This is a genomic window from Marinifilum sp. JC120 (genome assembly GCA_004923195.1).
Lineage (GTDB): Bacteria > Desulfobacterota > Desulfovibrionia > Desulfovibrionales > Desulfovibrionaceae > Maridesulfovibrio.
Map to the genome: position 1 here is coordinate 57,672 of RDSB01000005.1, position 56,300 is coordinate 113,971.

Here is a 56,300-nt window from a genome sequence, read left to right on the forward strand (position 1 = left end):
TGAAATTTGATACCGGCATGTCTCGGCTCGGTTTCGGCGTTCATGAACTCGATAAGCTGGTTGAATGGTTGAGAACTAACCCTGAAGTGCGTCCGGTTCTGGCAAGCTCGCACCTTGCTACTTCTGATGATCCGGCTTACGAGGGATACATGTCCGTTCAGGCAGAGACTTTTTCAAAAATTTTGAAACAGCTTTCCGAGGCCGGGTACGAACTGGAAGCGTCGCTTGCGAATTCCGCCGGGATTTTGGTTCATGATCAGGTCCATTATTCTGCCCAGCGCGGCGGGATCGCGCTTTACGGATCTAATCCTCTGCTTGGTACTGAGTGGAGTGAGTTCGGGCGCGAGCTTAAGCCGGTCATGCAGGTTCGTACCAGGATTGCGGCTGTGCGGGAACTTAAAAAAGGGCAGGCCATCAGCTACGGTTGTACTTATACCGCAGAACGGGACATGACTGTTGCCATTGTCTGCGCCGGGTATGCCGACGGATACAGCCGGGGACTTTCCAATGCCGGACAGGTCTGCATTCATGGTAAGCGGGCGAATATTTTGGGCCGGGTCTGCATGCAACTTTGCATTGTAGATATCAGCCACATTGACGGCGTAAAATTCGGCGACACAGCCTATTTGCTGGGCGGGGAAGGCGAGGGGCGCATCAGTGCTGAGGAATTGGCAGGATGGTGGCAGACCATCACTTATGAAATTTTTTGTCTTCTGGGGATGAATCCGAGGACATATAAAAAATAGAAAACGGGAGATATAGCATGTCTTGGAAAGTAGCAGAGAGTCATCCGCTTAAGGATGTTGATCCGGCAGAGCTTAGGAGTAAATGGGTTGAAGTGGCCATGGATATGGCTTTGATTCCTGAAAACAACATTCGCGTTTACATCGAAGACGGCATCGTCCGCATCGAAGTGAGCGAAGAACTTTACAACTGCATGGCTGGTATCTAGCTGCGTAGTAAAAGGCGGTCTTCGGGCCGCCTTTTGTTTTTTAATCTGCCGTAACAATAATGGTGGAGAGTTCCATGAAAATGTACAGGTTCACTTTGATTCCGCTCGTCTTTGCCCTCATCCTTTGTTTTTGCGCAGGGTGTTCGGATAAAAAAAAATCCGGGGAGTTTAAGGTCGGGGTTGTGGCAGTTACCAGCGGTGAATTGTTCAGAAAAGGGAATTACATCATTACAGCCGCCCGTTACGGTGCAGACAAGGTCAACAAGTCCGGTGGATTGGAACTAAGCGGGCAGCAATATCGGGTAAAACTCTTTCCTGCGGACAGCAACGGGGACCCCGAAATAGCCGCCAAGGCTGCCTCTCGATTGATTGAGAAGGATAAAGTTTCCGCCATTGTTGGCGCTGCCGGGAGTAAAGTGGCTCTGGCCGTGGCAAAAGTTTGTGAAGAGCACAAAGTTCCATTTATCACTCCCGTTGCCGGAACCAACAAGCTTACATATTTTAAATATTCCTTTCGCGTTTCCTACACTAATACCGTGCAGGGCGAAGCCCTGGCACTGTTTGCAAAAAATGATCTGGGGCAGAAGGATGTTGGGGTTCTTTTTGCTTCCTCCAGTCCGTACAGCGCGGAGCTGGCTCGTTTTTTCAAGGAAGACTATGTGAAAGGTGGAGGCCGGGTTGTGGCCTTTCAAAACTATGTTGCCGGGCAGCGCAAATATACCACCCAGCTGAAGGAGATAATTGATTCCGGGGCAGAAATCCTTTTTCTGCCTAATAATACCAAGAAGGTACAGCTACAGGTTGCTCAGGCCCGTAAGCTCGGGTTTAAAGGCATCCTCATGGGCGGCGATTCATGGGACCCCATTGAGTTGCAACGCAATTCACTTTTCAAAAATAGCTACTACACAGATCACTGGATTCCGGGCTTACCCATCAAGGGTACTGCTGCGTTTGAAAAGGACTATAAGAAGAAAAACGGGGTCGATCCCAGTGAACTTGAAGCTCTGACTTATGATGCGGTTATGAGTCTTTTTGCCGCCACCAAAACCGCCGGGACCACCGACCCTGTGTCCATTCATGATGCTTTGGTGGACATGCCGCCTTTTCACGGGGTAACTGGCGACTACGATTACAATAACAACGGCGACCCGGATAAGGACGTGATTATCTCCACTTTCCGCGACGGTCACATCGAAGTTCAGGATATTATTAAGCTGAAGTAAGGGTGGCGTCTGTTTAACCTCCGGCGACATAAATGTTACCGGAGGTTTGTTTTGTGGTTTTTAATTCAATGACACTATAAATGATGTTTTACCGGAAACATTGTCACACATGGGACAACGTTCCACTACTCGCTGGATAAATTTTTCTTTTTCTGGTGTTGTCATTGTTGATTCAAATGAAATTTTAATTTCAAGCCCCGAATAACCGGATCTGTTTTTGCTGCTCTTTCCTAGGGCTTTGGCAAAATCTATACCTCCTTTTACCGTTACACGGATATTTTTCACGTCCCTATTCTCTAGTGTCGCTATAAGCCGGGTTGTTGAAATAACGCAGGCACCCACTGCAAATGCGAAGCTTTCAGGTGGAGTCGGCGCGATGTTGTTTCCTCCCCAGTTTTGGGGTTGGTCAGCGAGAAGAGTATGCCCTCGAACTTTTCCTGAAACAATGCGCTTGGCTGTTTCTTCCAATTCTACATTAATTTCATGTATTGAACTTTTTGATCCCGAATCGGCAAAAGCCGGGCTGGCGAATAAAACTAATGAAATCAACATGGTTAAAATCAAAGACAAATAGTTCATAGAATAGGCTCCTAAAGTTAGTTGTTGACGGTAAACAGAGTCGCTTTTACTAATAAGTGATCATAAATGCCGCGTCTAACGACTAAATTTTGTCTCTTTGATCGAAAAAAACGAACAGTACCTATGGATTTCAGACAGCTAAAAACTTTCCGAACTGTTGCCCGTCTTATGAGTTTCCGTGCTGCTGCCCAAGAACTGCATTGCACGCAATCGACCGTATCCGCTCAGATCCGTAATTTGGAGGATGATGTGGGGGTGAAGCTTTTTGAAAGATTGGGTCGAAGGATTGCCCTGACCTCAGAGGGGGAAGTCTTGCTTCCACTGGCTAAGAAGATGCTACTTATGCGTGAAGAAGCCAGACACAGAGTGGGAGCGACCGGGGATAAGAGTTGTTCTCTGACGGTTAGAATTCCTCAGAGTCTAGCTTCATTTCATTTGCCGAAGGTATTGGAACAGTATTGGGGGGCGTTTCCGTATGTACAATTCAGCTTTGCCAATTGTGCATATTCCGAATTGGAGGCGGAGATTCATGCAGGACTAACAGATATTGCTTTCCTGTTGGCTGACAGTCTGCCTGAAAAGCATCTGGACACGAAGTTGATTGGTTCTCAGAAATTAGTGTATGGTCTATGTAAGAAGCATCATTTGGCTGGGCGTAAGTCACTTACTGTAGATGATTTGAAAGGGGAGCGGCTTTTTGTTCCGACCCATGATTGTAGTTACAGGATGCAGCTACAAAAAAGTATTGATGACAGTTCCGGCTATTGCTCAATAATTGAATGCAGCAGCATGGAGACACTGAAGAGATGTGTAGACTTAAATCTCGGCATAGCTGTTGTTCCCGCCGGAGTTGCGGGGGACTTGGATGAAAGATGTATATCTGTCCCTTCCTCGGATGTTTTTGCTGAAGTAGGGATATTGCGTATCTGGCATAAAGATAAGCTGGTTTCTGAAGAGCTGGCAGCCTTTGCCGAAATGTTTGAGGAAATACTGTAGGATAAATTATCCTTTTGTTACGGCCTCTGCCAGCTTGACGCCAGCCTTGTGTGCCCGGTCCATGATTTCCTGATGCTCAGCGATGATGCCCCGGTCAAAGAGTCGCAGTACCGGAAGTTCTTCCACTATTTCATAGCCCAGAGCCTCAAGGGGCAGGCGCATGGCTTCAATGGTAAAGCCCATATCCTTTTTGTCTGACTGTTCGGCAATGGCCCCGATTACAGCTTTGCGTCCCTGTCCGGCCAACCTGCTGGACCATGCCCGGGGGCGGGTGTCCTCAAAATTGTAGTAGCAGTACAAACGATCGATGAACGCCTTCATCCACGCGGTTACATTATAGTTATGGACCGGGGATATGAGAACCAGCCCCTTTGATTCCTCAATTTTAGGATAAAGATCAGTCATGTCGTCTTCAAAGCGACGGCATGCTTTTTCTTTGCGGCAGATTTCGCAGCCCACGCAGGGATCATATTTGAGGTCTCTAAGATGTACTTCGGTGCCAAGAATTCCCTGCTTAGATGCTCCGCCAAGAATTGCCTGCAACATTTTGTGGGAATTGCCTTTTTTGCGGGGACTGCCTTCAATGCCTAAGATCATTTGTTTTTCCTCGGTGAAATATGAATTAAGAAGGTGTTACCTTTGCATGTCACGACTGAAAATGCAAAACAGCCTGCGGGATTCCCACAGGCTGTTTCGGTCGAGATATGTACGGTAGATGTACTTATAGCTTTTAGTGGTCCACCCGTAGAATAAATATAAATTTATTCTACACCCCAATCAATTCTGTTGATCAGGGGGAAGGGGACTAGTGGTCGCAGGTATTTGATCCGGTCTGGAGGGTACCTGCGAGGTAGTTGGAAACTACGTTTTCAGGAGCTTCAGCCGGGGAACCGACAATGACTTTTACGCCGGCGTCAGTGAACAGGGACTGTGCACGTGAACCCATGCCGCCTGCCAGTACCAGCTGTACGCCCTGCTCGGCGATCCATTTGGGAAGTACGCCGGGTTCGTGGGGCGGGGGAGTTTCCATGTTGGTGGCTACAATGCCTTTGGAGGCAACATCAACATCCATGAGAGCGAATTGTTCGCAATGGCCGAAGTGCATGCAGAGTTTGCCTGCTGCAACGGGAACTGCAATTCTCATCATGCCGTTTTTGACTTCAAATTCTTCAGGTTTAGGCATCTCATTGTTCTCCTGCAAAGTCTCGGTGAGATTGAGCATGGGCTTGATGATGGTATTCAGAGCCTGACCTGTTGCGCTTTCGTGATCGGTACGGATGATGGGGTAGCCTTCATCGCCGGAACGTCCCACTTCAGGGTCAAGGGGAATACGTCCGAGGAAAGTTACACCGGTTTCCTTGGCAAGGTCTTCACCGCCGCCGGTGTTGAAAATATTATGTACATTGCCACAATCAGGGCAGACGAAACCGCTCATGTTTTCAACAATACCGAGAACGGGGTTGCCGACCTGTTTGCAGAAGTTTACGGAACGGCGCACATCGTCAACAGCCACGCCCTGCGGGGTGGTTACGATAACAGCATGGGCATCCTGACCAAGGGTCTGCAATGCGGAAAGGGGTTCGTCGCCGGTTCCGGGAGGGCAGTCGACAACGAGAAAATCAAGATCGTTCCAGGCAACATCCTGTACGAACTGTTTGATCAGACCGATTTTCACCGGACCGCGCCAGATGACCGGATCATCTTTGCTGGGCAGCATGAAGCCGAGGGACATAACCCAGAGATTGCTGGACCAGGAGATAGGCTCGATTATTTCATGGCCGATGTGAGGCTTTTGGTCTTCAAGGCTGAGCAACCGGGGAACACTGGGGCCATGAACGTCCACGTCAAGCAGGCCAACCTGTTTACCGGCAAGGGAAAGGGCAACAGCGATGTTGGTTGCCACAGTACTTTTACCTACGCCGCCTTTACCGGAAATCACCACGATTTTATGTTTGATTCTGGAAAGGGTTTTTTTCAGTTTCATGTCTTCGGGCTCACAGCCCTGAGAAGAGCATCCTGAACCGGAGGAAGAGCAGCTTCCGCATGCGTGATCGCTCATATATCAATCTCCTGCCCCTCACTGGCAGAGGGGGTTGTCATTATAAAAAAAACAGATTTTTTCAATCTGTTACAGTAGACATTTCATGGTAAACTAAGACGTGAACCTGACTTGTCAATGGCTGGAAATGTTCAGTCATGCCCGCAGAGCAAGGGAGAGGAGAAGAGGCATGACTGAACAGGATGCAGAAAATTTTACCAGTGGCCCGGTTTGTCTGCGTCTTCGGCAGCATCCAGCTTACCGTCTTTGAATGAAGCCAGGGCTTCGGCAACAGTCCCTCCGCCGATGAGATAGATCTTGATGGCCCCCTTATCAAGGGCAGTGAAGGCTTTTGGGCCTACATGACCGGTGATAACAGCAGTAGCACCTGTGGCAGCCACGTTCTGGGCAGACTGAATCCCGGCTCCCTGAGCGGCATTCAGGTTCTGGGTGTTATCGATGTATTCTTGGGTGTCGGCATCGGTATCGCAGACCAGAAAGCCTTTAGCGCGACCGAAGCGAGGGTCGATATTACCGTTGAGATCGTTGCCCTGACAGCTGATGGCGATTTTCATATTATTTACTCCTTTGCACTGAGTTCAGGGTCGGTCCGTCAGGATGCATTGCTTCCTGAGTAGTTTTTCTGGCCCTGAAGCCTCTGTTCCCCTGTCCACATCTGCCTCTGCCTCGGCAACCGGGCATTACAAGATTTTCCAGACAGTTCTGTTGATAGGCCGAGAGTACTTCGTCGATCATCCCCCTGATCCACGGAAGAACCCTTATTCCGGCCTGTTCCAGTTCATTCATGGTGCAACCGCAGATTGCACCACATATTAAAAATGTTGCCCCGCAGGTCATAATGGCGGATGTCCTGTCCTTTGGGTCTTTTGAGGGAAGGGATAGGTAACCTGCGGGGCAAATTTTATTGTCTTCCACCCGGAACAATTTCAGGTCCGGGGCATTGTCAAATACAGAGGCCAGCCTGTCTTCATAACAGGCCAAACAAAGCAGCATTGAATGGTTATTGCGTCCTTCGTTTCCTCTCATGGACAGCTATAAGGCATAGTCTGTGCCATAGAAATGAATCTGTTATATTGCAGGTAGTTAGGCGCTTGAGGGGAGCTTGCTGATGATTGCTTTTGGCGCATATTTAGCCAAAGAGCAAAGAACGTGGGCTAATTATGCGTCTATGTTTTCGCAGCGGGCGATGGTGCGGCGCAGGGTGTCTTTGGAAATACAAAGTTCGCGACAGGTTGCCATTTTCTTGCCGTTGTTACGTTCAAGGGCGCGGCGTACGGCAATGCATTTAATCTCATCCATGGTCAGGGGGGTATCTTCATGGGGAGCGGTGTCTTTGGCTTGGGGCTGTAAGTATTCAGGCAGATGCTCCACCTGAATGAAGCCCGATGGGCAGAGGATAAATGCGAATTCAAGAATATTTTCCAGTTCCCGCACATTACCGGGAAAGGGGTGTCGCATGAGGATGTGCAGGGTATCTTCAGAAATACCGTCGATCTCTTTGCCTTGCAGGGCGTTGAGCCTGTTTACGAAATGGTTGATCAGAAGTGGGATGTCTTCAACACGCTCTTTGAGTGCGGGTAGATTGAGGGTGACCACATTCAGGCGGTAGTACAGGTCCTGCCGGAAGTTTCCTTCTTCCACCAGTTCCGCCAGATTTTTATTTGTAGCGGCTACAATACGTACATTGGTCTTTACACTTTGCACAGCACCCAGCGGTTCAAAAGTTTTTTCCTGTAAAACACGAAGCAGTTTGACCTGTAACTTGGCGGGCATATCTCCTATCTCATCAAGGAAAATGGTTCCGCCTGCGGCAAGTTCAAACCGTCCGGCTTTATCTTTGCGGGCATCGGTAAAGGCTCCGGCTTTGTAACCGAAAAGTTCTGATTCAAGCAGATTGTCGGGCAGTGCGCCGCAGTTTACAGCCACAAAAGGACCATGTTTGCGTTCACTGAGGTTGTGGATGGCGCGGGCAAAAAGTTCTTTACCTGTACCGGATTCACCCAGCAGCAATACCGTGGCTTCGCTTTTGCTGACTTGCGGTAGGATAGAAAATACTTTTCCAAGCTGAGCACTTTTGCCGATGATATCTTCAAAGCGCCATGATTCTTCAACTTCGCGGCGGATCATCTGGATGTCAGTAAGGTCGCGGAAGCTTTCAACTCCGCCAATGAGTTTGCCCTCAGCATCAACAAGAGGCGCAGCACTGATGGATACCGGGACTTTGCGTCCGTCAGCGTGGATGAAAAATATGGATTTATTGGAGATGCGGCCGCAATCTTTCATGCAGGACCGCAGGGCGCAGTCGCCGTCGCAGAGGCTGGAGTGGAAGACGTCCCAGCATTTGGAACCCACAGCTTCTTTCGCAGGGATTCCGGTGATCCGGCTGGCCGCTTCATTGAAGAAAGTTATGTTCCAGTCCCGGTCTACCGTAAATACCCCGTCTGCTAAAGAGTCGAGCACAGCCGAACACGGTAGGTTGCTGGGAAACTTCATGAAACTTCCATTTAAAGGGCGAAGCCTAATAAAAGGTTTTGAAGGGATGGGGTCTGGGGAAGGTAAACTTTTATAAAAGTTTACCTTCCCCAGCCGTCGGAGACAAAATTATTTTTTTTCTTCGCGGGCTTTGCGGAGCCATTCGTACCATGCTTCCAGTCCTTCGCGGGTGCGGCAGGACAGGGGGAACAGATCGATGTCTGCGTTCAGCTTGCGTGCATGCTGCTTGGCCTTTTCAAGATCGAAGTCCACGTAGGGCAGGAGGTCGATTTTGTTCAGGATCATCACAGAGGAAATGTGGAACATGAGGGGATATTTTTCAGGTTTGTCGTCGCCCTCAGTCACGGTCAGCAGGGTAATCTTGTGGTCTTCGCCGACATTGAATTCAGCGGGACATACAAGGTTGCCCACGTTTTCCACGAAAAGAATATCGAGTCCCTCGATGTCGATAAGGGAAAGTGCTTCCTTTACCTGGCTGGAGTTGAGGTGGCATCCGCCTTCAGTATTAATCTGAACGGCTTGTGCCCCGGTGGCGGCAACGCGGCGAGCGTCGTTGTCGGTCTGGAGATCACCTTCGATGACCGCCATCTTGAATTCACCTTTGAGGTCTGCAAGGGTCTTTTCCAGCAGGCTGGTTTTACCGGACCCGGGGGAACTCATCAGGTTGAGGCAGAGAATATTCTTCTCTTTGAAAAACTGGTTCAATTCTTCGGCAATTCTGTCGTTTGCTTCCAGAATGTTGCGTACCACAGGGATCTCACCCATTTCTAACTCCTTAAGTTAATCGTCAATCTCAATGCTTTCGATTTGCAATTCCTTGCCCTGAAGTACTTCATGACCTATTTCCAGACCGCATTTTGGGCAGGCCATGTATAATTTGTCTTCGGGTAAAAATTCATGTTTGCATTCGCCGCAGCGGACTTTGATGGGGATTTCATTTACTTCAAGAACAGAGCCTTGAAGGGATGTCCCTATGGTAACCGCTTCCCAGCCGAAAGTGAGAGCATCTGAGACTATTCCCGCAAGCGCGCCGTTACCAACCACAATTTTCTTGAGGGTGGCGCCGGGTTGCTTTTCCATTTCCTCTTCAATGATTGCAAGTATACTTTGCGCTATTGACATTTCGTGCATGGAATTTGGACTAACTCAAAAAATTATCAGGGGCAAGGTGCTTTAGCGCATAAATTGATTAACTTCGTAGCACGGTGAAGAATAGTCTGCTTTAAGCGAATGATGGACTGCTATTTATTGATCTTGTGATAAAATAAAAAACGCGTGCAGATGCGGGCATGTCTTGCAAGTGCTTGAAAGCTTGGGTATGTGAATGGGGTGCTTTATCTTGTCGCCATGTCCGGCGGCATTTCACGGGGACATATCAATGGGGGATTCGGCTGCATTTATGTGGTCGGATTTTATTTATTTGTTTCCCTGAATAATTAAACTTTTTTACGCACCGGACACTCTCCGGACTCTGGAGGACATGCAGATGTATGTGGGACTGAAAATGCTTAAGGACTTTGTGACCGTAACCCCGGATACTCTGGTCAAGGAAGCGGACAAAATCCTGGAAGACAATCAGTTGTGGATGCTTCTTGTGAAAGACGGGGAAGACCTCGTGGGTTATGTCACCAAGGAGGATGTCCGTGCGGCTTTGCCTTCAGTTATCAATTCTCTTGATAAACATGAACTTAGCTATTTGCTGAGCAAAATTACTGTGCGTGAAGTGGTGCGCAAGAATATAACCATGATTCCCCCGGAAACTGAGATTGAAGCTGCCGCCGATCTCATGTTTGAAATGAATCTTTCCGGGCTTGCGGTTGTTGATGAGAACAAGAAGCTCATCGGTTACATCAACCGTAACAAGATGCTGGAACTGCTGGTCGAGGAAATGGGGCTCAAGCAAGGCGGTACCCGTATCGTCGTTGATGTTGAGGAACGTACCGGCGTGCTCTACGAAGTTGCCGGAATTATTTCTAATATGAAATATAATATCATCAGTACCGGACTTTTTCATCACAACAACCGCAGGATGGTCGTTGTTCGTGTGGATACAGAAGATGCATCTCTTATAGTGGCTGCACTTCAGGAACGCGGTTACAAGGTGGTCGGTCCTGAAGATTTCATGGCTGAATGGGCCACTAAATAGATTTAGCCGAAATTTTTCGGCAATATGCCGAATTGGATGAAGCCGAAAGCGGGGTTGCCCTGCTTTCGGCTTTTTTTAGTTCTGTTGTTTTTATGAGTTAATCGGGGTAAAGTATTAAGACTGTTTGTTGTGCAGTTCAAATGAAGGAAAAGGTGGGCCTTTTATGGTGAAACGTTATTTGCTGTTTTTGACGGTAATTTTAAGCCTCTTGCTTCCGGTAGGTTCCGGGATGGCGAAGGATTGCGGAGTGAGGATAATTACCGAGATCAGCCATCCTTCGACAATTCTTGACAATGGCCGGATTACCGGGTTTGGGGTTGAAATTGTCGAAGCTATAAAAAAAGAACTCGGCTGCGACACGCCCATCGAGGTGATGCCTTGGGCGCGAGGATATAGATATCTTCTTAATCAGCCTGATGTGTTGCTCTTTTCAACAGCAAGAACCGTTGAACGCGAGGACATGTTTCACTGGGTAGGGCCTATTGCCTGTTATAAATGGGTCTTCTATGGCTTGAAGGGCATGACGGATAAAGTAAAGAGTATTGAGGACGCAAAAAAAGTTTCCGGTATAGGGGTGTACCGCAATGATGCTCGGGCGCAGTTTTTGAAGAGCCAGGGATTCACAAATCTTGAAGTTATGGACACTCAGGAAGCTAATTTCAAAAAGCTTCTGCGGGGCAGGGTTGAGCTGGTGGCTACATCAAATATTGGCGTGCCGGGCTTTCTTGATTCCAATGAAGAATTGCGCAAAAGGGCGGTCCCGATCCTTATTTTTCATAATGTGAAGCTTTATCTCGCTCTTTCAAAAAAGACTGATCCAGAAAAGGTCCGTAGCTGGCAGGATGCTTTTAAGGTATTAAAAGAGCGAGGCACGATTGGACAGATTCAGGATAAGTGGATTGAGAGGTGCAAGAAGTAACTTTTCTAAGCTACAATAGTTTTAGACCTTCAATTTCAAAATCGGTGACAGCTTCTGTTGCCGATTTCTTTTTTGGCTGGCTATTTTCAGAGTCAAGGCTGTTTTTCAGCAGGGAATCCAGAACCTTTTTGTCGTCAGCTGATTTTTCAATAACCTGATCCAGAGTGCATTCCTTTATAAAACCTTTGCCTTTGAGGAAATTTAGAAAGAGGCATGCTTCTTCCAGCTTTTTGTTCAGGCGTAATGCCTGCCGGAGGTGCTCAAGGCAGGGTTTTAGATCACCAAGCTCAAAGTGGGCCCGGGCAATGTTCAGGTGCAGGTTTTCGTCTTTTTCAACGAGCTTTTCTGCTTTCAGGTAATATTCAAGGGCCTGCTGGAGCATTCCATTTTTACGCAGGGATATACCGAATTCATTGAACAAGTGCTTGTGCTGTGGCTCATAGCTGCCATCGAGGCAGATCAGCCTTTTGAAAATGTTATCCGCTCTGTCCGCTTCTCCCCGGTCAAGATAGGTCAGCCCCAGTCCGAAATTGACGCGCACGTTTAGTTCATCAAGGCTCATGGCTTTGTTGAATTCATATTCGGCACTATAGCCCTCACCGTTGGCCCGGTGGCTCTCACCTAATTGGATAGATTTTTCCAGCTTCTTTGTGTTGGGAATGACTTTTTCCACATATATTTCCGGTTCGGGGTGGTACGAGCTCAAAAACATTTCCATCTCCACTGCGGCCTGCGGTCCGGTTGGGATGTAATTAGTATTGAGGGCTTGAACTTGCAGGACTCCGTTGTCCTGTTCTTCCGCGTACCAATATGTGGTTTGTATTGTTTTTTTCTTAGTCGTTCCTGTGCCAATGACAGATTTTGTTTTTGCTGAAAAAATCCCCTGAATCTTTTCCCGTTTCCTCACATCAAACTCCACTTATTTAGTCAAGGTATCGTATTTTACACAGGGAAGGCCCGCATGCAAAGCAAGTATTGCTAAGACTGGGCAATAAAAAAGACCGCCTCCGAAGAGACGGCCTTAAAAGCCTGAAATGGCTGGACAGTTAGGTTACGCGGTCAGGAAAAGATTAATGTCGTTTCCTGTGGTGCGAATTAACCGCAGCTTCCAGAGCAGGAACCGCATTCGCCAGCACCGAGTTCGATCTTGGAATCAATCACGAAGCCGGTATAGCTGAGGTCCACCCGGAAAGGGCTGCCCTGTTCGTTAAGGTCTTTATCAAGCAGGAAGGTGAAACCTTCCACTTCAAAACTTTCATCGTTATCTTTTGACTCATCCAGAGCCAATGCCAGCCTGGGGCCAGCTCAGCCACCAGTGGCAAGGTAGATGCGGATAGGGGTCCTGTCTTTATCTGCAAAATAGTTTTCAAGCTGTTTTTGCGCAGCTTCGGTAATTTCAACCATTTCTTCCTCCTCATAGGATTTGTCTATCCAAACTAAGTTGTCTATCAGTTTTTGTCAATTAGCTCTGGTTGACCTTGTCCTCTGCATGAGGTAATTAATACAGTTTAGAAAGAGTGTTAGTAATTCAACAGAATCTTATAAAATATTTTTAACATGATCGAACAAGGGCGTTTGGACGCTCAAGGGAGACCGTATAATGAAAACCAAGGATATCATCCTCGCAACTGCCAAGGAAATGATTTCAGAGGTGGGTTTCCACAAAGCCACTACCGCTAATCTGGCAAAAATGGCTAATATTTCTGAGGGTACCATCTACAGACATTTTGAAAGCAAGGAAGATATACTGCTTCATATTCTGGATGCCCTTGAGGTGCAGTTTTCCTATTACATTGAGTCCATCCGGCAAAAGCTGGACCGGGATGAATGTACTATGGAAGAGATCATGACCGAGTATTTCACTTTTGTTGAAGCGAATGATGTCGACATGAAGATTATGCTCTCAACATACGGATTGCTGGATTCATCTAAAAGGTTGATGGCTGTATTTCTCAAAAATCTTGAATTGATTCTTGAAGATTGCATCAAGCTCGGCATTAAGAAAGGAGTTATTCACGATGTGTCTGTTGAAGAAAACGCCACCGTGGTAATGACCATTATCTTCGGCTTGACCAGAATGCAGCTTTACTGGCCAGACCGCAGGGATGTTCGCGCTGAAGCTGTTGAGTTCTGCCGTCGCAGTATTCTCAAATAAGCTTCATTCAGATATGATTTTTAAAGGCTGTCCTTAACCGGGCAGCCTTTTTTTATTGTCTTTCCTGAAAGATTGTTTGCCAAAAATAAATCCCCTGCCCGAAATTCAGGCAGGGGATTTTGGTTAACCGTGTGTTAGCGTCAGACTATTTGGATTCAGTCTGTGCGGCTATTTTCTTGTCCTGCTTGGCGAAGTACTTCTTGGTTTCAGATACAACAACCGGGGTCAGCATGAGCAGACCGATGAGGTTGGGGATCGCCATGAGACCGTTAAACGTATCGGAAAGGTTCCATACGAAGCTGAGCTTGGCGATGGCACCGACACCTACGAAGCAAATGAATACGAGGCGGTAAGGCAGTACTGCCTTGACGCCGAACAGGTATTCCATGGATTTTTCACCGTAGTAGCACCAGCCGAGGATGGTGGAGTAAGCGAAAAGGATCAGGCCGATGGTGACAATGTGTGCGCCGCCAGTCATACCCTGAGCAAATGCGATGGTGGTCAGTTCTGCGCCGGTGGTTCCGTTGGACCATGCGCCGGTGAGAATGAGTACCAGACCGGTCATGGTGCAGACAACGAGAGTATCGATGAAAGTCTGGGTCATGGAGACCAGAGCCTGAGTTACAGGTTCCTTGGTCTGTGCAGCAGCAGCAGCGATAGGAGCACTACCGAGACCGGATTCGTTAGAGAATACACCGCGGGCAACACCCATGCGGATAGCCAGCATTACGGTTGCACCTGCGAAACCGCCAACTGCGGAAGTGGGGTTGAAAGCCTGGTCAAAAATGAGAGCAAAAGCTGCGGGTACTTCTGCGATGTTGGAAAGAATGATGTACGCTGCGCCGGCCATGTAGAAAACGATCATGATGGGTACGAGCGTTCCGGTTACTTTACCGATTTTCTTGATGCCGCCGAGGATAACAGCAGCGGTCAGGATCATCAGCAGTCCGCCGGTGATGTAGGGGGAAACCCCATAAGTAGCTTCAACAGCGTCAGCAACGGAGTTGGACTGAACCATATTACCGATACCGAAAGCAGCGATGGAAGCGAAAATTGCGAAAAGAGTTCCCAACCAGGGCATGTTCAGGCCCTTGGAAATGTAGTACATGGGACCACCGCTCATTTCGCCGTTTTCGTCTACTTCTCTGTATTTAACAGCAAGAACGGCTTCCGCGTACTTGGTTGCCATGCCTACGAGACCGGTCATCCACATCCAGAACAGTGCGCCGGGACCACCGATTGCTACTGCGGTAGCAACACCTGCAATGTTACCGGTACCGACTGTTGCGGAAAGGGCGGTCATCAGGGCCTGAAAGTGGGTGATGTCGCCGGGTTCGTCAGTGTCTTCCTTGCGTTTGATGAGTGCAAGGTACAATGCGTAGAAAAGTTTAGTGAACTGGACACCGCGCAGAGCGAGGGTCAGCCAGAAGCCTGTACCGACCAGAAGAACCAGCATGGGCGGTCCCCATGCGAATGCACCGATCTTACCTACAATTGCGTCCAGTGAAGTCATGAAATCCATAAGTAATCCCTTGTTTTTTTTAGCACCAAATTTCTGCGAAATAATTGCACAAGTTCGCAGAATTACCCCTTTGCAAAATATTGTTCTGAGATACGTACATAAAACAGAAGGAATCGGCAAGAAAATTATTGCGTAATTTTTTTTACGTCAAAAAAAGAGTGCTTTTCCTGCGGAACGATGAAGGTTTTGCATTAAGTCTCTATGTTATTTGTGATGAATTGCAGTAGATCTCTGCGTTTTTATATTGTTGGGTTGTGGTTTTGTATAGAAAAGAATTCTTTCTTAAAATATAAAATATAATGTTTAGTCTTGCGTTTTGGTGAAAAATAGAGGGGGTATTTTGGTGAAAAAAGAATTTCGGTGTGTAGTTGATTTCGGATGTTTCCATTTTGAATAAAGGTCAGAATTTTCTCCTGCTATCTGTACGAAGTGATTCTTAGTACTCCAGATTGGTACGGCAGTTGCTTTAGTAAACTCCATATATGGCGTATGTTTTTGTAATTAAATGTTAATTACTTGTTCTTATGTGCAAGGTGAGTGATTAATTGCACTAATTTTGTGCAAATTGCACAAAAATGCACTTCGGAATTTGAGGCCGGATGTGCAAGGGAGAAAGGGAGATCGGTTTGGGAAAGAAAAGAAAGGGGAGAAAATCCTCAACCAAGGGGAGACAGTCCTCAAGCGGTAACGCGAAAAAAAGTAATATGATCATTGTGGTGATCGCGGCTTTGGCTGTGGGATTGTTTTTCGGCGGAGTCTTTATACCCGCATTAAAGGAGTCCTCAACTCCTCAGTCTACAGGTGGGGGAGTCAATTTTACCCAGCAGATTGAGGAAACAAAGAAGCTTCTTGAGTCGCAACCGGATTCTGTGAATCTGTGGACCAAGCTTGGAAATATGTATTTTGATACGGACCAGTATGCCAATGCAATTGAAGCATATAATAAATCCTTATCATTGAAGCCCGACAATGCACATGTGCTTACCGATCTGGGGGTAATGTTCCGCCGTAACGGTAATCCGCAAAAAGCTGTGGATACCTTTGATAAGGCGATACTTGCTGCGCCGAAGCATGAAACCGCGCGCCTTAATAAAGGGATAGTTCTTTATTACGATCTCGAAGATAAGGCCGGAGCCATTCAGACCTGGAATGGTCTGGTCCAGATGAATCCCGGAGCCAGAGCGCCCAGCGGAAAGCTGGTTAAGGATATGATCAGGGATCTTTCTTGATTTTTATAAGGAATGATCAAAGTAGCAATGCCGTACTGTAGAAGAACAGTACGGCATTGCTTTTATGACTTGTGTTTTACTTTGTAAGAAAGCCGGGTAGAGCCTTTTCAATCAGCATAGCGGCTTTTTCAATGCCACGTTCACTGCCGGGATGGAATTCCGTTATGCCCAGCCCGCAGATGTCCATTCTTTTTCCGACTTCTTCTATCATCTTAAGAAGATTACTGAAATGCAGTCCGGCGGAAGGCGACGGCTTACCGTGGGCAAAGCCGATGGGGTTCACCGCATCTACATCAAGATGGATATAGACCTTGCTGAATCCAGTCTCTTGAATCTGCTTAGCCAGCCATTCCGGGTTCCGTTCCAGTTCTTCGGGACCGAAAAAAGAGATCTTGCTGTTGATGATAAAGTCCAACTCCGGCGGGTCAAAAGTCCTAACCCCTGCGCAGAATATTTGTATAGGGTGCAGCGGAGTAAGCATTACTTCGGTTATTTCCGGTCCTGCATTGCCAAGAATAGCCGAAAGGGCCATGCCCTGAAAGCGGCCGGACTGCGAGGTTGTCGGGGTGTGCAGGTCCGGGTGGGCATCAAACCAGATCAGAGCCAGTTTTTGTCCATGTTTGCGGGACATCCATGATACCGGCCCCGTTTCAGTTCCGCAGTCTCCTCCCAGCAGGAGAATGCGATCCGGATTTTCCTGTTCAAGTATGGCGCATGCATTCTGCAATTGTTTAATTATTTCACTCTTGCCTGCCAAAGGGGCACCGGAGGTGATCTCCTTGAAAGGGGCTGTCTCCACTGTCTGAGGGGATGGGATTCCGGGAATTCCATCCGTCAGGGCAAATGCTCCTTCATATAGGGCTTCATTGTCGATGGAGCCCTGCCATTGCGGAAAAACAAGGGTGATGTCTTTCAATATTAATCTTCCGGCTTAAAGAATTTCAATCTCAGGGCGTTGCTGACTACAGTTACTGAGCTGAGGGACATAGCTGCCGCCGCAAACATGGGCGAAAGAGTCGGTCCTCCAAAAATATGCAGCAGCCCTGCGGCTACTGGAATCCCCAGCACGTTGAAGGCAAATGCCCAGAAAAGATTCTGCTTGATATTGCGCACTGTTGCCCGGCTTAGTGAGAGCGCAGTGAGTACTCCGCTCAAATTGCCTTTCATCAGTACTACGTCTCCTGATTCAATTGCGACATCAATTCCGGTGCCCATAGCAATGCCAAGGTCTGCTGACGCAAGGGCCGGGGCATCGTTGATCCCGTCTCCTATCATGGCAACCTTGCGGCCTTCAGCTTTTTCTTTGTTAACCACTTCCGCTTTGCGGTCAGGCATGACCTGCGCGACGACCCTGTCTATTCCGGCTTCATCTGCGATGGCGTGGGCCACTTTTTCATTATCCCCGGTAAGCATGACTGTCTGAACTCCGAGCTTATGGAGCTTGCTGATTGTCTGAGGGGTTTCCTTCTTGATGCGGTCGGCAATAGCCAGAATACCGGCCAGCTTGCCGTTCTTGGCGATGTAGAGCGGGCTTTGTCCTGATGCTGCAAAGCGCAGGGCTGCTTCATTGGCAACACTGTCGTCCAGTCCGCCGATGAAGTTTTGTTCAAGAAACTTCCTGTTACCCAACAGCATGGGCTGGCCTCCGGTTTCGGTATTGATACCAAGGCCGGATACCGCCTGAAAAGATGTTGTTTCCGGCAAGGGGGAGCCAATTTCTTCAGCTGCACGGACCACAGCCCTTGCCAGCGGATGTTCGGACTGCCTTTCCGCTGATCCGGCCAGCAAGATCAGTTCTTGCGGATTTTCTCCATCCACGGTGAAAGTCTCAGCTACTTCCGGTTTTCCGTAGGTCAGGGTTCCGGTTTTGTCGAAGATCATGGTTTCGATCTTTCCTGCGGTCTCAAGGGCTTCCCCGGATTTGACCAGCACACCCAGCTGCGCTCCGCGCCCGGTGCCGACCATGATTGCGGTGGGTGTTGCCAGTCCCATGGCGCAGGGGCAGGCAATGACCATTACGCTGATGAATATGCGCAGGGCAAAGGTAAAAGGTTCGTCGCTGAAAAAGAACCAGCCCAACGCGGCTGCAATGCCGATGGCCATGACTGTGGGTACAAAATAAAAGCTGACCGTGTCCGCAAGGCTGGAGATGGGGGCCTTGGAACCCTGCGCTTCCTGGACAAGGCGGATGATGCGTGAAAGCACGGTATTTTCGCCAACATTGGTGACCTGAACATTCAGTGCTCCGCCGCCGATGTTTACTGTTCCTCCGGCTACGTCATCACCTGTGCTTTTGGACACGGGCATGGATTCTCCGGTGAGCATCGATTCATCAATGTCGGAATGGCCATCAGCAACTTTGCCGTCGGCGGCTACGCGATCTCCGGGGCGGATGAGGATCAGGTCGCCGGGGCCGATTTCTTCCACCGGGGTGGGAATCTGTTCCCCGTTCTGCAACAGGATGGCCTGCGCCGGAGTCAGGTCCATGAGTTTTTCAATGGCTTCGGAAGTTCGCGAACGGGCGCGGGTTTCTTGGAATTTGCCGAGCAGAATCAGGGTAATGATAGTGGCTGCGGATTCAAAATATAAATCCATGGCCCGTGCAGGAGCATCAATTCCCAGCGCGATTTCAATGGTATTCCACAGGGAGTATACCACTGCCGCCGAGGTTCCCACGGCAATGAGCGAGTCCATGTTGGGTGCACCGCGCAGTAAATTCGGGAAACCCTGTAAATAAAAATTACGTCCGAACCAAAGTACCGGTCCGGTCAGAACCAGCTGAATCAGGGCAAAGCCCAGCGGTGAAGCGTGTGGGTTGATGGCATCAGGCAGGGGCATGCCGACCATGTGCCCCATGGTAATGATCAAAAGGGGGACGGTGAATGCAAGAGCGGCAAAGAGTCGACTCTTCATTTTTACCAATTTAGCTTCGTTTTCCGCTTTTCTCTTTTCAAAATTTTCTTTGGCATTATGAGCAGACTGGATTTGACCGGATTCAAATCCGGCATCAGCGATAATCTGCCTTATGGTGCGCAGTGATATTTCTGCCGGGTTGAAATTCAAGGTCGCGGTTTCAGAAGCAAGGCTGACCTGCGCGTTTATGATTCCTTCAGTTCCATTTAGTACCCGGTCCAGTCGCGAAGAGCAGGCGGAGCAAGCCATGCCGGAAACAGGTAAGGTCAATTCCGTGCCTTCAATTTTTTCTACGGCTTCAAATCCTGCCATTTTTACAGAAGAGATAATGTCGGCTGCGGAGACCTGTTCCGGGTCATAGTCCGCTGCCAGCGATTCCGCAGCAAGATTGACTGTTGCACTCTCTACGCCGTCCAGATTGCCGATGACCCTTTCCAGTCGTGCTGAGCAAGCGGAGCAGGTCATACCTTTAATTTCAAATGTGCTGTGCATAATATATCCTTGTTTGCCGGGAGTCGGGGATTGCATTGCCCGCATACATTACTTATAGCTAGTCCCGGCAGGTTATTTTAAAAAGTGATTTGAACAGATTTGATATTAAGAATCAACTTCTTTTGAGGTGGGACAATATGAAGGAACAAAAAGTAATACTTTCGGAAAAAGCCATGGCCCGTACTCTGGATCGTCTCGCATCAGAGATTACTGAGCGACGCGGGGATAGCGAAAATATAGCTATTATCGGTATTCAAAGGCGCGGTGCCGACCTTGCGGAGCGTTTGAAACTTATTCTGGATGAGAAGCTGGGTCGTAAAATACCTCTTGGTAAGCTGGATATCAACCTTTACCGTGACGACTGGACCAATCTGACTCGCCAGCCGAGCATCAACTGCACTGAGATTCCTTTTGATATTGAATCATCCTCCATTATTCTGGTGGATGATGTCCTTTTTTCCGGTCGCACAGTACGCGCCGCCCTTGAAGCTGTTCTTGATTTCGGGCGTCCGCGCCGAGTGGAGCTGTTGGTGCTGGTGGATCGCGGTCACCGTGAACTACCTATCCGGGCCGATTATGTGGGTAAGGAAGTGGTTACTTTTGAAGACCAGCATGTGAATGTTCTGGTCAAGGAAAGGGATGACGAAGACAAGGTTGTTCTGATCCGTTCCTGATTTTCTCTTCTCAGCTGCGGAGTGCATTGCGCCCGGAAGGTTTGAATTTTTTTATGCAAGAATGGAATCATGAATTTTCAGAAGATTGCTCTGTTATTCTGATCGGTATGGCTGGAGCCGGAAAGTCTACTCTGGCACCGCTTCTGGCTCAAAAGCTAGGTTGGGAGCACATTGATACCGATGCTGTAATTGAGAGTTATTACGGTCGTCCTTTACAGGACATTGTGGACCGTCTGGGTGTGCCGGAATTTCGCAAGGCCGAGGAGTATATTGTTTCCAGCCTTGGGGTTTTTCGTACAGTTGTTTCCACCGGGGGCAGCGTCATTTACGGGCCCAAAGGCATGGAAAGACTTAAAGGGCTCGGCCCGGTCATTTATCTGCGTATTTCAAGCGAAGCCTGCCTCAAACGTGTCGGCGGCGGGGAAAATCGCGGGCTGGCCATTGTTCCGGGCCAGACTTTGAAAAGCCTCTACGAGGAACGAATTCCCCTTTATGAACAGTATGCTGATTTTGCTGTTGATACGGACAATTGCTTACCGGAAGAATGTGCTGAGCAGATTCAGCAGTGGCTTAAGTCAAAAGAAGTTAAAAAAGTTAAGGATATATAATGAAAAAAATGACCAGACAGGCTGTGTTCCGCAAGCTTGACGCACTTTATGGGCGGATGGCCTCTGTTTATGCTGACACATCCGCCAAGATCGGTCTTTCCTGTGAGGGTTGTGAAGAAAACTGCTGCACCAGCTATTTTCAGCACCACACCTATGTGGAATGGACATATCTCTGGCAAGGCTTGAATAAACTTCCTGAAGATAAGCGTAATGAATATATCCGCCGTTCAGAAGATTACGTGCATAATACAAAGGCCATGTTGGATAACGGCATGCGTCCCAAGATAATGTGTCCGCTGAATGATGATGGTCTTTGCGGGGTTTACAAGCACAGACTGATGATCTGTCGCATGCACGGGGTGGTCAATACCCTGCGTCAGCCCAACGGACGTCAGCTTTCTTTTCCCGGTTGTTTCAAGTGTCAGGAACTGACTAAGGATATGGACAATGTGCCCGTGGTCGACCGTACTCCCCTTTACAAGGAACTTGTGGGGCTTGAAATGGGATTGCTCGGTAATAAAATCAGGACCTTGCCCAAGGTGGATCTGACCCTTGCTGAAATGATTGTCATGGGACCGCCGAATTTGAATGGCTAATTGCTTTCCATCCCTGCTGTGGCCATGAGGAAGGCTATGAAGTCATCAATGTTGTTTTTGCGGCATTTGATGTAGCGCATGGCGTATTCTTCAAAAGTTAACTCCGCTCCGTAAACATGGTAACGATGTTGCGGACTTCCGAATTCAAGGCCGATGAATTCGGCTATCTGCGGATGGATGGGCTGCTCAAAATCAGGAAAGGGTGCTGGGAATTTTTCCAAATCCTGTTTACTCAAACGGTCTATACCCAACTCTTCGAGCAGGGTGTTTGCGCTTAGGGTAAGCAGTTCTGCGCGGGGATGGTTGATGGTATTGAAAAGGGGCTGTTTCTTGTAATTCTCAAGAATATGGTCCACGTATTTGACCGGGGTTCGTGCTTCTTTGGTCCTTTCAATTTTTATGGACCGATCCGTTATTTCTGTGAAATCGTAGATCTTGGTCAACCTAGTGTTCATGAAAAGATGCAGAATCTGGGATTCACTGAGTTCTTTTCCAAGCAGGGAATCCAGAAATGTGTCCCGGTAATCGAATCCGGTTTTATTGGACCACAGTGGCCAGTAATGGATAAAAAGCATGCTTGGAAAAGCGATTGAGCGAGCTTTGTCTTGTAGCCGGGAAATGATTTTATCCGAGGCCAGTTCTGCCCAGCTTTTACCAAGGAGTGGCTGGTAGAGGAAAAGGTCGCACTCGGCGATGAGTTCCGGTGGGATGGATTCGCGGGTATAGTTGGTGAAGCGATGGATATCATATTTGGTGCTGAATTCTTCGTTCAGCAAAAGCAGTTCTTCTATCGGTTCGCCCTGACAATTGGCATGTAGGATACAGTTTTTCTTCATTTCGGGATGAACTCTAGCATACCCGTTTATGGTTTCTCAATACGACAAGGCCGTTAATATGAGGTTATGGTAGTGAATAAATTTTCCACAAAAGAGTTGCTGCGTCTTGTCGCAGCTGTGCAGCCTGTGGATACATCTCTTGATGAACAGGCTCGTGCTCATCTGGACAACCTGACCAAACCGCTTGGAAGTCTGGGCAGGCTGGAAGATCTTGCAGCGAAGATGTATGTGGCTTCCGGCGGAAATCCTCCGCAGGCTGACCCGGCCCGTATTTATGCAATTGCCGGGGATCACGGAGTCAACGAAGAGAATGTCAGTTATTTTCCGCAGGAAGTTACCCGTCAGATGGTGGAGAATTTTCTGGCCGGGGGCGCGGGGATAAACGTGTTGGCCCGTACTTCCGGGGTGGAGTTGATAGTGGTTGATGCCGGATGCAAGGGCGGACCTTTTCCGGAACATCCCAAGCTTATTCAGCGCAGGATCGGTTGCGGCACGGAAAATATTTCCAAAGGTCCGGCCATGGACGAGGATTGTTGTAGGCAGGCCATTGCTCTTGGGGTTGAACTTGCTGATGAAGCCTATGCGCAGGGTATCAAAGTTCTCGGCACCGGGGAGATGGGGGTTTCCAATACCACTCCGTCAACCGCTCTTTATTGTGCTTATTTTGATCTCGAACCTGCTGACATCACTGGTCCGGGAGGCGGCATTGATCCTGAAGGCGTTATCCGCAAGACAGAGGTTGTCCGTTCTGCTCTTGCTGCCAATGCTGAGGTTGTTCGGTCAGCTGATCCTTTTGCAATTCTTACTGCCCTTGGCGGGTATGAGATTGCCGCATTGGCCGGGTTGATCATCGGCGGGGCCAAGAATAAACAGATGGTTTGCATAGATGGATTCATCTCCACTGCCGCCTATGCTGCTGCCGTAAAGATCTGTCCGGCGGTGGGCGGATATTGCGTACTCAGCCATGCTTCCGCAGAACCGGGCTACGCAAAAGTCATCAAAGCCCTTGGACGCAGGCCGCTTTTGCATCTTGATATGCGGCTCGGGGAAGGGTCAGGTGCGGCACTGTCCATGTTCATGCTGCGCGCCGCCGCAAATATTTACAACGAAATGGCAACGTTCGACGATGCCGGAGTAGATGCAGGAGGTTAAGTCATGCCAAAAGAATTGGTAAAGACTGTTAAAGCAGCAGGTTGAGCAGCCAAGATCGCTCCGGGGGACCTGGAGCAGGTTTTGTGCGGCTTAGCCGTTGAGGATGAGCGTCTGCTGACCGGACTGGGGGGGAATGAAGATTCCGCCATAGTCTCTTTTCCTGCGGGCAAAGCACTGGTCCAGACCGTGGATTTTTTTACCCCGGTGGTTAATGATCCGTTTTGGTTCGGGCAGATTGCTGCGGCAAATTCCCTTTCCGATGTTTATGCCATGGGCGGCGAACCTTGGACCGCCATGAATATTGTCTGCTATCCCATGAAAGAAATGGGGCCGGAAATCCTGCGTGAAATCTTGAAGGGCGGCATGGATAAAATCCGTGAAGCCGGGGCAGTACTTGCCGGAGGGCATAGCGTCGAGGACGATGAAATTAAGTACGGTCTTTCGGTGACCGGAATGGTTGATCCTGACGGATTCGCTTCCAACAAAGGCTTGCGCGAGGGTGATCAACTACTGCTGACCAAGCCCCTTGGAACCGGGGTTTTGGCTACGGCTCTCAAAGCTGACTGGGACGGCGCTGAGCGGTTTGAAAAAGATGTCTATAAATGGGCATCCAAGCTGAATATTTCAGGCGGAAAAGTCATTCGTGAGTTGGGCCTCAAAGGGGCCACTGATGTGACCGGGTTCGGCCTTGGCGGGCATGTGCTGGAAATGGCTGATGCTTCCGGCGTGGCTGTGGAGATGTGGCTGGATAAGGTGCCGTTCATGGATGATGTTGTGGATCTGGCCTCCATGGGTATGATTCCGGCAGGAAGCTTTGCTAACCGTAACTATTGCAGTTCACAGGTTCAGACCACAGCAGATGCCGACAGCATCAAGACCGACCTTGTTTTCGATGCTCAGACATCCGGCGGGCTTATTTTGGCCGTGCCTGAAGACCAGTTGCAGCAGGCCAAAGATATGCTGCTGGAAGCTGGTGACCTTGCCGCCCATGTGGGGCAGGTAAAAGCCCATGAAAGTGGGATTGCCAGATTGCGGATTAAATAATTCTTTTTGTTTTGAAATACAAAAGGCGCAGGTTGTCGCGAACCTGCGCCTTTCATTTTTTATGAGGAGGAATTGGCGATTCCTTTTAGTGAAATTTTTTTACGCAGAACCTCGGCTGTTTGTAACTGCCTGAATAAGTTCCGCATTGGCATTGTATACAGGTGAAGAGGTAATCTTTACCAGTTCGCGGTGCATGTCGGGGTCCGCGAATGCCTTTCTCCGCAAGCGCTTGCGTTGCAGATTCTTCATTGAGTTTGCCAGATCGTCGTCCCTAACGGGAGGAGCCTGAGAAACCTTGTTGAGTTCGGGTGCGTTTGCCATTGTATACCTCCGTCCTTGGAAGTTATAAATGATGATGTTAATAGAGCATGAAACCTGTTTATATCTCTTATCGGACAACTGGAAGGTTACTTTAGAGGCTTAATGTAAAAAAGATAAATATATTAAAAAAGCCCGCATTCGACTTAGTCGAATGCGGGCTAGAAATTGTAGTCTGAGATTTAAATCAATCTTTCCAATTCCACCATTTTTCTAATTCAGGGTCTCGATTTTCGTTACCCACATAGTAGACCGCACATCTGAACACATACAGCATGCAGCGGTCCACATGGCAGCCTGCAAGCTCTTCAAGGCGTGCGTACATGTCATCCGGATTTTCGTCCTTGATTTCGTCAAGGGAACGATAACCCAGATTCCAGAGGTCCATGGCAATGGATTTACCTACTCCCGGAATTGTACGGAAGGATTTCAGGATTTCGGGATCAGCACTTTTCATAAACGCGATCGAGAATCTCTTTAGCTCCTGCGGCCAGCACTTCTTCGGCCAAAGCGAGGCCGATGTTCCATGCATCGTCAGCAGGGCCGCTCTTTTCCATACGGATGGGGCTGGAGCCGTCGATATCAGCAACGAATCCGGTCAGTTTGACCTGATCACCATCAAGCTGGGACCATGCTGCAATGGGGACCTGACAACCGCCGTCAAGGCCGGTCAGGAAGCCGCGTTCTGCATGTACCTGACGAGCTGTCATTCCGTCATGCAGAAATGCGAGGATATCCTGAATTTCAGTGTCCTCAATGCGGTACTCAATGCCCAGCGCGCCCTGTGCCACTGCGGGCAGGAAGGTCGGGGGGCCGAGGATTTCGCTTTTGGGAGCGGAAAGATTGAGCCTGTTCAGTCCGGCTGTGGCAACTACAATGGCGTCGAATTCACCATTGAGGAGTTTGCCTACACGGGTATCGAGATTTCCGCGCAGGGATTCGATTTTGAGATCATTACGCAGGGCCAGAACCTGAGACTGACGGCGCAGGCTGCTGGTGCCCACAACGGCTCCTGCGGGCAGGTCTTTGAGGGAATCGTATTTCACGGAAAGCAGGGTGTCGGTCTCTGCTTCGCGTGGGGGAATAACGCCAACTTCAAGGCCTTCGGGAAGTTCGGTGGGAACGTCCTTCATGCTGTGTACGGCGAGGTCTGCGCGACCATCGAGAAGTGCTTCTTCGATTTCTTTTACGAAAAGGCCCTTGCCGCCCACTTTTGCCAGCGGAACATCCAGAATCTTGTCGCCCTTGGTTTTGATCTTGAGCAGTTGAACATCAATTCCGGGATATTCTTCACGTAGAAGGTCGGAAATATGGTTGGCCTGCCAGAGGGCAAGTTTGCTGCCACGAGTTGCGATGGTAATTTTTCTCATTGTTCCGCCGTTATGTTTGAAATTTATTTTTTATTTAGCTGCCGCAGGAAGAGCAGTCGCCGCCGGAGCATCCGGCACAAGCACTGCTGGAAGAAGCCGCAGGAGCGGGAGCAGAACCCATATCACCCATATCAGGTGCTCCGCCACCTGTCTTAAACTTGCAGGCGGACATGAGTTTATCAGTTTTTTCAGACTTGCAGTGCGGGCAGGGAGGACATTCGTCGCGGTTGAAAACCAGCTCCTCGAATTCCTTGCCGCAGTCAGCGCATTTGTATTCGAAAATAGGCATTTATATTTACTCCGTGCTTTGAAATATCTATTGCGAGAAATTGCATAGCCCAAATTGTATTAGCAGGCAATGCTCAGACACCCTTCGGGGACCCTACTGGGGACTCTCCGAGGGCTTAAACCTAATAAGGCTTCGCCTGTTTGTGTGTTCGAGGGTCGCCTTAACACGCTATATGCGAAGCTAATTAAAAGGTTCTGAAAGGGATGGGGTCTGGGGAAGGGAAAACTCTTGCAAGAGTTTTCCCTTCCCCAGCCGCCGGAGGCATATTTTTACTTAGTCTTGGCAATAGGCCAGACTTCATCGATGCGTTCGATGGGGGTAATTTCGATTTTTGCCAGAAGTTCATCGGGAATATCTTCGAGATCCTTCTGATTCTGGGAAGGGATAAGTACCCGTTTCATTCCCAGAGATACGGCAGCGAGGATTTTTTCCTTGATACCGCCGACCGGAAGAACGCGTCCGCGCAGGGAGATTTCCCCGGTCATGGCCAGTTCCGGGTCAGTCGGGGTTCCGGTCAGTGCGGAAACAAGGGCGGTGACCAAGGTTACACCGGCAGACGGGCCGTCTTTTGGGGTTGCTCCGTCGGGAACGTGGATGTGCAGGTCCTGTTCTTCGTGGAACTTGGAACTGATGCCGTATTCATCTGCATGGCGGCGGGCAAAAGATACCGCAGCCTGTGCGGATTCCTTCATCACATCGCCGAGCTGTCCGGTCAGAAGCTGCTTGCCTTTACCGGGCATGGCTGAGACTTCAACATGCAGCACCGTACCGCCGACAGGAGTCCAGGCAAGGCCGAGGGCTACACCTGCGGGAAGCTCGCTTTCCTTTTCATCTTCAAGATGTTTGGGAATACCGAGATATTTGTGCAGGTTGTCAGCGGTCACTTCAAAGGGTCCTTTTTCGCCTTCTGCCTTCTTACGGGCCAGCTTGCGGCATACGGAACCCACTTCACGTTCAAGGTTACGAAGGCCGGCTTCACGGGTGTATTCCTTGATGATCTTACCGATGATTTCATCATCCATGATCATCTCGCCTTCTTTGAGGCCGTTTTCTGTGCACTGGCGTCCGAGGATGTAACGCTTGGCAATATTGATCTTGTCGTATTCTGTGTAGCCGGGAATGCGGATCAATTCCATACGGTCCAGCAGGGGCCGGGGGATAGAATCCAGTACGTTGGCAGTGCAGATGAACATGACCTTGGAAAGATCGTAAGGTACGTTCAGGTAATGGTCAGTGAACGAGTTGTTCTGTTCGGGGTCCAGTACTTCCAGCAGAGCTGAGGATGGATCACCGCGGAAATCAGAGCCGAGCTTGTCGATTTCATCAAGCATGATTACCGGGTTGCGGGTTCCGCACTGCTTAAGACCCTGAATGATACGTCCGGGCATGGAGCCTATGTAGGTGCGGCGATGCCCGCGAATCTCAGCTTCATCTCGCATACCGCCAAGGGACATGCGGTGAAATTTTCGCTTGAGGCTACGCGCGATAGAGCGGCCAAGCGAAGTTTTACCAACCCCCGGAGGGCCCACAAAGCAGAGGATGGGTCCTTTCATAGACGGGTTCAGTTTGCGTACACTTAAATATTCAAGGATGCGTTCCTTGACCTTCTCAAGGTCGTAATGATCTTCATCAAGGATTTTCTTGGCATCAATGATGTCAAGACGGTCGCGGGATTGTTTGGACCACGGAATCTCGATCATCCAGTCAAGGTAAGTGCGAATGACTGTTGCCTCAGATGCTTCGGGGTGCATGGCTTCAAGGCGACGCAGCTGTTTTTCCGCTTCCTTGCGCACATCTTTAGGCATCTTGGCTTTGGCGATGGCTGTGCGGATTTCTTCAGCTTCTTCGGCTTCGTCTGTGGATTCGCCAAGTTCTTTCTTTATGGCCTTGAGCTGTTCGCGCAGATAGAAATCTTTTTGGGCCTTGTCCATTCCTTCTTTGGCCATGGACTGGATCTTGTTCTGCATGGAAGCAACTTCCACTTCCTGTGTGAGCTGAGTGTTGACCAGATTCAACCGTTCAACAGGCTCTCCGCATTCAAGGATGGACTGAGCCACATCAACTTTCATACGCAGGTTTGAGGCGATCAGGTCGGCAAGGCGTCCCGGTTCGTCAACACTGTTGAGCACACTCATGATGTCAGCAGATGAGATGCCGCGCAGGGTCAGAATTTTTTCGCTTTGCTCACGGGAGGAGCGCACAAGTGCTTCCTGAGTGGCATCCATATCCCCGGATTCTGCTTCGGGGATGGCTTCAATTTCAGCGATATGGAAAGGCTCGGAGCCTATGAATCGCTTGATTCTGGCGCGGGAAACTCCCTGCACCAATACTTTCAAACGACCGTCAGGCATTTTGAGCATGCGCATGATCATGCACACTGTCCCGGTCAGGTAGAGATCTTCGTGTTCCGGATTTTCAACGCTCTCGTCTTTCTGGGTCACGACCATGACGTAGCGGTTGCTGGTCATAGCTGCTTCTACGGCATTGACGGATTTTTCACGGCCCACAAAAAGCGGAAGGATCATATAGTTGAAGACAACAATGTCCCGCACTGCCAGCACCGGAAGGGTGGTGGGGATGTCAATATGGGCATCATCGGGAATGCTGCCTGCGTCTTCCAGCAGGTCGGCGGCATCATGGAGCACGTTCAGCGGAGAAACCGGAGGTTTGTTCAGCCCCTGATCATTGCCTGCATCTGACTCAGGCTCCCGGTGTGCTTTTTTTTGAACTTCCGCTTTATCTTTTTTGTTCAGCTTAAGCGGTTTGATGGGTGATTTTTTTTTCTTCAACGCAAAATCCTTTAGTTCAGAAGTGGTTGTCTTGATCTATTTAAAAAGCATTAAATATCCGGCCCACAGCGGTCAGGCAGGGGCCGGATAGCTTGTCAGTTAGTTTTTACCAAAATAAATAAGAATTTATTTTGGGTAGTTTACACTAGCGGATCTCAAATCCCTTGTGCTCTGTATCGTAATCCATCCATTCGCACTTCACATCTGAAATCTGCGAAAGGGGAGGACCGACCAGCAGCCGGGTTCTCATTTCAGCGACTTTTGCTTCGTCGCCTTGCAGCAGTACTTCGACCTTGCCTTCATCGAGGTTGCGTACCCAACCGTTGAGGTTCAGCGCGACAGCCTGATCATTTACCCAGGCCCGGAAGAAAACACCTTGCACCTTGCCGGTAACAACACAATGATAGCTTCTGATCATAGGACCCTCCTTCTGAGTTGAGGTGAGCTACAAATATCCTGCTTCTTTGAAGCTGTGGAACCTGTCCGCAGTCACGATGACGTGATCCAGCAGACGTATTTCCATGTCCTGACAGAGAGCGGCTATTTCCATAGTTCTCTCCGTGTCCTCAGGAGATGGAGACGGGTCCCCGCCGGGATGGTTGTGGGTCAGAATCACTCCGCTGGCATTGTGGCGCAGAGCCAGTGCCACAATCTCTCGCGGGTATATTGCGGTCTTGTCCACAGTGCCTTCTGACAGCCTCTCCCAGCATATCACTTTGTTACGGTTGTTGACCAGTGCAATCCAGAATTCTTCCTTGGACAAATTACCGATTCGGGCCATGGCTGCCTGATAGACAACGTCCGGCGAAGAAATCGGTTCCTTGCCGTTCATGGGTTCTTCGGCAATTCTGGTCCAAAATTCACGCATAAGCGTAAAAAATATCAAAACCCCCGGTCCGATCCCCTTGAACTTTTTCAGCTGTTCTTCGGGTGCCCTGAAAACCCCGCCAAGTGAGCCGAATTCAGTCAGCAATTCCTTGGCAATGGGTTTGGTGTCCTGCCTTGGCAGCACCTGACCTAAGAGCAGTTCCAGTATTTCATAATCGGCAAGTCCGGCGGGATTCTTCCCAAGCCTTTCCTTAAGCCGCTGGCGGTGACCGTGGTAATGAGGTTTGTCCTTCATAATAAATAGTAAGTATGCTTTGGCAAGTAGTACAGTTAAAACCCGGTCCTGATTCAGATAAAAAGCTGAGATCGGTTACGAGATTATTTTTATGAGGAATAAACCGGATGCAGGTGCAAAGCAACCTGTTTAACGTTCAAAATGATGTAAAATAGGTCCAAAAACATAAAAACCGTGTAAAAATGAAGTTTTTACACGGTTTGAAAATTATAGAATACCTACATTAGCGTCTTCGCTGAGGGGGAGCAAAAAGAGAGGTAAGGGAAGCCACCAGCAGTTCAAATGCCTGTTCGGGTTTGCGCTGTCCGGTTTTGATGCCGATTTCAGCTTCCATGACAATGTCAAAGAGTCTGGCAATACGGGCCGGACCTAAACGTTGTGCAAGGCTCTGTTTTTGCTTCTTGACGAAAGGCGGCAAGCGGACTTCTGAATCTTCGCCATGAATCATCATCCACAGGGCGCGAGCCTCGCGGGTTAGTGATGCGGTGAGCATGAAGATCATGGAATCTTTTTCACTGTGGTTGGTCAGCACCCTGCGCCAGATTTCTACCGGATCACCGCCTTCAGACATGGAGCGCATGAAGGCAAAGAAATCCATCTCCTCAGAATGGGCGATGAGTGCGATATGTTCCATGAGTATCTTGCGGTCCGGTCCGGCGGCCAGTTCAAGTTTGTCCAGTTCCAGACGGGCGGCGCGGGCATCTTTGGGTAAGGCTTGCGAGAGGGCACTCAAAACCGGGCTATCAATGTGCAGGTCATTGCTTCTGGCCCGTTTGCCTACAAATCCGGAAATTGATTTTTGATCCAGACCTGCGGACTTCCAGAACCATTTCTGCTTTTCAGCAAATTTCCAGCATTGGCGTTTTTTGAGTACTGCCGGAACAGGTGGAGTTTTGCTTTTCCACTGACCTTCAAGGCAGATGAAAAGAAATGACGAGTCTGAAAGAGAAGCAACTGTCTTGTCTATATTTTTCCAGACCGCAACTTTAAGCTTGTGGGCGCGGCGTAGGATTACAACTTTGCTGGAGCCGAAAAGAGTCTGTAAAGTCAGGTCGTCCCAAAATTGCGGGGGCAGGTCTTCGTCTGCCCAGTATACTTTTTTCTCGTAATCCGTAGCCCCGTGCTTTTCCTGAAGCTCGTTAATGCTGGCGTGCAGCAGCTCTGCATCGGGGCAGATGAGAAACATGTATCCGGGTCTGGACATTATTTACCTTGGTATCGAAAATTATGCTTTGTAGGCCCCCGGCAGGGCTGCCGGAGGCTTTCAGGAAATATCTAGTAAGCCTGATTCATGCGGTCTACTAAGCGGCGGACCATGAGCTTGATGATCAGCTGCTTTGTTTCCTCTTCCTGACCGACATAGTAGGATTCGGTCACCTCAAGGGGACCTGAGTTCCAGATCAGGGCACCGTCTGTTGCGCTGGTGACTTTCATCTGAAGCTTGAGGGTCATGTCGTATTTCAGGGTGACGTCCTGATCACCGAGGATGCGGCTGCCGTCAGAAAGTTCAAGAATCCTGATATTGAAAAGTGCTTCCGCTTTGGATTTATCAGTCCAGACCAACTGACCGCGGCGTGTAATTTCATCACGCATCATGGAACGGAGTTTAGGCTCGAGCCAGCGTTCAAGAGTTGGGTTTTCAACTTTGGCAATAGCTACTTCACGGAATTGTTCGCCGACTCTGTTCGGTTCAGTCGCAGAGTTATGGTAGCCGCAGGCAGATACAGCAAAAACAACACAGAGAAGTAATATCAATTTCTGAATAGATTTCATAACAAACACAGTCCTATCTCCTTGTCTCAGCTTTAATAAACGAAGCGGCGAAGCCTTATTAAAAGGTTCTGAAGGGGATGGGGTCTGGGGAAGGGGAAACTCTTGCAAGAGTTTCCCCTTCCCCAGCCGCCGGAGGCAAACCTAGTTCGCCACAATATTAATCAACTTACCGGGAACAACGATAACCTTACGGATGGTCTTGCCATCAGTGTGCTTGGTTACGTTTTCGTGGGCAAGTGCTGTTTTCTCAATTTCTTCTTTGGAAGCGGCAGCAGGCACGGAAAGTTTACCGCGCATTTTTCCGTTCACCTGAATGATGATCAGGATTTCGTCAGTTACCAACGCGTCTTCATCATGCTCAGGCCATGCTGCTTCGGCAATGTAGCCTTCATAACCCATGGCGGTCCAAAGCTCCTCGCAGATGTGCGGGGCAATGGGAGCAAGCACGGTCAGCACGGTGCTGTAAGCGGAAGAGAGTGCGAAACGTCCATCTTCGCTTTCCATGAGCTTGTCTTTGAGAGAGTAAATCTCGTTGACCAGTTCCATGGAGGCGGCAATGACAGTGTTGAACTGGAATTTATTTTCCATGTCACGGCTGGCACGCTTGACGGTCTCGTGTTCTTTGAGACGCAGCTTCTTAGCATCAGAAGAGAGATCCATGGAAGGCTTGGCACATGCGCCTGTTGCGCTGAGTTTGCCTTCAAATTCTTCTGCCAGTCTCCAGATTCTGTTCAGGAAGCGATGCGCTCCTTCCAGACCCTGATCAGACCATTCGAGGTCTTTTTCAGGCGGGGAGGCAAAGAGAATGAACAATCTGGTGGCATCCGCACCGTACTTATTAATCATGGCGTTAGGGTCGACCACGTTGCCCTTTGATTTGGACATCTTAGCACCGTCTTTGAGGACCATGCCCTGAGTGAGCAGGTTCTTGAACGGTTCGCTGAGTTTGGTGTACCCCTCGTCGCGCAACATCTTGGTGAAGAATCTTGCGTAGAGCAGGTGCAGGATTGCGTGCTCGATTCCGCCGATGTACTGGTCAACCGGGGACCAGTATTCAAGGGAGTTGCTGTCAAAAGGAGCATCAGCCTTGCGGGAATCGGTATAACGCATGAAATACCATGATGATTCCACAAAGGTATCCATGGTGTCGGTTTCGCGGGTAGCCATCTTGCCGCACTTGGGGCAGGTGACTTTGTGGAAACTTTCCATGTCAGGCAGCGGGGAGCGTCCGTCTTCGTTCATGACTGCGTCTTCAGGCAGCACGACAGGCAGGTCCTGTTCGGGAACGGGTACGATTCCGCAATCGTCGCAATAAATTACCGGAATGGGGGAACCCCAGAAACGCTGACGGGAAATGTTCCAGTCGCGCAGGCGGTAGTTGATAGACTTCTTGCCTTTGCCGGATTCGCCAAGGAAATCAACGATTGCGCCTTTGGCATCTTCGTTGGACATGGTATCGAATTCACCGGAATTAGTCAGTACGCCGGGAGCGGAGTATGCTTCTTCCATTTCTTCCAGCTTGAGGTTTTCACCTTCGGGCTGGATGACCACCTGCATGGGCAGGTCGTATTTCTTGGCGAATTCAAAGTCGCGCTGGTCATGTGCAGGAACAGCCATTACTGCGCCGGTTCCGTAACCCATGAGTACGAAGTTTGCCACGTAAATGGGCATCTTCTCACCGTTGAGCGGGTTGATGCAGTAAGAACCGGTGAAAACACCTTCTTTCTCAAGGTCGTCCGCTCCGCGTACAATGCGGTCCATGTTGGAAACTTTGGTCACGAATTCGCGAACTTTGTCAGCTTCAGGCTTACCTTCAATGAGCTTTTCCACCATGGGATGCTCGGCAGCCAGAGACATGAAAGTTGCGCCGAAAAGGGTATCCGGGCGGGTGGTGAAAACACTGATGGATTCATCGGAATTCTCAACTTCGAAATCAAGTTCCGCACCGATGGATTTACCGATCCAGTTGCGCTGCATGGTGATAACACGCTCAGGCCAGCCGCCTTCGAGTCCGCTTAAGCTTTCAAGCAGTTCTTCGGCGTAATCGGTGATGCGCAGGAACCACTGGGAAAGTTCTTTCTGTTCTACCTGAGTGTCACAACGCCAGCACAGGCCGTCTTCCACCTGTTCGTTAGCGAGGACTGTGTGGCAGGTTTCACACCAGTTGACCGGAGATTTCTTGCGGTAAACCAGACCTTTTTCAAGGAATTTAAGGAAAAATTGTTGTTCCCACTTGTAGTAGCCGGGATGGCAGGTAGCCAGTTCGCGGCGCCAGTCGTAGGAGTAACCCAGACGCTTGAGCTGGGTTCGCATGTCATCTATATTTGCGTAGGTCCACTCAGCGGGGTGGGTGTTGTGTTTGATGGCTGCGTTTTCAGCAGGCAGGCCGAATGCGTCCCAACCCATGGGGTGGAGCACGTTGAAGCCTTTCATGCGTTTGTAGCGGGCAACAACATCACCGATGGAGTAGTTACGCACATGGCCCATGTGGATTTTCCCGGAAGGGTAGGGAAACATTTCCAGTACGTAGTACTTAGGGCGGGACTCGTCGGCTTCCACATCGAAAGCACCCTTCTCGGTCCATTCCTTTTGCCACTTGTTTTCAATCAATTCCGGTTCGTATTTCCCAAAACCCATTATGAAAAATCCTTTTGATATGGGATAGCCTCCGGCGGCCTTGCGGGGCACCTTGCCGGGGGCCTTAAACCCTTTTCCAAAAGGGTTTAAGAATCCCAAAACGTTTTGATAGTTGTGGACTATATTTAATTCACTGCGGCGAAGCCCTACTAAAAGTTTCTCACCTAATAGCCGTTAGGCAAGAGCTTTTTGCTCGAGCCATACGGATATAGAGAGCAGCGCTGGTCCCTCGGAGAGCCGCCGAAGGCATTTTTAGAAATTCTTTACAACCTTGAACTTGCCGGTGTCGATATCGCGGGCTACCGCATCGAGAATACCGTTGATGAAATTGCGGGAGTTGCCGTCGCCGAATTTCTTAGCCAGTTCAATACCTTCGTTGATACCAACCTTGAGAGGAATATCGGCTTTGTGAATCAGCTCGTATACAGCAAGTCTAAGAATTGCCAGTTCAACTTTTGCGATTCTTTCAATCTTCCAGTGCTTGGAGTATTTCCCGATAACTTCATCCAGCTCTTCATGCGAACTCCAGATTCCGAGCAGTAGTTCGCGGGCGTAGAGGATAAGATCTTCCTCGGTTTCCCTGAGAACTGCGGGGCTCTGGTTGTAAATACGTTCACATGTCCATCCGCCGTGGGGAGGGACAAAACTCAGGCCGTAAAGTACCTGAAAAGCGAGTATGCGGCCTTTTCTTCTTAAACCTTTTGTCTGGGACATCTGCATCACTATCCTGCGGTTGCGGGGCTTTAATGTCGTGCAACGCAAGATACATCTAAATTGTTATTTAAACAACACAACAGGCATACGGTCTCCGAACAGCGGGACGGAGACCGTATGCCTTCAAATTATGTTCAATAATTCTGGATGTTTCCAGTGAAACATGCCGGAATTAGTAAGCTCTAGTTAAATCTGTTCCAGAACGCGGACAGTTTCCAGCATTGCGGAAGCTGCTTCAACGCCTTTGTTGCCTGCTTTGCAGCCGGCACGTTCGACTGCCTGATCAATGGTGTCGCAGGTCAGCAGACCGAAACCGATGGGCAGGTCGTTGTCCATGCTTACCTGAGCCACGCCTTTAGCGCACTCATTGCAGACATAGTCAAAGTGGGGAGTTGCACCGCGGATAACAGCACCGAGAACCACGATACCGTCATATTTTCCGGATTCAGCGAGCTTCTTGGTTACCACGGGAATTTCAAATGCACCGGGCACTTTGATCAGGGTCATGTTTTCTTTCTCGCAGCCGTGGCGTGCGAGGTAATCAACTGCGCCGCCGATAAGTCTATCAACGATGATGTCGTTGAAACGTCCGGCTACGAATGCGATTTTCAGACCCTTGGAATCGAGCTGACCTTCAATGGTTTTAATATGAGGCATGGTGCTTCTCCCTTTTTATTTTTTATCTTCAAGATGATCCAGCATGTGGCCCATCTTATCTTTTTTGGTTTTCAGGTAATCGAGGTTAGCTGCGCAGGCATCCATTTCAATGGCTACGCGCTCGGTTACTTCAAGACCGTATCCTTCCAGACCGACAATCTTTTTGGGGTTGTTGGTCATAAGTTTCATTTTGGAAATTCCAAGCTGGACCAGAATCTGTGCTCCGGTGCCGTATTCACGAAGGTCGGCTTTGAAACCGAGTCTTTCGTTAGCTTCAACAGTGTCGCAGCCGAGATCCTGTAAGTGGTAGGCTTTGATTTTGTTGCCCAGTCCTATTCCGCGTCCTTCTTGGCGCATGTAGAGCAGCACGCCCTTGCCTTCGTTGCGGATCATGCACATGGCGGAAGCCAACTGGTCGCCGCAGTCACAACGCTGGGAGCCGAAAACATCACCGGTCAGGCATTCAGAATGAACGCGGACCAGTACAGGCTCGCCGGGTTCAATATCACCCATGATCAGGGCGATATGAGTGCGGTCATCTTCACTGGAATGGAATGCGGAAGCCTTGAAATCGCCCCAGCGGGTGGGCAGTTCAGCATCAGCCTCGCGGGTTACGGTGTGGCTGCCGAACTTCATGCGGTATTTGATCAGGTCTTCGGTGGAGCAAATCTTGAGATCATGCTGCTTTGCGTATTCTTTGAGGTCGGGAAGGCGGGCCATGGTGCCGTCGTCCTTCATGATTTCGCAGATTACGCCTGCTGGTTTGAGACCGGCAAGACGGGAAAGATCAACGCTGCCTTCGGTCTGTCCGGCACGGACCAGAACGCCGCCTTCTTTGGCACGGAGCGGAAAAATATGGCCGGGGGAAACAATGTCTTCGGCTTTGGATTCATCAGCTACTGCGGCAAGAATGGTTGTTGCGCGGTCGGCTGCGGAAATACCGGTGGTCACGCCTTCACGTGCTTCAATGGAAACTGTGAAGTTGGTGCCGAACTGGGAGTCGTTGGACTGGGCCATGAGCGGCAGCTTCAGGTGGTCGACCATTTCACCGGACATGGCGAGGCAGATAAGCCCTCTGCCGTGAGTAGCCATGAAGTTGATGATTTCAGGGGTCACTTTTTCTGCGGCGCAGACAAGATCACCTTCGTTTTCACGGTCTTCATCATCGACCATGATGACCATTTTACCTTCGCGGAGGTCCTCAATTGCTTCTTCGATAGTGCAGAAAGGCATATTCGTTATCCTCATGCTCCGCCGGGCGGAGAGTTATTTAAAAAAAGCGCTGTCTGTTTAAACAAACAGGTCTGTCTTCATACATCAAAAAGCACAAAGGGTGAAATATGTTTTTTAGTCTTTTTATTTCAGTTGGTTAGAATCCGTTCTCACGCAGGAAATCCATTGTAAGTTTACTTTCGGGCTTGTCCTCAGACTTTTGTCCGGTCCACGGTGCGACCATGCGCTCCACATACTTGCCGATAACATCAGTCTCGATGTTTACCGCATAACCCGGTGTCCACAGGGAGATAGTGGTCTCTTCCTGAGTCTCGGGGATAATGTTCACTTCGAGATAGTCCGGTCCGCAATCGTTTACCGTCAGGCTTATGCCGTCAAGAGCAACCGATCCCTTGGGTACAACATACCTGCCATGCTCTTTTGAGAACTTGATGCGGTAAATTTTTGATTCTCCGGCAGGGCGTACCGATTCTACTGCGCCGAGGCAATCCACATGACCGGAAACAATATGTCCGCCCAGACGGTCACCCATAGCCAGCGCACGCTCGTAGTTGACCATGGAACCGCGCTTAAGGTTGCCAAGGTTTGTCACCGACATGGATTCCTTACTGGCGTAGCAGGTGAACCAACTGTCACTGTATGTTTCAACTGTTAGGCAGACCCCGTTGATGGCGATGGATTCGCCTTTTTCATAATCTTTGATCTTAGGAGCACTGACCTTGAAGCGGGTTTCATTGCCCCGGTTCTCGGCATTTTCAATGCGTCCTTTTCCCTGAATCAGTCCGGTGAACATTGCTATTGTCCTTCGGGTTTGAAAACTATTTTTAAATCACGACCGCTCTGTTTCACGCGGCTGATGCGCAGATCCATGCATTCGCTGATGAGAACATTGTCGGACCCGGCGAAATTCGGTCTGCCCTGCACATTACCCAGAATGCGCGGAGCCTGATACATGACGAATTCATCTACCAGCCCCTGTTCGGCCATGGAACAGGCCAGCTTACCGCCGCCTTCACAAAGGGTGCGCAGCACGGAGTGCTTCTCGCGCAGCATTTTGAATCCGTCCTCAAATATAAGACCTTTTTCGCCACTGGGAAGGGGGACAACCTCAATTCCCTTGTTTTTTAACTCCGTGGCAGTGTTCGTTGCGGCCTGCTCGGTGCTGGTCCAGAAAATTGTATCAGCGGCGCGGGTAGTGGTCAGGGTATAATCATCGTGATTTCGGGGCAGGTTTCCGGTTACTATTACGGCTTTGGGCTGGCTGAATCCTTCCGGCAGTGGATCGAGTCTGCAATTCAGACTGGGATTATCTTCGCGCAGGGTGTTGCCGCCCACTATCACCGCTCCGACCATGGAGCGCAGTTTCTGCACATCCTGAAAAGAGTCCGGGCAGGAAACGGCTTCCTGCGCCCCGGTTGCCCCGGCGATTTTGCCGTCAATTGTGCAGGCCAGTTTTAGGATGGAGTAAGCCCGGTCTTTGAATTGCCAGCACAGGAAATCTGAAATCAGGTCTTTGCACTGCTCCTCGAGCACGCCCTGATCAACCTTCACGCCCCTGGATTCAAGGTATTCGATTCCCCCGGCAGCTTTGGGGTTGGGATCGCGGGTGCCGACTACAATATGCGGGATTCCCGCTTCAAGGATGCCCTCGGTGCATGGTGGAGTCTTGCCGTGATGGTTGCATGGTTCAAGAGTCACGAACATGGTGCATTTACTCATGTCCACGCCTTTAGTCTTTGCTTCGGCAATACATTCCCGCTCAGCGTGCAGTCCGCCGCAGAACTGGTGGTAGCCTTCAGCTACGATTTGCTCGTCACAAACCATTACCGCGCCCACCGTGGGGTTGGGAGCGGTACGGTTTCGTCCGCGCATGGCAAGTTCCACTGCGCGGGCCATAAATCTTTCTGCGGGGCTAGATGTCGAGTTCAAGAAGAGCAAATTTAACTCCGGCTTCTTTGAGCATCTGTTCGGAAAGTTCGTCCGGGTAGCTTTCGGAATAGTAGATTGCGCTGACCCCGGTGTTGATCAGCATTTTGGTGCAGATCAAGCAGGGCTGGGTGGTGCAGTAAATTTCAGCACCCTTGAGGGATACGCCGTGGGTTGCGCCTTGAATGATGACGTTCTGCTCGGCGTGCAGGCCGCGGCAGAGTTCATGCCGTTCGCCGGAAGGGACCCCCAGTTTTTCACGGATACAGCCAACGTCAGCGCAGTGTGCGGTGCCGGAAGGAGGGCCGTTGTAGCCGCTGGCGAGGATGCGTTTATCCAGTACTGCAACAGCACCGACTTTGCGGCGGGTGCAGGTGGCGCGTTCTGCAACAAGGTGCGCGATGCGCATGAAATAGTCCGGCCAAGGCATTCTGTTATCCATGGAATTGCTCCCTTCTTTGAAGCTGAGAAAACGGACCCGAATATTCGGGCCCGTTTTTATTTAGTTATGATGCGCTTCGCGCTTTTGTGGAAGATGCCTTCGGCGACCCTACCGGGAGCCTTAAACCCTTTTCCAAAAGGGTTTAAGAATCCCAAAACGTTTTAGTTGGGTTTGCCTTGTAGTCATGCTTCTATGCGGAACATTATTGATTCCGCTTCGAAAGTTCAAGAACTTCCTAGTATGCGAAGAGCGGGTAGTCTTTTGCGAATTCAGCAACTTCTTTGCTGATCTGTGCAAGTTTGGTGTCGTTGCCAACGGATTCGAGGGCAGCGGTAATCCAGCCTGCTACTTTTACCATTTCTTCTTCTTTCATTCCGCGGGTGGTCAGTGCCGGGGTACCGATACGTACACCGGAAGTAACGAACGGGGAACGGGTTTCAAAGGGGATGGTGTTTTTGTTGACGGTGATGCCTGCTTCATCAAGGGCGAATTCAGCGTCTTTACCGGTGATGTCCTTATTGGTCAGGTCCATCATCATCAAGTGGTTGTCAGTACCGCCGGATACGAGGTCGAAACCTGCGTCCATGAGGTTCTTCGCTAGAGCCTGTGCGTTGGCAACAACCTGCTTCTGGTATTCAACATAGGAGGGAGAAAGTGCTTCACCGAAAGCAACCGCTTTAGCAGCGATGACGTGCATGAGCGGGCCGCCCTGAATTCCGGGGAAAATGTTGGAATTCAATTTTTTAGCGTTTTCTTCGGTGGAAAGAATCATACCGCCACGGGGACCGCGCAGGGTTTTGTGGGTGGTGGTAGTGGTGTAGTGGGCGTGTTCAATGCAGGAGGGGTGTACGCCTGCTGCGATGAGACCCGCGATGTGGGCCATGTCTACCATGAGGACTGCGCCTACTTCGTCAGCAATCTGGCGGAAGCGGGCAAAGTCGATCACACGGGGGTAAGCGGAAGCACCGGCAATGATCATCTTGGGTTTGCACTCTTTGGCAATCTCAAGGACATTGTCATAATCGATGGTCTTGGTTTCGGGGTCAACACCGTAAAATTTGATGTCGAAGAGCTTACCGGAAAAGTTAACCGGGGAACCGTGTGTCAGGTGACCGCCGTGGGAAAGGTCCATGCCGAGTACTGTGTCACCGGGCTGGAGAGCCGCGAAGTAAACAGCCATGTTGGCCTGTGAACCGGAGTGGGGCTGTACGTTTACGTATTCGCAGCCGAAAATTTCTTTTGCACGGTCACGGGCAAGGTCTTCTGCAAGGTCAACGAACTCACAACCGCCGTAGTAACGCTTGCCGGGGTAACCTTCTGCGTATTTGTGGGTCATCACACTGCCCATGGCCTGACGGACCGCTGTGGAGGTAAAGTTCTCCGAAGCGATGAGTTCAAGCTTGGTCATCTGGCGGGTTACTTCCTGTCCGATTGCAGCCGCTACTGCCGGGTCTTTCATCATCAGTTCTTCCATGACAAGCTCCTGTTAAAATTTATTATTTATTGCGGGGTAGCATGCTACCCCGCAATAAATAGATTAATTCTTATTCTTCGAATTTTTTAAACAGCATGCAGCCGTTGGTTCCGCCGAAGCCGAACGAGTTGCTCAGTGCGTAGTTGACCTGCTGCTCACGCTTACCGTCTTTGACGTAATCGAGATCGCATTCAGGGTCAGCTTCGATCTGGTTTGCGGTACCGGGGATGATTCCGGTTGAAAGGGTTTTAACAGCGAAAGCTGCTTCAACACCACCCGCACCACCGAGAAGGTGGCCGATCTGGGATTTGTTCGCGCTGATGGCAATATTCTTAGCGTGATCACCGAAGACTTTTTTAATAGCCTTGGTTTCACAGGAATCGTTCAGTTTGGTGGATGTTCCGTGAGCATTGATGTGATCGATTTCAGAAGGATCAATCTTGGCTTCGCGGATAGCTGCGTTCATGGCCCGGGCCATGCCTGCGCCGTCTTCCGGCGGTGCGGTCATGTGGTAGGCATCGGAAGATGCACCAAATCCCACAACTTCAGCCAGAATTTCTGCGCCGCGTTTCTGGGCGTGCTCAAGGGATTCCAGCAGCAGCAGACCTGCACCTTCACCCATGACAAAGCCGTCACGTCCACCGTCAAAGGGACGGGATGCGGTAGCGGGATCATCATTGCGGGTGGAGAGGGCTTTCATGGCGGTGAATCCGGCAAAGCCCAGCGGAGTGATGGTAGATTCAGCACCACCGCAGATCATTACATCAGCACGACCGAGCATGATGTCGGTGTATGCTGCGCCGATGGAGTGGGTTCCGGATGCGCATGCGGTACACATGCACAGGTTCGGGCCCTGCGCTTCAGCAAAGATGGAAACCTGTCCGGCTGCCATGTTGCCGATGATGATCGGGATAAAAAAAGGTGTGATTTTTTTGGGACCGGATTTTTCCAGTTTGGCGTGCTGCTTTTCAATGGTTTCAAGACCACCGAGGCCGACACCGATTATAACTCCGGCGCGTTCACGGTCATCCCCTTCAAGCTTGAGTCCGGTGGACTCCATGAGCATCTGGTTGGCTGCCACAGCAAACTGTGTGAACCTTTCCATGCGCTTGGCCTGTTTGTGAGGGATGAATTCTTTGGCATCAAAACCTTTGATTTCACCTGCGATGCGGGCGGTGTATTCGCTGGCATCAAAGGCGGTAACTTCAGCAATACCGGACTTTCCTGCAAGGAGGTTATCCCAGCTTGTATCTATATCGTTACCAAGGGGGGTGATGGCGGAAACGCCTGTGACTACTACCCTGTTCATATATTTAAACCTGTAAAATATGTTGGGGTTAATTTTTTTGGAGGGCCATACAAAAGGAGCGCCTTACGCCCGTGAGGAGCAATAAGGCGCTCTTTTAAAAACCCTGTAAAGCAATCAGTCTACTGCTTGCCTTCAACGAATGCTACAGCATCCTTGACTTTAAGGATCTTCTGAGCTTCTTCGTCTTCGATTTCAACGTCGAACTCTTCTTCCATAGCCATGATGAGTTCGGTAAGGTCGAGAGAGTCAGCGCCGAGATCTTCAACAAAAGATGCTTCGTCTTTAATTTCGTCTTCGGATACGCCAAGCTGGTCTACGATAATTGCTTTTACTTTTTCAGCTGCGGACATAGTCCCCTCCAAATCATTATTTTAGTGTTTCTTAATTACATGTACATCCCGCCGTTAACAGCGAGAGTCTGGCCTGTGATATAACCGGATTCGTCCTTGGCAAGGAAAGAAACCGCATTTGCTATATCATCGGATGTGCCGAGTTTTTTCAGCGGTATGCTATCCGTCATCTGCGCCATGACTTTTTCAGGCAGTTCTGCGGTCATGTCGGTCTGAATGAATCCCGGGGTAATGGCATTCACAGTGACACCGCGCGGAGCAAGCTCGATGGCGCTGGCCTTGGTCAGCCCGAGAAGGCCGGCCTTGGCCGATGCGTAGTTGGCCTGTCCGGCATTACCGGCCTGTCCAACTACAGAGGAAATGTTGATGATTCTACCGTAACGCTGCTTCATCATGATCTTTGCGGATTCACGCAGGCAGGTAAAGGCTCCGGTCAGGTTGATGTCCAGAACTTTGTCCCAGTCGTCATCCTTCATGCGGACCAGCAGACCGTCGCGGGTGATTCCGGCATTGTTTACCAGAACATCCAGCTTTACTTTACCTTTAATCTCTTCCTTGAAGAAAGAGGTTACAGCTTCACGGTCAGAAGAATCAAGCTTGAATGAGCGGGCCTTGCCGCCTGCTGCTTCAATCTCAGCGCAGACTTTATCAGCTCCGTCGGGGCGGCTTACAAAAGTGATGATCACTTCAAAGCCGTCTTTGGCGAGCCTCTTGGCGCAGGCTTCTCCGATTCCTCTGGAACCACCCGTTACTAGGGCGGTGCTTGGCAGTTCACTCATTTACTTCCCTCTATGTTAAATTAATCTAGTCCTGCGTCTCATAGCCTAAAGCGGCTATGACTGCAAATTTAATCTAAATTAATTTGTTTAAACATACATGTGCGTTTGCACAATGTTGTTTTTCCCTTTTATGCAGCGGTCTTGTAAAATTTCTGTGAAAAACAGCAGGATTTTCCAAAACACCACATTAAAACTGGATAAGTGATGATCCCCAGGTCAGCCCACCGCCAAAGGTGGCCAGAAGTACCAGGTCACCATCCTTGATAAAACCGGATTCCTTTGCGTCGGCAAGAGCGATGGGGATGGATGCGGCGGAAGTGTTGCCGTATTTGTCCACGTTCGCAAATACTTTTTCGCGGGAGATGCCTAGTTTTTTGCCCACGGCCTCAATGATGCGCATGTTGGCCTGATGGGGCAGCAGTACGTCCACATCTTCAGTGGTGAGACCCTGTTTTTCAAGGATTTCATTGGAAATGGAGGTCATGGAGCGGACTGCGTGTTTGTAAATTTCACGGCCTTGCATTTCTACGAAGTTTTCAACACCTACGGTATCGCCCATTTTATATGGGTAAGCGGAACCTGCGCCTTTGATGGTCAGGTTCATACCCGGACCGCCGTCAGCGCGGACGAGGGTGTCGATTACTTTCCCGGGGTCTCCGTCTGTTCCGGCAGTCATAACTGCCGCTCCCGCGCCATCTCCGAAGAGCACGCAGGTGGTCCGGTCTTCCCAGTTTACCCGGCTGGTGACGACTTCAGCGCCGCAAACCAGAATTTTCGCAGTGGGGTCGAGATTGATCAGTGCCCGGGCCACCTCTACAGCGTAGACAAAACCGGAACAGGCCGCAGAAAGGTCCATGGCTGCTCTGTTTTTGATACCCAGCCGCTCCATGAGCAGGCAGGATGTGGTGGGAACAGGCATATCGCCGGTGAAGGTGGCAATGATTACGTGGGTGAGCTCTTCCGCTTCCATGTCTGCTGCTTTAAGGGCTTTCAGAGATGCCTCATAAGCCAGATCCAGACATGTTTCGTTCTCAACAACATGGCGTTGTTTGATTCCGGTGCGGGTGGTTATCCATTCATCGTTGGTATCAACGAATTTTTCAAGGTCACTGTTTGTGTATAGTCGCTCAGGGACATGGAAACCAAGGCCCCTGATGTGTGAGAAAGTACTCATTACGCCATTCCTGTTTTAGGATGGAAAGGGAACGATTTTCCGGGTGAAATGCCGATGCTGTTATCAGGGGCGCAGGGATTCCGCACACTAGAGTTCGGGTGCGGTAATTTCCTTGTGCGCGGCCAGTCCTTCTTTTAGGTGCGCGACAGCATCGTTTTTGACAAAGGTGGCAGCCATTTCAATGGCTTTTTCCACTGCCCGGGAATCGGCTTTACCATGGCAGACAAGGACAATTCCTTTCAGTCCGAGAACCGGAGCTCCGCCGTATTCGGACTTATCTAACAGTCTGCTGAATCTTTTGAAAGCTTTCATTGCGAGCATGGCTCCCAGCTTGGAAACGATGTCACGCTTGAGTTCGCCTTTCAGCAGGCTGCCGAAACTGTGAGCCAGCCCTTCAGCCAGCTTGAGTGCCACGTTACCCACGAATCCGTCACAAACGGCAATATCGACATCACCGGTAAAAATATCGCGTCCTTCAATGTTGCCTACAAAATTCAGGGAAGAATTTTTGAGCATATCGTAGGTGGTCTTTACCAGTGAGTTGCCTTTGCCTTCCTCTTCACCGATGGTCAAAAGACCTATGCGGGGCTTTTCATAGCCCAGCACATCACGGGCCAGTACATCGGCCATGATGCCGAACTGGAAGAGGTGTTCTGGTTTGGAATCCACATTGGCCCCTACATCAAGCAGGACCATGGGCTTCTTTTCCGTGGGCAGAATTCCGGCCATACCCGGACGCAGGACACCCTTGATACGACCAATGGTGAACATGCCGCAGGCGACCGTGGCTCCGGAGTTACCGGCACTGACGACACCGTCGGCTTTGCCTTCCTTGACCAGTCTGCATGCAACTTGAATTGATGAGTCCTTCTTCTTACGCATAGCGTCAGCAGGCTTGTCTTCCATTGTGACAACCTGAGAAGCATGGACAATATCAATAACACATGATCCGGTATCAAGCTTTTCAAGCTCGGACCGGATCATGTGCTCATCACCTACCAGCGTAATCGGGAGTCCCGTTTTAGCGGCATTCACCGCTGCCGGAACAATAACCGAAAGGCCGTAATCGCCACCCATGGCGTCTACGGCAATACGGGGTATTATGTTAGGCATCTTCGGAATTGATTACCTGACGACCTTTATAAGTTCCGCAAGAAGAGCAAGCTCTGTGCGCGATGATAGGTTCACCGCATTCGCAGTATACTACGTTAGGGGTTGCTACGTGGTCGTGTGAACGACGCATGTTTCTGCGGGATTTGGATGTTTTCTTTTTCGGCTGTGCCATGACTATTCTCCTGAGAGTTATTTTTTAAAACCGGTCCATACGGACTGGAATTTAGTTCTTTATCTTAAGATTGCGGAAAACCGCAAGCCTTGGGTCTCCCTCTTTCTTTTCACAATCGCAATCGCCTTTATTAAGGTCGGCTCCGCACTTAGCGCACAAACCTTTGCAAGTCTTATTGCAAAGAGGCTTAATGGGCAGTGCCATTGCAAAATGTTCCCAGAGGAGGGCACCGATGTCGAGTTTTAAGCCTTCTTTGGTCTTTACAACAGGAGAGAGTTCATCATCCCCATCTTCTGAGACCTGCTCATATTCCTCGAAATCGGTAGAAATTTGGTGTTTGAAGTCTGCCGTACATCTATCACATGCAAATGTTACGGACCCGGAGGTACCTCCTCTGATCAGGCAGCCTTTATCCTGCGGAAGGACATAGACGTTAGAAATCAGAGGTGTGCCTGCGTTGACGGCCACCTTATACTGTTTCCATTTTTCAGACCAGAAGTTCTGGTCCTCAAAAACGAAATTTTCTCCCTCTTCAGGGAGGTCATTTAATGTAATCCATAGTTCAGACATATTTTTCCTCGCGGAAGGGTTTCCTATATGAGTTTTTTTTCTTATGTCAAGGAAAAAGAGCTTGCATTTTCCAGAGCGAGCGTTTAAATGATACCTCTTTTGTTCGGGCAGAGCAATTTCCCTTGCGGATATTCGCGCTTTCCGGCAATCTAAAAAAAGTGATTACCAATAAGGAGGTACAACATGTCCCAGGTATGCGATATATGCGGTAAAGGTCCTCAGACTGGCAACAACGTTTCCCATGCTCACAACAAGTCCAAGAGACGTTTCATGCCTAACCTGCAGAAAGTCCGCACTCAGCTTCCCAGCGGTGAAGTAAAAAGCATTAAAGCTTGTACTCGCTGCATCCGCTCCGGTGCTGTTATTAAGCCCGTAGCAAACAAAAAAGTAAGCTAGTTCTTATTTTTATTTTTCGCACGATCCGTCGTGTAAAAAGCCCCGGTCATATTTGTTTATGGCTGGGGCTTTTTTTGGGACTTTTGTTGAAATAATTATTCCGCAGCCCATTTCAGAGCTGCATCAAGCTCCTCAGCAGGATAAGTTTTAACTTCTCCACTAACTAGTATTCCAGCCACTTTGGTTCCCCATTCCACCCATGATGGCCCGCCGACAACAGCCAGTTTGTCAAAATCATTGCGGTGGGCGAATCCGAATTTAGTATCTTCCCACATGGCTTTTAAGTCCCAGCCTTTGAAATTTTCATCCATATAGAGCAAACATCTGCATTTGCCGTGCTCAGTAATTGTTTTTTGAAGGGCCGGAATCCAGATCTCGGTATAATCTTCGCTGGAAACCTTGCCTGTGGCGGTTACGGCCAGCATTGGACCGCTGCTTTCTTTCATGATGGTGATCATTTTTTTTCTCCTTAAGGTCAAAGTTAAGGGCTAGCAAAGAGTAGAGATTGGTACATAATTAACATGAAGCTCAAAAAAAGGGGGAAATTTCGATTAAGAAATTTCCCCTTGGATAGTAGTTTTCATGAATTTTAATTTAAACTGGCTCAAATACCTGCTTCCTGAACACCGACCTCTCACGCAACATCATTACAATCAATAAAGCCGCACCAGCTACATGAAGCCTCATGTCAGGCCAGAGCAGTAGTGTTGCAGTGCCCGCGTAGAGCAACCGTTGACCTATATTCAAAGCATAAGTGTTGAACCCTTCAAAGAATACCGCAAAGCAGAATAATCCCGCAGTGGCGGTGATTACGGTCTCGGCAACCTGCCAGAGCGGCCCTTCAAAAAGAATCGGGGTGTAGCAGAAAAGCAGGGGGATGATGTACAGTCCCTTGGCTATTTTCCACGACTCAAAACCTGTTTCCAACGGCTTCGACCCCGATATGCCCGAAGCACTGTAAGCAGCAAGGCAGACCGGCGGGGTCACGTTGGCATCCTGAGAGTACCAGAAAATAAGCATATGGGCCGCGATGAGGCTTGTGCCGAGCATTTGCATGGCCGGGGCAGCAAGGACCGCCAGAACGATGTAGGATGCGGTTACAGGCAGGCCCATGCCCAATACAAGGGATGCAATGGCAACCATGATGATGGTCAGCATCATGCTGTTTCCTGCGATCATGGTAATGAGCATGGAAAATTTGATACCCATGCCGACCATGAGCACCACGCCGACCACAATACCGGAACAGAGCAGGATAACCCCGGTGGTGACCATATTCTGACCGCCGGAAGCAAGGGCATCCATGATATCACGCCCTGACATGCGGGTTTTGGGATTGAGCCAGCTTGATACTACAATTGCTGCAATGCCGCCGCAGGCAGCAAATGTGGGAGTAAAGCCGTACATGAGCAGCCCCATGAGTGCGCCAATGGGAATGAAGAAATTCCAGCCTTCTTTCATGACTTCGCCGATGCGGGGGATGTCTTCTTCGGGAATGGGTTTGATGCCCAGCTTTTTGGCCCTTAAATGAACGAAAAAAGCCACGCTGACAAAATACATGATCGCCGGAATGAGGGCCACGCCGACAATGGTCAGGTAAGGAATCTGGGTCCACTGGCTCATGATGAATGCGCCTGCGCCCATGATGGGCGGCATGAGCTGACCGCCTGTGGAGGTTGCCGCTTCCACACCCCCGGCAAATTTGCTGGGGAATCCGGTTTTTTTCATCATGGGAATGGTTATGGACCCTGTGCCTACAGTATTTGCCACCGCGCTGCCGGAAACCGATCCCATAAAGCCGGAAGCAAATACAGCCATTTTGGCTGGACCACCAATAGTCCTGCCCATACTTGCCATAGCCAGCTTAATGATGAATTCCCCGGCTCCTGATTTAATCAGGAATGATGCAAAGAGCACGAACAGGAATACAAATGTACTTGATATAGTGGCAATGGTCCCGAATATGCCGTCCGGCGCAAAGTACATGCGGTAAAGCATGCGCTGAATGGTCACGCCCGGAAAATGCCAGAGTCCATCCAGATACTGCCCGCCGCCTAGTCCGTAGAACAAAAATATTGCAGCCAGACAGGGGATAAGCAGTCCGGTAGTTCGTCGGGTTATTTCCATGAGCAGTACAATCGCTAATCCCGCTGCAATGAGGTCTGCCATGATCGGCACTTCATTACGCATGTGCAGGGCATCTTCGAAAAATACGAGATATAGACCTGTTGCAAATGACAGAATTGCCAGAAAAGAGTCAATTGGCAGAGTCTCACGGGCGTGCCGTTTGAGCAGGGGATATTGCAGGAATCCGATAAAGAGCATGAAAGAATAATGAACAGCGTTACGCTGAATTTCCGGCATGATGCCGATGGTATTGACCCAGAGATGGAAAAGGGAACAGATAATGCCCGTGGCATAAAGTAATTTGGCAGTGTTGCCCTCGATTACTCGTTTAATCGCAAGGGTCTCACCGTCTGAATTTTTTTTGACTGCCGGCTTTTTAGAAATATTGTCGGCCATAAATAGTCCTTGGAAATTTGATGCGCTACGCGCTTTTAGATGAATTGATTTTGCCTCCGGCGGCCAGAGAAACTTTTAATAGGGCTTCACCGTTGTGGATTATGAAATTTTCGTTATGCGGACAGATTAAAATTATTAAAAAAGTTTGGGATTCTTAAACCCTTTTCAAAGGGTTTAAGGCCCCCGGCAGGGTTTCCCGAATGGGCCGCCGGAGGCTATACTGGCATTATTTAATCACACCGACTTCGCGGTAGAATTTTTCAGCACCGGGATGCAGGGGCGCGGGCAACCCTGCTGTGGCGCGTTCCAGCGACATGGCTTTGGTTGCTTTGTGGATATTATTCAGGAAGGGCAGGTTTTCGAATATTGTTTTGGTGATTTTGTAGACTACTTCGTCGGGCAGATCAGCACGACAGGCCAGAAAGTTGGGCTGGGCGATAGTTCTGATTTCTTTGTCCTGAGAAGGATAGGTCTTTGCAGGGATTACGTAACGGCTCCAGATGGGGTATTCCTTCTGGATTTTTGCAAGCTGCGCATCGGTGAATTCAAGCACGGTAACATCATTCGCTCCAAGCTGAGCGTAGAGCTGGGTGATGGCTGCTGCGGGGGGGCCTGCGGGAATGTTTGCTCCGGAAATACGTCCGTCCATCATAGCCTGTGCGGAAGGAGTGTAGCCGAGGAATTCAAGAACGAGATCCTTTTTTACATCTACACCCATAATTCTGAGTAGAGTGCGCCCTGAACCTTCGGTGCCGCTACCGCGTTTGCCGATGGAAAATTTTTTGTCCAGAGTTTTGAGATCGGAAATATCGCCATTTTTTACGTACTTGTTGAGCAGGGGGAAATGCTCAACATTCTCCCAGAGCATGGTGATTGAGCGGAAATCTTTGAATGCCTTGCCCTTGTACGGACCTTCGCCCTTGTATGCGTTAAGGCCGAAGAGTGCCTGAAGAATGGCGAGGTCTGCTTCTTTGTTCTTGAGCATCTGCACGTTTTCACCGGACCCGGCAGAGTTGATGGCTGTGGCGGTGATTTTGTCTGCTTTGGCGAGTTTGATGCTGACCAGTGTTCCGATGGCAACGCCCACAGGGTAGTATGTTCCACCGGTGGTAGCGGTGGCGATGATCAGGTTTTTGTCACTTGCTTGTGAAGGGGCGGCAGCAAAGGTCAGACAGAGCATACAGGCCAAAACTAGGCATGATAGTCTTTTAAGCATTCTTTCTCCGGGGTTGGGCGTTATCTGGTAGGAGTGTAATTGTGTAGATCGCTGGATTATGGAGTGTATAGTACAGAATGAATAAAAGATCCAGATTGGAGAAAAAATGCGCTTTACAATGATTTAGTACACTTGCTTCGTAAGAAGAATGTTATTGTAGGTGTTGATTGTTGTATTGTATCAGCTGATCGCCTGATAAAATGTAGAGTTGTGTGATTTGTTTTGGCGTGCCGAACTGCTGTTAACACAGTCCGGCAGCATATCCATCAGATCGGGGATCACACCCGGCACAGAGCGTTCCTTTGTCCGAATCGCGCACTATTATTTGTCCCCGCCCGAAAAGGGTGCGGTTGTATCCGCTTCGTATTTCAATATCATGCCCCATGGCGGAAAGTTTATCTATGGTATCGCTGGGCAGGCCTTCCTCAAGGCATATATTACTGCCAGCTTCGCCCGGTTCAATGCAGAATCGCAGTCTGTTCAATGCTTCCTGCGGATCGTCCCCGTCATCAAGCATGGCCGATATTACTTGCATGTGTCCTTGCGGTTGCATGAATCCGCCCATGACTCCGAAGGTTGAGTGCAGGGTTTTATCTCCGCGCAGACAGATTCCGGGAATGATCGTATGGTAGCTGCGCTTGCCGCCTGCAAGTACATTGGGATGGGCCGGATCGAGAGAAAAGTTGTGCCCTCGGTTTTGCAAGGGGAATCCCAGTTCATCAGGCACGATTCCGGTACCGAAACCCATGTAGTTGGAATTGACCATGGAGCAGCCGTTACCATCCTTATCTACAACGCAGAAATATACTGTATCAGATGAATTGACCGGAACCCCTGATTTAGCTTCCGGGTTGGTCCGGTCCGGGATAATTTGACTGGCTCTTTTGGCTCCATAAGCTGGTGAAAGAAGCTCTTGGAGCGGTGGCAAGTAATGCTGCGGGTCAGCCACATGCTGGCGGGCATCGGCAAATCCCAGCCGCATAGCTTCGATGAGATGGTGCATGCGTTTTGCTGAATAGGGTGAACCCAGTCCGGCTACATCAATATCCGCAAGGGTATTCAGGGCCAGCAGGGCCGCTAAACCTTGCCCGTTGGGCGGGCATTCGTGAATTTCATAACCACGGTAATTAATGCTGATGGATTCCTGAAAAAGGGAGCAATGGTCAGCCATATCGTTGCGGGTGATAAAGCCGCCGTTGTTGCGGATAATTTTAATGATTCTTTCAGCAATATCACCTTGGTAAAATGATTTTTTTGCTTCAGTAGGCGTACAATCGGCAAGGCGGGCAAGAGTCAATCCCAGATTGCGGTTAAGCATGACTTCACCGCAACGGGGTGCTTTATTGTCTAGAAGCAGCTGTTCTCCGCCGGGACTTTTTAGCAAAATTTCGGTTCCTTCGCTCCATAATTGAGCGGTGACCGGGCTAACCGGGAAACCTTGCATGGCGTAGCGGATTGCCGGACTAAGAATTTTGGAAAGGTTGAGACTTCCGTGCTGTTCCACTAGATCGGCCCAGAGGGCGAGGGCACCGGGAACGTTGACGGTCATGGCGTGGCGTAGGGGGAGTTCTCCGAAGATGCCCATGGCTGTGATTTTTTCCAATGAAATATCCTGCGCGGATTTACCGGAGCCGTTCAGGGCGGACACTGTTTTATCATCTGCATCGTAATAGAGCGCGAATGCATCACCACCCAAACCTGTACTGCACGGCTCAACCACGGCAAGGGCTGCTGCTACAGCAATGGCTGCGTCTGCCGCATTACCGCCTGCTCTAAGGATTTCCAGTCCTGCTTCGGTCGCCAGCGGCTGGCTTGAAGCTACCATGCCCTTGGTTGCGTAAACCGGGGAGCGACGCGAATTGAAAGTGAATTCAGGGAGGTTGTGACTTGAAGTTTCATAAGGGGACATTGAAGCTGCTCCGGTTGCGTTGTTGACATTTTGGGCAATGTTAGAAGCAATCGCAGGTAAAAGGCAATAGCTGCGCAGCATGTGCGTTTTTATGCATCTATTGTGGGTGATAAAGAGTTGTGTCAATTATGATGTACTTGCGATCCTGATTGCTTTTATCTGTTGATATGACTATTGTTATACCATGTTTACATGTGTTCGTGTTTTTGGGTTGGTGTGTTGTCTTTTTTTCAGCACTGTCTATGCTCATGCTTCCAGCTTGAAAATAATGGCGGAAGAATACCCCCCGTATAGTTATCAGATTGATAGTGAAGGCAAGGGTATTTTTATTGATCTTGTGCAGCTGATTCAGGCAAAGCTTGGGGAGAAGCCATCTGAAATAACGTTTTATCCGTGGGCTCGAGGCTATAAGATGTTGGAGTCCGGGGTCGGGGATATACTTTTTCCCATGTGCATGACTTCCGAACGGTCAGCACAATTCAAATTTGTTGGGCCTGTTTTCTGGGATGATATATATTTCTATCGGAAAAAAGGTAGCGGTATTGATATAAAACGAATTGATGATGCCAGAAAGGTAGGTAAAATAGCAGTAACCAGATCCGACGTTTTTCATCAGAATTTGGTCAGCATGGGTTATACCAACCTTGATGTAAGTTCATCCCAGAAATGTGATTTCTTGAAGTTGATCAGGGGCAGAGTTGATCTTGTTCCCATGGGCAGGAAGGCTATTTCTTATTTTTTTAAGCGTAATCCTGAGCTTGATTTTAGTCAGCTTGAGCGGGTCGGTCCGCCTATATTTTTTACCACCAATTATTTAGCTTTTGCATTGAACACCCCTGATGAGGTTGTGCAGAAATGGCAGGTCGCTTTGGATGAGCTGAAGAGAGAAGGGGAATGGCTGAAAATTGTAGACAAATATTTTCCGCCTGATTCAGTTCATTAAGTTGATATTTCAGGGCTATTATTTGCTTTTTTTGTTGGGATGACCTATGAAGTTATTATGAAAATTCTAGCTGCTCTTGTTCTTGCTGCTTTCATTCTAAGCTCTTCTGCATTTGTCCGTGCTTCCGATTTTCATGTTATGACCGAACATTATCCTCCGTACAGTTACCTTGAGAATGGCAAACCAACAGGTCTTTTTGTTGAATTGTTTCGAATGATTGAAGATAAACTCGGTCAACCTTCAGCCAAGATTTATTTTTATCCTTGGGCCAGAGCTTATATAACGTTGAAGAAGAACCGCGGTGAGGTTCTTTTTCCCATGGCGTTGAACGAGGATAGAAAAAAATTATTTAAGTTTGTCGGGCCAGTTTTTTTGACTGACATCTATTTTTACAAAAAGAAAGGAAGTCCTCTCCGGCTTAGCAGGGTTGAGGATGCGAAAAAAATAGGTAGGATTGGAGTTACGAGAGACGATCTTTTTCATCATAAACTTGCAAATATGGGTTTTACTAACTTAGATGTTAGCACTTCTCAGCGGTCTGATTTCTTCAAGGTCCAGCGGGAAAGGGTCGATTTTGTTCCTATGGGAGAAAGAACTATTGGTCCTTTTTTAAAAGGGATACCGGAACTTGATACAGACGATTTCGAGCAGGTGGGGCCGGTTCTTTTTGAGTCTTCCGCCTACATTGCGTTTTCTTCTACCACCCCTGATTCTGTGATCCGCAAGTGGCAGATGGCTCTGGATGAGTTAAAGGAGGAAGGGGAGTGGGTGAGAGTTTTAGATAAGTATTTCCCGCCTGATCAAGTTCATTAGGTGATGTTTCAGAATATAAAAAAGCTTCGTATATCGGCAAGATATACGAAGCTTTTTTTTAATGTATTTTGAGTGAGTCTTACGAATATTTTCAATTATACCAGGCTTGCAGCGCGGTTCATGCGGGCAACGGTCTCGTCTTTGCCCAGCACGAGCATGAGGTCGTAAAGTCCGCCGGGGGACTGGGTGCGGCCGCAGAGTGCGAGGCGCACGGGCTGACCGATGGCCTTGAACTTAAGTTCTTTCTCTTCAAGAAAGCCTTTGCATACAGCTTCAAGGGAATCGTGGCTGAACTCTTCGTCAGCTTCGATGCGAGTGGTCAGCTCCTTGAGGATTTCCACTGCTTCGGGCTTGAAGACTTTGGCAACAGCCTTTTCGTCATACTCCAGTACTGCGCTGTCCACGAGGAAGAAATCACACATATCGGCCATTTCTTTGTAATTGGTGGAGCGGGGCTGAAGCAGAGGGATTATCTTTTCAAGATATGCATCTTCGGCTTCAACGCCTTCGGGCAGGAAGGAACGCATGCCGGAGATCAGGTCCGCAGGAGCCTTGGCTTTGATATACTCGCTGTTTACCCAGTCCAGCTTCTTGGTATCGAATACAGACGGGGAATTGCCGAGATGATCGGTGTTGAAAAGCTCGATCAATTCTTCACGGGAGAAAATTTCCTGATCGCCGTGAGACCAGCCCAGACGAACAAGGTAGTTGACCACAGCTTCGGGCAGGTAACCCATTTTTTCGTATTCCATAACGGAAAGCGCGCCGTGACGTTTGGAAAGTTTTTTCTTGTCCGGACCGAGGATCATGGGCACATGACCGAATTTAGGTACATCCCAACCGAGAGCTTGGTAAATCTGGATCTGGCGCGGGGTGTTGTTGACGTGATCATCTCCGCGCAGAACGCTGGTAACACCCATGGTGTGGTCGTCCACTACAACTGCGAGGTTGTAGGTGGGAGAGCCGTCGCTGCGGCGCAGGATCATATCATCCATTTCACCGTTTTCCACGCTGATGGGTCCTTTGATCATGTCGGTGAAATTGGTACGGCCTTCGAGGGGGGCTTTGAAGCGTACTACCCTGTTCTCGCCGGGACCGATATTTTTCTCGCGGCAGGAACCGTCATATTTGGGCTTGCGTTTTTCCTTCATGGCCTTCTCGCGCATGGCGTCTACCTGTTCGGAAGTACAGTCGCACCAATAGGCTTTACCTTCTTCCAGAAGCTGGTCGATGTATCCGTTGTAAAGGTCGAAGCGATCACTCTGGTAAACGGGATCTTCGTTCCAGTCCATGCCCAGCCATTTCATGGAGTCAAGAATGGCGTCGGTGTATTCCTGCTTGGAACGTTCACGGTCGGTGTCTTCGATGCGCAGCACAAAGTCTCCGCCGTCGTGCTTGGCAAGAAGCCATGCGAAAAGTGCGGTGCGTGCTCCACCGATGTGCAGATGTCCGGTGGGACTGGGGGCAAAACGGGTTACGGTCTTAGCCATGATGGTTGTCTCCTGAAATATAGTATGCCTCCGGCGGCCCTGCCGGGGGCCTCAAGCCCTTTTGGGAAAAGGGTTTGAGAATCCCAAAACTTCTTATTAGGGCTTCGCCGTTGTGGCTGGTAAATTGTGCGGGAAAAAACGTAAAAAATCCGCCATCAAGGGCGGTATTATCAACTGAGCCAAAAGGCCCAGTACTGTTTAATTTGCCAA

At 49.5% G+C, this 56,300-nt stretch carries 59 protein-coding genes (1 of these 59 only partly in view); 16 read left to right on the forward strand and 43 right to left on the reverse strand.

What is annotated here, in order from left to right; genetic code table 11:
- The 3 genes from alr to D0S45_06620 form a co-directional block, all read left to right on the forward strand.
- Positions 1–746: the 3' portion of an alanine racemase gene (gene alr, locus D0S45_06610; protein TIH17325.1), read on the forward strand. The gene continues 379 nt to the left of window position 1, outside the view; only the last 746 of its 1,125 coding nucleotides appear in the window; its start codon lies off the left edge, out of view; the stop codon is at positions 744–746.
- 17 nt (positions 747–763) lie between these two features.
- Complete coding sequence (locus D0S45_06615; GenBank protein TIH17326.1) at positions 764–952, forward strand: hypothetical protein; 189 nt, start codon at positions 764–766, stop codon at positions 950–952.
- 74 nt (positions 953–1,026) lie between these two features.
- Entirely contained in the window at positions 1,027–2,175 is a 1,149-nt protein-coding gene (locus D0S45_06620) for an ABC transporter substrate-binding protein (protein ID TIH17327.1), read from the forward strand.
- 60 nt (positions 2,176–2,235) lie between these two features.
- On the opposite strand, the gene D0S45_06625 is transcribed toward D0S45_06620, so the two are convergent.
- Complete coding sequence (locus D0S45_06625; protein ID TIH17328.1) at positions 2,236–2,754, reverse strand: OsmC family peroxiredoxin; 519 nt, start codon at positions 2,752–2,754, stop codon at positions 2,236–2,238.
- 66 nt (positions 2,755–2,820) lie between these two features.
- On the opposite strand from D0S45_06625, the gene D0S45_06630 reads away from it, so the two are divergent.
- Positions 2,821–3,750, forward strand: a complete 930-nt coding sequence (locus D0S45_06630; protein TIH17329.1) for a LysR family transcriptional regulator — start codon at positions 2,821–2,823, stop codon at positions 3,748–3,750.
- A gap of 6 nt (positions 3,751–3,756) precedes the next feature.
- Here the strand turns inward: D0S45_06630 and D0S45_06635 are convergent, their stop codons facing one another.
- The 7 genes from D0S45_06635 to D0S45_06665 form a co-directional block, all read right to left on the reverse strand.
- Complete coding sequence (locus tag D0S45_06635; protein TIH17330.1) at positions 3,757–4,347, reverse strand: flavodoxin family protein; 591 nt, start codon at positions 4,345–4,347, stop codon at positions 3,757–3,759.
- A 208-nt stretch (positions 4,348–4,555) separates the two neighbouring features.
- Positions 4,556–5,809, reverse strand: coding sequence for a chromosome partitioning protein ParA (locus D0S45_06640; protein TIH17331.1), 1,254 nt, complete (start codon positions 5,807–5,809; stop codon positions 4,556–4,558).
- 194 nt (positions 5,810–6,003) lie between these two features.
- On the reverse strand, positions 6,004–6,363 hold the full coding sequence (locus tag D0S45_06645) for a dinitrogenase iron-molybdenum cofactor biosynthesis protein (GenBank protein TIH17332.1): 360 nt from the start codon (positions 6,361–6,363) through the stop codon (positions 6,004–6,006).
- A 1-nt stretch (position 6,364) separates the two neighbouring features.
- Positions 6,365–6,835, reverse strand: a complete 471-nt coding sequence (locus tag D0S45_06650; GenBank protein ID TIH17333.1) for a dinitrogenase iron-molybdenum cofactor biosynthesis protein — start codon at positions 6,833–6,835, stop codon at positions 6,365–6,367.
- A gap of 132 nt (positions 6,836–6,967) precedes the next feature.
- Positions 6,968–8,302: a PAS domain-containing protein gene (locus tag D0S45_06655; protein ID TIH17334.1), complete on the reverse strand. Its 1,335-nt coding sequence runs from the start codon at positions 8,300–8,302 to the stop codon at positions 6,968–6,970.
- A gap of 108 nt (positions 8,303–8,410) precedes the next feature.
- Positions 8,411–9,067, reverse strand: a complete 657-nt coding sequence (gene hypB / locus D0S45_06660) for a hydrogenase accessory protein HypB (protein TIH17335.1) — start codon at positions 9,065–9,067, stop codon at positions 8,411–8,413.
- Positions 9,068–9,082: 15 nt separating this feature from the next.
- Complete coding sequence (locus D0S45_06665; GenBank protein ID TIH17336.1) at positions 9,083–9,433, reverse strand: hydrogenase maturation nickel metallochaperone HypA; 351 nt, start codon at positions 9,431–9,433, stop codon at positions 9,083–9,085.
- 355 nt (positions 9,434–9,788) lie between these two features.
- On the opposite strand from D0S45_06665, the gene D0S45_06670 reads away from it, so the two are divergent.
- Both D0S45_06670 and D0S45_06675 read left to right on the forward strand, forming a co-directional pair.
- Positions 9,789–10,448 (forward strand): CBS domain-containing protein, encoded by a 660-nt coding sequence (locus tag D0S45_06670; GenBank protein ID TIH17337.1) that lies wholly within the window; start codon positions 9,789–9,791, stop codon positions 10,446–10,448.
- 163 nt (positions 10,449–10,611) lie between these two features.
- Complete coding sequence (locus D0S45_06675; protein TIH17338.1) at positions 10,612–11,367, forward strand: ABC transporter substrate-binding protein; 756 nt, start codon at positions 10,612–10,614, stop codon at positions 11,365–11,367.
- A gap of 10 nt (positions 11,368–11,377) precedes the next feature.
- Here the strand turns inward: D0S45_06675 and D0S45_06680 are convergent, their stop codons facing one another.
- Both D0S45_06680 and D0S45_06685 read right to left on the reverse strand, forming a co-directional pair.
- Positions 11,378–12,274, reverse strand: coding sequence for a hypothetical protein (locus tag D0S45_06680; GenBank protein ID TIH17339.1), 897 nt, complete (start codon positions 12,272–12,274; stop codon positions 11,378–11,380).
- Positions 12,275–12,462: 188 nt separating this feature from the next.
- A complete protein-coding gene (locus D0S45_06685; GenBank protein ID TIH17340.1) occupies positions 12,463–12,654 on the reverse strand; it encodes a hypothetical protein in 192 nt (63 codons plus the stop codon).
- Positions 12,655–12,967: 313 nt separating this feature from the next.
- Here D0S45_06685 and D0S45_06690 point away from each other — a divergent pair, with 313 nt between their 5' ends.
- A complete protein-coding gene (locus D0S45_06690) occupies positions 12,968–13,522 on the forward strand; it encodes a TetR/AcrR family transcriptional regulator (GenBank protein TIH17341.1) in 555 nt (184 codons plus the stop codon).
- 145 nt (positions 13,523–13,667) lie between these two features.
- Here D0S45_06690 and D0S45_06695 read toward each other — a convergent pair whose 3' ends face one another.
- The gene (locus tag D0S45_06695; GenBank protein ID TIH17342.1) at positions 13,668–15,044 is read right to left on the reverse strand and encodes a sodium:alanine symporter family protein; all 1,377 of its coding nucleotides are present in this window, start codon (positions 15,042–15,044) and stop codon (positions 13,668–13,670) included.
- 761 nt (positions 15,045–15,805) lie between these two features.
- Between D0S45_06695 and D0S45_06700 the strand changes: the two genes are divergently transcribed.
- Positions 15,806–16,273 carry a tetratricopeptide repeat protein gene (locus D0S45_06700; protein ID TIH17479.1) on the forward strand — a complete coding sequence of 156 codons (468 nt, stop codon included), beginning with the start codon at positions 15,806–15,808 and terminating at the stop codon, positions 16,271–16,273.
- Positions 16,274–16,349: 76 nt separating this feature from the next.
- On the opposite strand, the gene D0S45_06705 is transcribed toward D0S45_06700, so the two are convergent.
- The gene (locus D0S45_06705; GenBank protein TIH17343.1) at positions 16,350–17,189 is read right to left on the reverse strand and encodes an arginase family protein; all 840 of its coding nucleotides are present in this window, start codon (positions 17,187–17,189) and stop codon (positions 16,350–16,352) included.
- A gap of 2 nt (positions 17,190–17,191) precedes the next feature.
- Positions 17,192–19,678 (reverse strand): copper-translocating P-type ATPase, encoded by a 2,487-nt coding sequence (locus D0S45_06710; protein ID TIH17344.1) that lies wholly within the window; start codon positions 19,676–19,678, stop codon positions 17,192–17,194.
- Between the two features lie 137 nt (positions 19,679–19,815).
- On the opposite strand from D0S45_06710, the gene pyrR reads away from it, so the two are divergent.
- From pyrR to D0S45_06725, 3 genes are read left to right on the forward strand one after another with little or no spacing between them, the layout of a single operon-like run.
- Positions 19,816–20,352, forward strand: coding sequence for a bifunctional pyr operon transcriptional regulator/uracil phosphoribosyltransferase PyrR (gene pyrR, locus D0S45_06715; GenBank protein ID TIH17345.1), 537 nt, complete (start codon positions 19,816–19,818; stop codon positions 20,350–20,352).
- A 53-nt stretch (positions 20,353–20,405) separates the two neighbouring features.
- Positions 20,406–20,960 carry a shikimate kinase gene (locus D0S45_06720; GenBank protein TIH17480.1) on the forward strand — a complete coding sequence of 185 codons (555 nt, stop codon included), beginning with the start codon at positions 20,406–20,408 and terminating at the stop codon, positions 20,958–20,960.
- Complete coding sequence (locus D0S45_06725; GenBank protein ID TIH17346.1) at positions 20,960–21,556, forward strand: hypothetical protein; 597 nt, start codon at positions 20,960–20,962, stop codon at positions 21,554–21,556. The genes D0S45_06720 and D0S45_06725 overlap by 1 nt, the downstream gene beginning before the upstream one ends.
- On the opposite strand, the gene D0S45_06730 is transcribed toward D0S45_06725, so the two are convergent.
- The gene (locus D0S45_06730; GenBank protein ID TIH17347.1) at positions 21,553–22,392 is read right to left on the reverse strand and encodes a hypothetical protein; all 840 of its coding nucleotides are present in this window, start codon (positions 22,390–22,392) and stop codon (positions 21,553–21,555) included. The two genes, D0S45_06725 and D0S45_06730, sit on opposite strands and share 4 nt — an antisense overlap.
- Before the next feature lie 66 nt (positions 22,393–22,458).
- Between D0S45_06730 and cobT the strand changes: the two genes are divergently transcribed.
- Both cobT and selD read left to right on the forward strand, forming a co-directional pair.
- Positions 22,459–23,544 carry a nicotinate-nucleotide--dimethylbenzimidazole phosphoribosyltransferase gene (gene cobT, locus D0S45_06735; GenBank protein ID TIH17348.1) on the forward strand — a complete coding sequence of 362 codons (1,086 nt, stop codon included), beginning with the start codon at positions 22,459–22,461 and terminating at the stop codon, positions 23,542–23,544.
- Positions 23,545–23,547: 3 nt separating this feature from the next.
- Positions 23,548–24,588, forward strand: a complete 1,041-nt coding sequence (selD, locus tag D0S45_06740; protein TIH17349.1) for a selenide, water dikinase SelD — start codon at positions 23,548–23,550, stop codon at positions 24,586–24,588.
- A 99-nt stretch (positions 24,589–24,687) separates the two neighbouring features.
- Here the strand turns inward: selD and D0S45_06745 are convergent, their stop codons facing one another.
- From D0S45_06745 to D0S45_06860, 24 genes are all read right to left on the reverse strand, one after another.
- Positions 24,688–24,909 (reverse strand): hypothetical protein, encoded by a 222-nt coding sequence (locus D0S45_06745; protein ID TIH17350.1) that lies wholly within the window; start codon positions 24,907–24,909, stop codon positions 24,688–24,690.
- A gap of 184 nt (positions 24,910–25,093) precedes the next feature.
- On the reverse strand, positions 25,094–25,363 hold the full coding sequence (locus D0S45_06750) for a pathogenicity locus (GenBank protein TIH17351.1): 270 nt from the start codon (positions 25,361–25,363) through the stop codon (positions 25,094–25,096).
- The gene (locus D0S45_06755; GenBank protein TIH17352.1) at positions 25,350–26,276 is read right to left on the reverse strand and encodes a hydroxymethylbilane synthase; all 927 of its coding nucleotides are present in this window, start codon (positions 26,274–26,276) and stop codon (positions 25,350–25,352) included. Before D0S45_06755 ends, D0S45_06750 begins: the two co-directional genes overlap by 14 nt.
- Before the next feature lie 34 nt (positions 26,277–26,310).
- Positions 26,311–26,565, reverse strand: coding sequence for a zinc ribbon domain-containing protein (locus D0S45_06760; protein TIH17353.1), 255 nt, complete (start codon positions 26,563–26,565; stop codon positions 26,311–26,313).
- A gap of 269 nt (positions 26,566–26,834) precedes the next feature.
- Positions 26,835–29,354 carry an endopeptidase La gene (lon, locus tag D0S45_06765; GenBank protein ID TIH17354.1) on the reverse strand — a complete coding sequence of 840 codons (2,520 nt, stop codon included), beginning with the start codon at positions 29,352–29,354 and terminating at the stop codon, positions 26,835–26,837.
- A 145-nt stretch (positions 29,355–29,499) separates the two neighbouring features.
- A complete protein-coding gene (locus tag D0S45_06770) occupies positions 29,500–29,772 on the reverse strand; it encodes an acylphosphatase (protein TIH17355.1) in 273 nt (90 codons plus the stop codon).
- Between the two features lie 27 nt (positions 29,773–29,799).
- Complete coding sequence (gene radC / locus D0S45_06775) at positions 29,800–30,477, reverse strand: DNA repair protein RadC (GenBank protein ID TIH17356.1); 678 nt, start codon at positions 30,475–30,477, stop codon at positions 29,800–29,802.
- 223 nt (positions 30,478–30,700) lie between these two features.
- Positions 30,701–31,681 carry a DNA polymerase III subunit chi gene (locus tag D0S45_06780; GenBank protein TIH17357.1) on the reverse strand — a complete coding sequence of 327 codons (981 nt, stop codon included), beginning with the start codon at positions 31,679–31,681 and terminating at the stop codon, positions 30,701–30,703.
- A 71-nt stretch (positions 31,682–31,752) separates the two neighbouring features.
- Positions 31,753–32,259 carry a hypothetical protein gene (locus tag D0S45_06785; GenBank protein TIH17358.1) on the reverse strand — a complete coding sequence of 169 codons (507 nt, stop codon included), beginning with the start codon at positions 32,257–32,259 and terminating at the stop codon, positions 31,753–31,755.
- A 132-nt stretch (positions 32,260–32,391) separates the two neighbouring features.
- Positions 32,392–34,887 carry a leucine--tRNA ligase gene (locus D0S45_06790; GenBank protein ID TIH17481.1) on the reverse strand — a complete coding sequence of 832 codons (2,496 nt, stop codon included), beginning with the start codon at positions 34,885–34,887 and terminating at the stop codon, positions 32,392–32,394.
- Between the two features lie 252 nt (positions 34,888–35,139).
- Positions 35,140–35,607, reverse strand: coding sequence for a transcription antitermination factor NusB (nusB, locus tag D0S45_06795; GenBank protein ID TIH17359.1), 468 nt, complete (start codon positions 35,605–35,607; stop codon positions 35,140–35,142).
- 180 nt (positions 35,608–35,787) lie between these two features.
- Positions 35,788–36,258, reverse strand: coding sequence for a 6,7-dimethyl-8-ribityllumazine synthase (locus D0S45_06800; GenBank protein ID TIH17360.1), 471 nt, complete (start codon positions 36,256–36,258; stop codon positions 35,788–35,790).
- 15 nt (positions 36,259–36,273) lie between these two features.
- Positions 36,274–37,491, reverse strand: a complete 1,218-nt coding sequence (locus D0S45_06805; protein ID TIH17361.1) for a bifunctional 3,4-dihydroxy-2-butanone-4-phosphate synthase/GTP cyclohydrolase II — start codon at positions 37,489–37,491, stop codon at positions 36,274–36,276.
- A gap of 136 nt (positions 37,492–37,627) precedes the next feature.
- Positions 37,628–38,284 carry a riboflavin synthase gene (locus D0S45_06810; protein TIH17362.1) on the reverse strand — a complete coding sequence of 219 codons (657 nt, stop codon included), beginning with the start codon at positions 38,282–38,284 and terminating at the stop codon, positions 37,628–37,630.
- 2 nt (positions 38,285–38,286) lie between these two features.
- A complete protein-coding gene (gene ribD, locus D0S45_06815) occupies positions 38,287–39,420 on the reverse strand; it encodes a bifunctional diaminohydroxyphosphoribosylaminopyrimidine deaminase/5-amino-6-(5-phosphoribosylamino)uracil reductase RibD (GenBank protein TIH17482.1) in 1,134 nt (377 codons plus the stop codon).
- Positions 39,404–39,859: a cytidine deaminase gene (locus D0S45_06820; protein TIH17363.1), complete on the reverse strand. Its 456-nt coding sequence runs from the start codon at positions 39,857–39,859 to the stop codon at positions 39,404–39,406. Before D0S45_06820 ends, ribD begins: the two co-directional genes overlap by 17 nt.
- Positions 39,860–40,094: 235 nt before the next feature.
- Complete coding sequence (locus tag D0S45_06825) at positions 40,095–41,333, reverse strand: serine hydroxymethyltransferase (protein ID TIH17364.1); 1,239 nt, start codon at positions 41,331–41,333, stop codon at positions 40,095–40,097.
- A gap of 70 nt (positions 41,334–41,403) precedes the next feature.
- Positions 41,404–42,642: a beta-ketoacyl-[acyl-carrier-protein] synthase II gene (gene fabF, locus D0S45_06830; GenBank protein ID TIH17365.1), complete on the reverse strand. Its 1,239-nt coding sequence runs from the start codon at positions 42,640–42,642 to the stop codon at positions 41,404–41,406.
- 119 nt (positions 42,643–42,761) lie between these two features.
- On the reverse strand, positions 42,762–42,992 hold the full coding sequence (locus D0S45_06835) for an acyl carrier protein (GenBank protein ID TIH17366.1): 231 nt from the start codon (positions 42,990–42,992) through the stop codon (positions 42,762–42,764).
- A 35-nt stretch (positions 42,993–43,027) separates the two neighbouring features.
- The gene (gene fabG, locus D0S45_06840; GenBank protein ID TIH17367.1) at positions 43,028–43,771 is read right to left on the reverse strand and encodes a 3-oxoacyl-[acyl-carrier-protein] reductase; all 744 of its coding nucleotides are present in this window, start codon (positions 43,769–43,771) and stop codon (positions 43,028–43,030) included.
- Between the two features lie 187 nt (positions 43,772–43,958).
- Positions 43,959–44,945, reverse strand: coding sequence for a ketoacyl-ACP synthase III (locus tag D0S45_06845; protein TIH17368.1), 987 nt, complete (start codon positions 44,943–44,945; stop codon positions 43,959–43,961).
- Positions 44,946–45,032: 87 nt separating this feature from the next.
- Positions 45,033–46,058, reverse strand: a complete 1,026-nt coding sequence (plsX, locus tag D0S45_06850; protein TIH17369.1) for a phosphate acyltransferase PlsX — start codon at positions 46,056–46,058, stop codon at positions 45,033–45,035.
- The gene (locus D0S45_06855) at positions 46,051–46,230 is read right to left on the reverse strand and encodes a 50S ribosomal protein L32 (protein TIH17370.1); all 180 of its coding nucleotides are present in this window, start codon (positions 46,228–46,230) and stop codon (positions 46,051–46,053) included. The genes plsX and D0S45_06855 overlap by 8 nt, the downstream gene beginning before the upstream one ends.
- Positions 46,231–46,281: 51 nt before the next feature.
- Entirely contained in the window at positions 46,282–46,800 is a 519-nt protein-coding gene (locus D0S45_06860) for a DUF177 domain-containing protein (protein ID TIH17371.1), read from the reverse strand.
- Positions 46,801–46,983: 183 nt separating this feature from the next.
- Between D0S45_06860 and rpmB the strand changes: the two genes are divergently transcribed.
- Positions 46,984–47,196: a 50S ribosomal protein L28 gene (rpmB, locus tag D0S45_06865; protein TIH17372.1), complete on the forward strand. Its 213-nt coding sequence runs from the start codon at positions 46,984–46,986 to the stop codon at positions 47,194–47,196.
- A gap of 95 nt (positions 47,197–47,291) precedes the next feature.
- Here the strand turns inward: rpmB and D0S45_06870 are convergent, their stop codons facing one another.
- The 4 genes from D0S45_06870 to D0S45_06885 all read right to left on the reverse strand — a co-directional run bounded on the left by D0S45_06870 (position 47,292) and on the right by D0S45_06885 (position 52,844).
- Positions 47,292–47,654 carry an STAS/SEC14 domain-containing protein gene (locus D0S45_06870; protein TIH17373.1) on the reverse strand — a complete coding sequence of 121 codons (363 nt, stop codon included), beginning with the start codon at positions 47,652–47,654 and terminating at the stop codon, positions 47,292–47,294.
- A 136-nt stretch (positions 47,655–47,790) separates the two neighbouring features.
- Positions 47,791–49,719 (reverse strand): TRAP transporter permease, encoded by a 1,929-nt coding sequence (locus tag D0S45_06875; protein ID TIH17374.1) that lies wholly within the window; start codon positions 49,717–49,719, stop codon positions 47,791–47,793.
- Positions 49,720–49,945: 226 nt separating this feature from the next.
- The gene (locus tag D0S45_06880) at positions 49,946–50,935 is read right to left on the reverse strand and encodes a TAXI family TRAP transporter solute-binding subunit (protein TIH17375.1); all 990 of its coding nucleotides are present in this window, start codon (positions 50,933–50,935) and stop codon (positions 49,946–49,948) included.
- Positions 50,936–51,176: 241 nt separating this feature from the next.
- The gene (locus tag D0S45_06885; protein ID TIH17376.1) at positions 51,177–52,844 is read right to left on the reverse strand and encodes a gamma-glutamyltransferase family protein; all 1,668 of its coding nucleotides are present in this window, start codon (positions 52,842–52,844) and stop codon (positions 51,177–51,179) included.
- A 184-nt stretch (positions 52,845–53,028) separates the two neighbouring features.
- Here D0S45_06885 and D0S45_06890 point away from each other — a divergent pair, with 184 nt between their 5' ends.
- A complete protein-coding gene (locus D0S45_06890) occupies positions 53,029–53,787 on the forward strand; it encodes an ABC transporter substrate-binding protein (protein TIH17377.1) in 759 nt (252 codons plus the stop codon).
- A gap of 39 nt (positions 53,788–53,826) precedes the next feature.
- Complete coding sequence (locus D0S45_06895; protein ID TIH17378.1) at positions 53,827–54,600, forward strand: ABC transporter substrate-binding protein; 774 nt, start codon at positions 53,827–53,829, stop codon at positions 54,598–54,600.
- Between the two features lie 95 nt (positions 54,601–54,695).
- Here the strand turns inward: D0S45_06895 and D0S45_06900 are convergent, their stop codons facing one another.
- The gene (locus D0S45_06900) at positions 54,696–56,090 is read right to left on the reverse strand and encodes a glutamate--tRNA ligase (GenBank protein TIH17379.1); all 1,395 of its coding nucleotides are present in this window, start codon (positions 56,088–56,090) and stop codon (positions 54,696–54,698) included.
- Positions 56,091–56,300: the final 210 nt, after the last annotated feature.

What these genes read in the sequence shown, in the direction of transcription:
- D0S45_06615 (TIH17326.1), top strand. Translation starts at nt 764, where the DNA reads ATGTCTTGGAAAGTAGCAGAGAGTCATCCGCTTAAGGATGTTGATCCG.
- D0S45_06620 (TIH17327.1), top strand. Translation starts at nt 1,027, where the DNA reads ATGAAAATGTACAGGTTCACTTTGATTCCGCTCGTCTTTGCCCTCATC.
- D0S45_06625 (TIH17328.1), bottom strand. Translation starts at nt 2,754, where the DNA reads ATGAACTATTTGTCTTTGATTTTAACCATGTTGATTTCATTAGTTTTA.
- D0S45_06630 (TIH17329.1), top strand. Translation starts at nt 2,821, where the DNA reads ATGCCGCGTCTAACGACTAAATTTTGTCTCTTTGATCGAAAAAAACGA.
- D0S45_06635 (TIH17330.1), bottom strand. Translation starts at nt 4,347, where the DNA reads ATGATCTTAGGCATTGAAGGCAGTCCCCGCAAAAAAGGCAATTCCCAC.
- D0S45_06640 (TIH17331.1), bottom strand. Translation starts at nt 5,809, where the DNA reads ATGAGCGATCACGCATGCGGAAGCTGCTCTTCCTCCGGTTCAGGATGC.
- D0S45_06645 (TIH17332.1), bottom strand. Translation starts at nt 6,363, where the DNA reads ATGAAAATCGCCATCAGCTGTCAGGGCAACGATCTCAACGGTAATATC.
- D0S45_06650 (TIH17333.1), bottom strand. Translation starts at nt 6,835, where the DNA reads ATGAGAGGAAACGAAGGACGCAATAACCATTCAATGCTGCTTTGTTTG.
- D0S45_06655 (TIH17334.1), bottom strand. Translation starts at nt 8,302, where the DNA reads ATGAAGTTTCCCAGCAACCTACCGTGTTCGGCTGTGCTCGACTCTTTA.
- hypB (TIH17335.1), bottom strand. Translation starts at nt 9,067, where the DNA reads ATGGGTGAGATCCCTGTGGTACGCAACATTCTGGAAGCAAACGACAGA.
- D0S45_06665 (TIH17336.1), bottom strand. Translation starts at nt 9,433, where the DNA reads ATGCACGAAATGTCAATAGCGCAAAGTATACTTGCAATCATTGAAGAG.
- D0S45_06670 (TIH17337.1), top strand. Translation starts at nt 9,789, where the DNA reads ATGTATGTGGGACTGAAAATGCTTAAGGACTTTGTGACCGTAACCCCG.
- D0S45_06675 (TIH17338.1), top strand. Translation starts at nt 10,612, where the DNA reads ATGGTGAAACGTTATTTGCTGTTTTTGACGGTAATTTTAAGCCTCTTG.
- D0S45_06690 (TIH17341.1), top strand. Translation starts at nt 12,968, where the DNA reads ATGAAAACCAAGGATATCATCCTCGCAACTGCCAAGGAAATGATTTCA.
- D0S45_06695 (TIH17342.1), bottom strand. Translation starts at nt 15,044, where the DNA reads ATGGATTTCATGACTTCACTGGACGCAATTGTAGGTAAGATCGGTGCA.
- D0S45_06710 (TIH17344.1), bottom strand. Translation starts at nt 19,678, where the DNA reads ATGCACAGCACATTTGAAATTAAAGGTATGACCTGCTCCGCTTGCTCA.
- pyrR (TIH17345.1), top strand. Translation starts at nt 19,816, where the DNA reads ATGAAGGAACAAAAAGTAATACTTTCGGAAAAAGCCATGGCCCGTACT.
- D0S45_06720 (TIH17480.1), top strand. Translation starts at nt 20,406, where the DNA reads ATGCAAGAATGGAATCATGAATTTTCAGAAGATTGCTCTGTTATTCTG.
- D0S45_06725 (TIH17346.1), top strand. Translation starts at nt 20,960, where the DNA reads ATGAAAAAAATGACCAGACAGGCTGTGTTCCGCAAGCTTGACGCACTT.
- D0S45_06730 (TIH17347.1), bottom strand. Translation starts at nt 22,392, where the DNA reads ATGAAGAAAAACTGTATCCTACATGCCAATTGTCAGGGCGAACCGATA.
- cobT (TIH17348.1), top strand. Translation starts at nt 22,459, where the DNA reads ATGGTAGTGAATAAATTTTCCACAAAAGAGTTGCTGCGTCTTGTCGCA.
- D0S45_06745 (TIH17350.1), bottom strand. Translation starts at nt 24,909, where the DNA reads ATGGCAAACGCACCCGAACTCAACAAGGTTTCTCAGGCTCCTCCCGTT.
- D0S45_06750 (TIH17351.1), bottom strand. Translation starts at nt 25,363, where the DNA reads ATGAAAAGTGCTGATCCCGAAATCCTGAAATCCTTCCGTACAATTCCG.
- D0S45_06755 (TIH17352.1), bottom strand. Translation starts at nt 26,276, where the DNA reads ATGAGAAAAATTACCATCGCAACTCGTGGCAGCAAACTTGCCCTCTGG.
- D0S45_06760 (TIH17353.1), bottom strand. Translation starts at nt 26,565, where the DNA reads ATGCCTATTTTCGAATACAAATGCGCTGACTGCGGCAAGGAATTCGAG.
- D0S45_06770 (TIH17355.1), bottom strand. Translation starts at nt 29,772, where the DNA reads ATGATCAGAAGCTATCATTGTGTTGTTACCGGCAAGGTGCAAGGTGTT.
- radC (TIH17356.1), bottom strand. Translation starts at nt 30,477, where the DNA reads ATGAAGGACAAACCTCATTACCACGGTCACCGCCAGCGGCTTAAGGAA.
- D0S45_06780 (TIH17357.1), bottom strand. Translation starts at nt 31,681, where the DNA reads ATGTCCAGACCCGGATACATGTTTCTCATCTGCCCCGATGCAGAGCTG.
- D0S45_06790 (TIH17481.1), bottom strand. Translation starts at nt 34,887, where the DNA reads ATGGGTTTTGGGAAATACGAACCGGAATTGATTGAAAACAAGTGGCAA.
- nusB (TIH17359.1), bottom strand. Translation starts at nt 35,607, where the DNA reads ATGCAGATGTCCCAGACAAAAGGTTTAAGAAGAAAAGGCCGCATACTC.
- D0S45_06800 (TIH17360.1), bottom strand. Translation starts at nt 36,258, where the DNA reads ATGCCTCATATTAAAACCATTGAAGGTCAGCTCGATTCCAAGGGTCTG.
- D0S45_06805 (TIH17361.1), bottom strand. Translation starts at nt 37,491, where the DNA reads ATGCCTTTCTGCACTATCGAAGAAGCAATTGAGGACCTCCGCGAAGGT.
- D0S45_06810 (TIH17362.1), bottom strand. Translation starts at nt 38,284, where the DNA reads ATGTTCACCGGACTGATTCAGGGAAAAGGACGCATTGAAAATGCCGAG.
- D0S45_06820 (TIH17363.1), bottom strand. Translation starts at nt 39,859, where the DNA reads ATGGATAACAGAATGCCTTGGCCGGACTATTTCATGCGCATCGCGCAC.
- D0S45_06825 (TIH17364.1), bottom strand. Translation starts at nt 41,333, where the DNA reads ATGGAAGAACTGATGATGAAAGACCCGGCAGTAGCGGCTGCAATCGGA.
- fabF (TIH17365.1), bottom strand. Translation starts at nt 42,642, where the DNA reads ATGAACAGGGTAGTAGTCACAGGCGTTTCCGCCATCACCCCCCTTGGT.
- D0S45_06835 (TIH17366.1), bottom strand. Translation starts at nt 42,992, where the DNA reads ATGTCCGCAGCTGAAAAAGTAAAAGCAATTATCGTAGACCAGCTTGGC.
- fabG (TIH17367.1), bottom strand. Translation starts at nt 43,771, where the DNA reads ATGAGTGAACTGCCAAGCACCGCCCTAGTAACGGGTGGTTCCAGAGGA.
- D0S45_06845 (TIH17368.1), bottom strand. Translation starts at nt 44,945, where the DNA reads ATGAGTACTTTCTCACACATCAGGGGCCTTGGTTTCCATGTCCCTGAG.
- plsX (TIH17369.1), bottom strand. Translation starts at nt 46,058, where the DNA reads ATGCCTAACATAATACCCCGTATTGCCGTAGACGCCATGGGTGGCGAT.
- D0S45_06855 (TIH17370.1), bottom strand. Translation starts at nt 46,230, where the DNA reads ATGGCACAGCCGAAAAAGAAAACATCCAAATCCCGCAGAAACATGCGT.
- D0S45_06860 (TIH17371.1), bottom strand. Translation starts at nt 46,800, where the DNA reads ATGTCTGAACTATGGATTACATTAAATGACCTCCCTGAAGAGGGAGAA.
- rpmB (TIH17372.1), top strand. Translation starts at nt 46,984, where the DNA reads ATGTCCCAGGTATGCGATATATGCGGTAAAGGTCCTCAGACTGGCAAC.
- D0S45_06870 (TIH17373.1), bottom strand. Translation starts at nt 47,654, where the DNA reads ATGATCACCATCATGAAAGAAAGCAGCGGTCCAATGCTGGCCGTAACC.
- D0S45_06875 (TIH17374.1), bottom strand. Translation starts at nt 49,719, where the DNA reads ATGGCCGACAATATTTCTAAAAAGCCGGCAGTCAAAAAAAATTCAGAC.
- D0S45_06880 (TIH17375.1), bottom strand. Translation starts at nt 50,935, where the DNA reads ATGCTTAAAAGACTATCATGCCTAGTTTTGGCCTGTATGCTCTGTCTG.
- D0S45_06885 (TIH17376.1), bottom strand. Translation starts at nt 52,844, where the DNA reads ATGTCCCCTTATGAAACTTCAAGTCACAACCTCCCTGAATTCACTTTC.
- D0S45_06890 (TIH17377.1), top strand. Translation starts at nt 53,029, where the DNA reads ATGTTTACATGTGTTCGTGTTTTTGGGTTGGTGTGTTGTCTTTTTTTC.
- D0S45_06895 (TIH17378.1), top strand. Translation starts at nt 53,827, where the DNA reads ATGACCTATGAAGTTATTATGAAAATTCTAGCTGCTCTTGTTCTTGCT.
- D0S45_06900 (TIH17379.1), bottom strand. Translation starts at nt 56,090, where the DNA reads ATGGCTAAGACCGTAACCCGTTTTGCCCCCAGTCCCACCGGACATCTG.